54 protein-coding genes (2 of these 54 cut by a window edge) are annotated in these 55,796 nt (G+C 71.9%); 33 read left to right on the top strand and 21 right to left on the bottom strand.

What is annotated here, in order from left to right:
* Positions 1-521 carry the 5' end (the start) of an RtcB family protein gene (locus tag AB0H12_RS21095; protein ID WP_499624563.1) on the bottom strand. The gene continues 649 nt to the left of window position 1, outside the view, so the window shows 521 of its 1,170 coding nt (coding positions 1-521); it begins with the start codon at positions 519-521; its stop codon lies beyond the left edge, outside the window.
* Between the two features lie 118 nt (positions 522-639).
* On the opposite strand from AB0H12_RS21095, the gene ligA reads away from it, so the two are divergent.
* Positions 640-2,631: an NAD-dependent DNA ligase LigA gene (ligA, locus tag AB0H12_RS21090; protein ID WP_499624562.1), complete on the top strand. Its 1,992-nt coding sequence runs from the start codon at positions 640-642 to the stop codon at positions 2,629-2,631.
* A 91-nt stretch (positions 2,632-2,722) separates the two neighbouring features.
* On the opposite strand, the gene AB0H12_RS21085 is transcribed toward ligA, so the two are convergent.
* Positions 2,723-3,268 (bottom strand): GrpB family protein, encoded by a 546-nt coding sequence (locus tag AB0H12_RS21085; protein WP_499624561.1) that lies wholly within the window; start codon positions 3,266-3,268, stop codon positions 2,723-2,725.
* A 211-nt stretch (positions 3,269-3,479) separates the two neighbouring features.
* Here AB0H12_RS21085 and AB0H12_RS21080 point away from each other — a divergent pair, with 211 nt between their 5' ends.
* From AB0H12_RS21080 to AB0H12_RS21050, 7 genes are all read left to right on the top strand, one after another.
* On the top strand, positions 3,480-4,274 hold the full coding sequence (locus AB0H12_RS21080; RefSeq protein WP_499624560.1) for a TIGR03084 family metal-binding protein: 795 nt from the start codon (positions 3,480-3,482) through the stop codon (positions 4,272-4,274).
* 752 nt (positions 4,275-5,026) lie between these two features.
* Complete coding sequence (locus AB0H12_RS21075) at positions 5,027-5,377, top strand: hypothetical protein (protein WP_499624559.1); 351 nt, start codon at positions 5,027-5,029, stop codon at positions 5,375-5,377.
* A gap of 4 nt (positions 5,378-5,381) precedes the next feature.
* Positions 5,382-6,371, top strand: coding sequence for a DUF1702 family protein (locus AB0H12_RS21070; RefSeq protein WP_499624558.1), 990 nt, complete (start codon positions 5,382-5,384; stop codon positions 6,369-6,371).
* Between the two features lie 109 nt (positions 6,372-6,480).
* Entirely contained in the window at positions 6,481-7,467 is a 987-nt protein-coding gene (locus AB0H12_RS21065; protein ID WP_499624557.1) for a DUF1702 family protein, read from the top strand.
* Positions 7,464-9,404: a CRTAC1 family protein gene (locus AB0H12_RS21060; RefSeq protein ID WP_499624556.1), complete on the top strand. Its 1,941-nt coding sequence runs from the start codon at positions 7,464-7,466 to the stop codon at positions 9,402-9,404. Before AB0H12_RS21065 ends, AB0H12_RS21060 begins: the two co-directional genes overlap by 4 nt.
* Positions 9,405-9,409: 5 nt before the next feature.
* Positions 9,410-10,426 carry an enediyne biosynthesis protein gene (locus tag AB0H12_RS21055; RefSeq protein WP_499624555.1) on the top strand — a complete coding sequence of 339 codons (1,017 nt, stop codon included), beginning with the start codon at positions 9,410-9,412 and terminating at the stop codon, positions 10,424-10,426.
* Positions 10,423-11,787, top strand: coding sequence for a cytochrome P450 (locus tag AB0H12_RS21050; RefSeq protein ID WP_499624554.1), 1,365 nt, complete (start codon positions 10,423-10,425; stop codon positions 11,785-11,787). Before AB0H12_RS21055 ends, AB0H12_RS21050 begins: the two co-directional genes overlap by 4 nt.
* Positions 11,788-11,886: 99 nt before the next feature.
* On the opposite strand, the gene AB0H12_RS21045 is transcribed toward AB0H12_RS21050, so the two are convergent.
* The gene (locus AB0H12_RS21045; RefSeq protein WP_499624553.1) at positions 11,887-12,615 is read right to left on the bottom strand and encodes a helix-turn-helix transcriptional regulator; all 729 of its coding nucleotides are present in this window, start codon (positions 12,613-12,615) and stop codon (positions 11,887-11,889) included.
* A 690-nt stretch (positions 12,616-13,305) separates the two neighbouring features.
* On the opposite strand from AB0H12_RS21045, the gene AB0H12_RS21040 reads away from it, so the two are divergent.
* The 4 genes from AB0H12_RS21040 (at position 13,306) to AB0H12_RS21025 (ending at position 18,942) form a co-directional block, all read left to right on the top strand.
* Entirely contained in the window at positions 13,306-13,836 is a 531-nt protein-coding gene (locus AB0H12_RS21040) for a DUF5987 family protein (RefSeq protein WP_499624552.1), read from the top strand.
* A 52-nt stretch (positions 13,837-13,888) separates the two neighbouring features.
* Positions 13,889-15,550, top strand: a complete 1,662-nt coding sequence (locus AB0H12_RS21035) for an FAD-dependent oxidoreductase (RefSeq protein WP_499624551.1) — start codon at positions 13,889-13,891, stop codon at positions 15,548-15,550.
* Between the two features lie 820 nt (positions 15,551-16,370).
* On the top strand, positions 16,371-17,348 hold the full coding sequence (locus AB0H12_RS21030) for a carboxymuconolactone decarboxylase family protein (protein WP_499624550.1): 978 nt from the start codon (positions 16,371-16,373) through the stop codon (positions 17,346-17,348).
* 1 nt (position 17,349) lies between these two features.
* The gene (locus AB0H12_RS21025) at positions 17,350-18,942 is read left to right on the top strand and encodes a DHA2 family efflux MFS transporter permease subunit (RefSeq protein ID WP_499624549.1); all 1,593 of its coding nucleotides are present in this window, start codon (positions 17,350-17,352) and stop codon (positions 18,940-18,942) included.
* Positions 18,943-19,409: 467 nt separating this feature from the next.
* Here AB0H12_RS21025 and AB0H12_RS21020 read toward each other — a convergent pair whose 3' ends face one another.
* On the bottom strand, positions 19,410-20,075 hold the full coding sequence (locus AB0H12_RS21020) for a winged helix-turn-helix transcriptional regulator (protein ID WP_499624548.1): 666 nt from the start codon (positions 20,073-20,075) through the stop codon (positions 19,410-19,412).
* Between the two features lie 378 nt (positions 20,076-20,453).
* Between AB0H12_RS21020 and AB0H12_RS21015 the strand changes: the two genes are divergently transcribed.
* Positions 20,454-20,756 (top strand): hypothetical protein, encoded by a 303-nt coding sequence (locus AB0H12_RS21015; RefSeq protein ID WP_499624547.1) that lies wholly within the window; start codon positions 20,454-20,456, stop codon positions 20,754-20,756.
* A gap of 126 nt (positions 20,757-20,882) precedes the next feature.
* Positions 20,883-21,578 carry a winged helix-turn-helix transcriptional regulator gene (locus AB0H12_RS21010; protein WP_499624546.1) on the top strand — a complete coding sequence of 232 codons (696 nt, stop codon included), beginning with the start codon at positions 20,883-20,885 and terminating at the stop codon, positions 21,576-21,578.
* Between the two features lie 45 nt (positions 21,579-21,623).
* Here the strand turns inward: AB0H12_RS21010 and AB0H12_RS21005 are convergent, their stop codons facing one another.
* Positions 21,624-22,778: an epoxide hydrolase family protein gene (locus AB0H12_RS21005; RefSeq protein WP_499624545.1), complete on the bottom strand. Its 1,155-nt coding sequence runs from the start codon at positions 22,776-22,778 to the stop codon at positions 21,624-21,626.
* A 63-nt stretch (positions 22,779-22,841) separates the two neighbouring features.
* Here AB0H12_RS21005 and AB0H12_RS21000 point away from each other — a divergent pair, with 63 nt between their 5' ends.
* A complete protein-coding gene (locus AB0H12_RS21000; RefSeq protein WP_499624544.1) occupies positions 22,842-23,792 on the top strand; it encodes a helix-turn-helix transcriptional regulator in 951 nt (316 codons plus the stop codon).
* Here the strand turns inward: AB0H12_RS21000 and AB0H12_RS20995 are convergent.
* Complete coding sequence (locus AB0H12_RS20995; protein WP_499624543.1) at positions 23,789-24,247, bottom strand: MarR family winged helix-turn-helix transcriptional regulator; 459 nt, start codon at positions 24,245-24,247, stop codon at positions 23,789-23,791. The genes AB0H12_RS21000 and AB0H12_RS20995 overlap by 4 nt on opposite strands.
* A gap of 126 nt (positions 24,248-24,373) precedes the next feature.
* Between AB0H12_RS20995 and AB0H12_RS20990 the strand changes: the two genes are divergently transcribed.
* From AB0H12_RS20990 to AB0H12_RS20980, 3 genes are all read left to right on the top strand, one after another.
* Complete coding sequence (locus AB0H12_RS20990; RefSeq protein WP_499624542.1) at positions 24,374-25,495, top strand: cytochrome P450; 1,122 nt, start codon at positions 24,374-24,376, stop codon at positions 25,493-25,495.
* A 235-nt stretch (positions 25,496-25,730) separates the two neighbouring features.
* Complete coding sequence (locus tag AB0H12_RS20985; protein WP_499624541.1) at positions 25,731-27,224, top strand: class I adenylate-forming enzyme family protein; 1,494 nt, start codon at positions 25,731-25,733, stop codon at positions 27,222-27,224.
* Between the two features lie 4 nt (positions 27,225-27,228).
* Positions 27,229-28,122: a DMT family transporter gene (locus AB0H12_RS20980; RefSeq protein WP_499624540.1), complete on the top strand. Its 894-nt coding sequence runs from the start codon at positions 27,229-27,231 to the stop codon at positions 28,120-28,122.
* 53 nt (positions 28,123-28,175) lie between these two features.
* Here the strand turns inward: AB0H12_RS20980 and AB0H12_RS20975 are convergent, their stop codons facing one another.
* From AB0H12_RS20975 to AB0H12_RS20965, 3 genes are read right to left on the bottom strand one after another with little or no spacing between them, the layout of a single operon-like run.
* Complete coding sequence (locus AB0H12_RS20975) at positions 28,176-28,616, bottom strand: YybH family protein (protein ID WP_499624539.1); 441 nt, start codon at positions 28,614-28,616, stop codon at positions 28,176-28,178.
* 29 nt (positions 28,617-28,645) lie between these two features.
* Complete coding sequence (gene wrbA, locus AB0H12_RS20970) at positions 28,646-29,266, bottom strand: NAD(P)H:quinone oxidoreductase (RefSeq protein WP_499624538.1); 621 nt, start codon at positions 29,264-29,266, stop codon at positions 28,646-28,648.
* Positions 29,256-29,696, bottom strand: a complete 441-nt coding sequence (locus AB0H12_RS20965) for a YybH family protein (protein ID WP_499624537.1) — start codon at positions 29,694-29,696, stop codon at positions 29,256-29,258. The genes wrbA and AB0H12_RS20965 overlap by 11 nt, the downstream gene beginning before the upstream one ends.
* Before the next feature lie 140 nt (positions 29,697-29,836).
* Here AB0H12_RS20965 and sigJ point away from each other — a divergent pair, with 140 nt between their 5' ends.
* Positions 29,837-30,772: an RNA polymerase sigma factor SigJ gene (gene sigJ / locus AB0H12_RS20960; protein ID WP_499624536.1), complete on the top strand. Its 936-nt coding sequence runs from the start codon at positions 29,837-29,839 to the stop codon at positions 30,770-30,772.
* A 3-nt stretch (positions 30,773-30,775) separates the two neighbouring features.
* Here the strand turns inward: sigJ and AB0H12_RS20955 are convergent, their stop codons facing one another.
* Positions 30,776-31,675 carry a LysR family transcriptional regulator gene (locus tag AB0H12_RS20955; protein WP_499624535.1) on the bottom strand — a complete coding sequence of 300 codons (900 nt, stop codon included), beginning with the start codon at positions 31,673-31,675 and terminating at the stop codon, positions 30,776-30,778.
* A 108-nt stretch (positions 31,676-31,783) separates the two neighbouring features.
* Between AB0H12_RS20955 and AB0H12_RS20950 the strand changes: the two genes are divergently transcribed.
* The 3 genes from AB0H12_RS20950 to AB0H12_RS20940 all read left to right on the top strand — a co-directional run bounded on the left by AB0H12_RS20950 (position 31,784) and on the right by AB0H12_RS20940 (position 34,701).
* Positions 31,784-32,203 (top strand): hypothetical protein, encoded by a 420-nt coding sequence (locus AB0H12_RS20950; RefSeq protein ID WP_499624534.1) that lies wholly within the window; start codon positions 31,784-31,786, stop codon positions 32,201-32,203.
* Complete coding sequence (locus AB0H12_RS20945; RefSeq protein WP_499624533.1) at positions 32,196-33,758, top strand: multicopper oxidase family protein; 1,563 nt, start codon at positions 32,196-32,198, stop codon at positions 33,756-33,758. Before AB0H12_RS20950 ends, AB0H12_RS20945 begins: the two co-directional genes overlap by 8 nt.
* A gap of 280 nt (positions 33,759-34,038) precedes the next feature.
* Entirely contained in the window at positions 34,039-34,701 is a 663-nt protein-coding gene (locus tag AB0H12_RS20940) for a lytic polysaccharide monooxygenase auxiliary activity family 9 protein (protein ID WP_499624532.1), read from the top strand.
* A gap of 75 nt (positions 34,702-34,776) precedes the next feature.
* On the opposite strand, the gene AB0H12_RS20935 is transcribed toward AB0H12_RS20940, so the two are convergent.
* The 3 genes from AB0H12_RS20935 to AB0H12_RS20925 form a co-directional block, all read right to left on the bottom strand.
* Positions 34,777-35,232 carry a YfbM family protein gene (locus AB0H12_RS20935; protein ID WP_499624531.1) on the bottom strand — a complete coding sequence of 152 codons (456 nt, stop codon included), beginning with the start codon at positions 35,230-35,232 and terminating at the stop codon, positions 34,777-34,779.
* Between the two features lie 125 nt (positions 35,233-35,357).
* Positions 35,358-37,421 (bottom strand): HelD family protein, encoded by a 2,064-nt coding sequence (locus AB0H12_RS20930; RefSeq protein WP_499624530.1) that lies wholly within the window; start codon positions 37,419-37,421, stop codon positions 35,358-35,360.
* Between the two features lie 192 nt (positions 37,422-37,613).
* Positions 37,614-38,306, bottom strand: coding sequence for a phosphatase PAP2 family protein (locus AB0H12_RS20925; RefSeq protein ID WP_499624529.1), 693 nt, complete (start codon positions 38,304-38,306; stop codon positions 37,614-37,616).
* Between the two features lie 194 nt (positions 38,307-38,500).
* On the opposite strand from AB0H12_RS20925, the gene AB0H12_RS20920 reads away from it, so the two are divergent.
* Positions 38,501-39,544 (top strand): hypothetical protein, encoded by a 1,044-nt coding sequence (locus tag AB0H12_RS20920; protein WP_499624528.1) that lies wholly within the window; start codon positions 38,501-38,503, stop codon positions 39,542-39,544.
* A gap of 51 nt (positions 39,545-39,595) precedes the next feature.
* Here AB0H12_RS20920 and AB0H12_RS20915 read toward each other — a convergent pair whose 3' ends face one another.
* Positions 39,596-40,393: an SAM-dependent methyltransferase gene (locus AB0H12_RS20915; RefSeq protein WP_499624643.1), complete on the bottom strand. Its 798-nt coding sequence runs from the start codon at positions 40,391-40,393 to the stop codon at positions 39,596-39,598.
* A 176-nt stretch (positions 40,394-40,569) separates the two neighbouring features.
* On the opposite strand from AB0H12_RS20915, the gene AB0H12_RS20910 reads away from it, so the two are divergent.
* Positions 40,570-41,892, top strand: a complete 1,323-nt coding sequence (locus tag AB0H12_RS20910; RefSeq protein ID WP_499624527.1) for a cytochrome P450 — start codon at positions 40,570-40,572, stop codon at positions 41,890-41,892.
* 16 nt (positions 41,893-41,908) lie between these two features.
* Positions 41,909-42,916 carry an alpha/beta hydrolase gene (locus AB0H12_RS20905; RefSeq protein ID WP_499624526.1) on the top strand — a complete coding sequence of 336 codons (1,008 nt, stop codon included), beginning with the start codon at positions 41,909-41,911 and terminating at the stop codon, positions 42,914-42,916.
* Between the two features lie 144 nt (positions 42,917-43,060).
* On the opposite strand, the gene AB0H12_RS20900 is transcribed toward AB0H12_RS20905, so the two are convergent.
* Positions 43,061-44,035 carry a GNAT family N-acetyltransferase gene (locus AB0H12_RS20900; RefSeq protein ID WP_499624525.1) on the bottom strand — a complete coding sequence of 325 codons (975 nt, stop codon included), beginning with the start codon at positions 44,033-44,035 and terminating at the stop codon, positions 43,061-43,063.
* 308 nt (positions 44,036-44,343) lie between these two features.
* On the opposite strand from AB0H12_RS20900, the gene AB0H12_RS20895 reads away from it, so the two are divergent.
* Positions 44,344-45,444: a BMP family lipoprotein gene (locus tag AB0H12_RS20895; protein WP_499624642.1), complete on the top strand. Its 1,101-nt coding sequence runs from the start codon at positions 44,344-44,346 to the stop codon at positions 45,442-45,444.
* A gap of 51 nt (positions 45,445-45,495) precedes the next feature.
* Here AB0H12_RS20895 and AB0H12_RS20890 read toward each other — a convergent pair whose 3' ends face one another.
* The gene (locus tag AB0H12_RS20890) at positions 45,496-46,185 is read right to left on the bottom strand and encodes a DUF2306 domain-containing protein (protein WP_499624524.1); all 690 of its coding nucleotides are present in this window, start codon (positions 46,183-46,185) and stop codon (positions 45,496-45,498) included.
* Between the two features lie 254 nt (positions 46,186-46,439).
* On the opposite strand from AB0H12_RS20890, the gene AB0H12_RS20885 reads away from it, so the two are divergent.
* The 5 genes from AB0H12_RS20885 (at position 46,440) to AB0H12_RS20865 (ending at position 50,403) form a co-directional block, all read left to right on the top strand.
* Positions 46,440-47,408 (top strand): TetR/AcrR family transcriptional regulator C-terminal domain-containing protein, encoded by a 969-nt coding sequence (locus tag AB0H12_RS20885; RefSeq protein WP_499624523.1) that lies wholly within the window; start codon positions 46,440-46,442, stop codon positions 47,406-47,408.
* A gap of 78 nt (positions 47,409-47,486) precedes the next feature.
* A complete protein-coding gene (locus AB0H12_RS20880; RefSeq protein WP_499624522.1) occupies positions 47,487-47,801 on the top strand; it encodes a lycopene cyclase domain-containing protein in 315 nt (104 codons plus the stop codon).
* A complete protein-coding gene (locus AB0H12_RS20875; RefSeq protein WP_499624521.1) occupies positions 47,794-48,120 on the top strand; it encodes a lycopene cyclase domain-containing protein in 327 nt (108 codons plus the stop codon). The genes AB0H12_RS20880 and AB0H12_RS20875 overlap by 8 nt, the downstream gene beginning before the upstream one ends.
* Complete coding sequence (locus AB0H12_RS20870; protein WP_499624520.1) at positions 48,098-48,814, top strand: class I SAM-dependent methyltransferase; 717 nt, start codon at positions 48,098-48,100, stop codon at positions 48,812-48,814. The genes AB0H12_RS20875 and AB0H12_RS20870 overlap by 23 nt, the downstream gene beginning before the upstream one ends.
* Complete coding sequence (locus AB0H12_RS20865) at positions 48,811-50,403, top strand: FAD-dependent oxidoreductase (protein WP_499624519.1); 1,593 nt, start codon at positions 48,811-48,813, stop codon at positions 50,401-50,403. The genes AB0H12_RS20870 and AB0H12_RS20865 overlap by 4 nt, the downstream gene beginning before the upstream one ends.
* Positions 50,404-50,420: 17 nt before the next feature.
* Here AB0H12_RS20865 and AB0H12_RS20860 read toward each other — a convergent pair whose 3' ends face one another.
* A complete protein-coding gene (locus AB0H12_RS20860) occupies positions 50,421-50,861 on the bottom strand; it encodes a MarR family winged helix-turn-helix transcriptional regulator (RefSeq protein WP_499624518.1) in 441 nt (146 codons plus the stop codon).
* Positions 50,862-50,922: 61 nt separating this feature from the next.
* Between AB0H12_RS20860 and AB0H12_RS20855 the strand changes: the two genes are divergently transcribed.
* Positions 50,923-51,465 carry a hypothetical protein gene (locus AB0H12_RS20855; RefSeq protein WP_499624517.1) on the top strand — a complete coding sequence of 181 codons (543 nt, stop codon included), beginning with the start codon at positions 50,923-50,925 and terminating at the stop codon, positions 51,463-51,465.
* Positions 51,466-51,513: 48 nt separating this feature from the next.
* Here the strand turns inward: AB0H12_RS20855 and AB0H12_RS20850 are convergent, their stop codons facing one another.
* The 4 genes from AB0H12_RS20850 to AB0H12_RS20835 form a co-directional block, all read right to left on the bottom strand.
* A complete protein-coding gene (locus AB0H12_RS20850; RefSeq protein WP_499624516.1) occupies positions 51,514-52,380 on the bottom strand; it encodes a MerR family transcriptional regulator in 867 nt (288 codons plus the stop codon).
* Positions 52,381-52,391: 11 nt separating this feature from the next.
* Positions 52,392-52,676: a WhiB family transcriptional regulator gene (locus AB0H12_RS20845; protein ID WP_499624515.1), complete on the bottom strand. Its 285-nt coding sequence runs from the start codon at positions 52,674-52,676 to the stop codon at positions 52,392-52,394.
* Between the two features lie 80 nt (positions 52,677-52,756).
* Positions 52,757-53,719: a DUF5914 domain-containing protein gene (locus AB0H12_RS20840; RefSeq protein ID WP_499624514.1), complete on the bottom strand. Its 963-nt coding sequence runs from the start codon at positions 53,717-53,719 to the stop codon at positions 52,757-52,759.
* A gap of 14 nt (positions 53,720-53,733) precedes the next feature.
* Complete coding sequence (locus tag AB0H12_RS20835; RefSeq protein ID WP_499624513.1) at positions 53,734-54,660, bottom strand: phytoene/squalene synthase family protein; 927 nt, start codon at positions 54,658-54,660, stop codon at positions 53,734-53,736.
* A gap of 148 nt (positions 54,661-54,808) precedes the next feature.
* Between AB0H12_RS20835 and AB0H12_RS20830 the strand changes: the two genes are divergently transcribed.
* A protein-coding gene (locus AB0H12_RS20830) for a polyprenyl synthetase family protein (RefSeq protein WP_499624512.1) crosses the window boundary here: on the top strand, positions 54,809-55,796 show its 5' portion. The gene runs 119 nt beyond the window's last position; the window shows 988 of its 1,107 coding nt (coding positions 1-988); the start codon lies at positions 54,809-54,811; its stop codon lies off the right edge, out of view.

Below are 55,796 nucleotides of genomic sequence, written 5' to 3'. Positions count from 1 at the left end.
CGCGACCCGGAGTGCAGGAACAGCCACACCCGCCCGGTCTCGTCCAGCGTGACCTCGATGAAGTGGTTGCCGCTGCCGAGGGTGCCGAGCTGCAGCTCCCAGTTGCCCGCGTAGGAACCGGGGTCGAAGCCGGCCTCCTCCGCGCGGCGGGCGAGCACGTCGACGCGTTCACGCGCGGTGTCCGTCAGCCGGGTGTTGTACTTCCCGGCGGACAGCGGCACGGCGTTCTCGATCGCCTCGCGCAGCGGGGCGAGCGGGCGCGCGCGGAAGTCGTCCCCGGTGAACTGGGTGCGCACGGCGATCATGCCGCAGCCGATGTCGACGCCGACGGCGGCCGGGATGATCGCGCCCAGGGTGGGGATGACGCTGCCGACCGTGGCGCCCTTCCCGAGGTGCGCGTCGGGCATGAGCGCCAGGTGCGGGAAGATGAACGGCATCCGCGCGGCCTTCTCGGCCTGCTCGCGGGTGCCCGGGTCCAGGATGGACGCCCAGTTCACCAGTCGCTTGCTGATCTGCTCCACGGTTCTCCTCTGCTCGACGCAGAAGCTAGGCCTGATCGGGCGGTTCCGCGACCGAATTCACGCTGGTCCGGGGCCGCCGGCAGCCGGATTGTCGGTGGTCGCCGGTAACTTGTGGGCCGTGAACGCTCGGGAACGCATCCAGGAACTCGCCGACCAGGTCGTCGTGCTGCGCGACGCCTACTACCGCGGCTCGCCGCTGGTGGCGGACGCGGAGTACGACGCGATCGAGGACGAGTTGCGCGGGCTGATCGAGGCGAACCCGGAGCTGGCGCCCGACCCGAACCCGCTGGAGCAGGTGGGCGCGCCCGCCGTGCTGCACGCTCCGGTCCGGCACTCCCGGCCGATGCTGTCGCTGGAGAAGGCGACCAGGCCCGAGCAGGTCGCGGCGTTCTTCGACCGCTTCCCGGGCCAGCCGGTGGTGGTCATGCCGAAGCTGGACGGGCTGTCGCTGGCGGTGGTCTACGAGAACGGGCGGCTGGCCCGTGCGATCACCCGCGGTGACGGTACGACGGGTGACGACGTGACGCCGCTGGTGCGCGCCCTGGTCGACGGCGTGCCGGAGCTCCTCGACGCGCCGGGCCGGGTCGAGGTGCGCGGCGAGGCGGTGATGCTGCGGTCCACGTTCGCCGCCTACAACACCGCGCACCCGGACAAGCCGCTGATCAACCCGCGCAACGCCGCCGCGGGCACCCTGCGGGCGAAGGACGCGGCCACGGTCGCGGAGCGCCGGCTGCAGTTCTTCGCCTTCGACCTGGACACCTCCGAGGGCGGCGCCGCGGCCGACCTGGAGCGCGGGCTGCGCGCGCTCGGGTTCGACGTCGCCGACATGCGGCACTGCGACGACGCGGACGCGGCGCAGGCGGTGATCTCCGAGATCGAGACGCGGCGCAACGACCTGGACTACGACCTGGACGGCGCGGTGCTGCGGCTGGCGAACCGGGACGCCTTCGCCGCCGCCGGCACCCGGTCGAGCTCGCCGCGCGGCGCGTTGGCGTTCAAGTTCGCCGCCGAGGAGAAGACCACGGTGCTGCTCGACGTGGTCTGGGACGTCGGCAAGACGGGCAAGATCGCCCCGGTGGCGCACCTGGAGCCGGTGTTCGTGGGCGGCACGACCGTCACCCGCGCGACGCTGGCCAACCAGGAGGTCATCCGGGCGCGCGGCATCAGGATCGGCGACACCGTGCTGATCCGCAGAGCCGGCGACGTGATCCCGTTCGTCGCGGGTGTGCTCGACGAGTCCAAGCGCACGGGCGCGGAGCGGGAGATCGTGCCGCCGTCCGAGTGCCCGTCGTGCGGGCAGCCGTTGACCGAGCAGGGCAACAGCCGCGAGCTGTTCTGCACCAACGTCGCCTGCCCCGCGCAGACCGTGCGGCGGTTGATCCACTGGGCGTCGCGGGCGGCGGCGGACATCGAGGCGGTCGGCCCGGTGTGGATCGAGCGGCTCGCCGAGGCCGGGCTGCTGGAGCACCCGTCGGACCTCTACACCCTGACCAAGGAGCAGTTGCTGGAGTTCGACCGCATCGGCGAGACCTCCGCGACCCGCATGATCGACTCGATCGCCGCCAGCCGCGCCGTGGGCCTGCGCCGGGCGTTGATCGGGCTCGCCATCCCGATGGCCTCGGAAGGCACCGCGACCCGCCTGTGCCGGGCGGGGTTCGGCTCACTGGAGGAGGTCGCCGACGCGGGCGAGGAACGCCTGGTGGCCGTCGAGGACATCGGCCCCAAGGTCGCCGCGTCGCTGACCGAGCACCTCGCCCGGCTGCGGCCCGAACTCGAACGGCTGCGGCAGCACGGCGTGTCCCTGGACGTGCGGGAGGAGGACCTGCCGCCCGTCGTGGCGTCGGACGCGCCGTTGGCGGGCAAGACGGTGGTGATCACCGGCGCGATCAGCGACCCCCGGTCCGGCGAGAAGGTGCCCCGCCCCACCTTCCAGAGGCTCTGCGAGAAGGCCGGCGCCACCACCGCGACCTCGGTCTCGGCCAGCACCGACTACCTGATCACCGGGGCGGACGTCGGGGCGAGCAAGATCGCCAAGGCGGAGAAGCTCGGCGTCGAGGTCGTCGACCAGGGCGAGATCTGGCAGCAGCTCATCGCCGCCGGCGTCGCCTGAGCCGGACGGGTGGTCGGTCCGCGGGCCGGGTCTGCGCCCGTGTTCGTCGGCACTGCGGAGGGGTGCGGTTTCGGCTTCGCGCTGCCGGAGTTCACCGCTTCTCCCACACGGGTTCCGGTGGCAGGCCGAGTTGTGCGCGAGCGCGGTCGGTGAGCTCCTGCACCAGCGCCGTCTTCGCCCGCGCATACTCACCCGATGCGGTGCCGGCGACGACGATCGCCCGCTTGAGCTGCGCGTATCGGGCCGCGTCCTCGGGATGGGCACGCAGGTGGTCCCGGAAGATCCGCTGGTTCCGGGTGGGCCAACTCTCCAGGCTCACCACGTGCAGGACATGGCTTCGGATCCCGCTGTCCGCGCGGACGTACAGCAGCCGGTCGGTCATCCCGTTGTCGTGCGGGTGGAAGCCGAGGCAGGCGAACGCCGCCTGGTGGGATCGAGCGTGCGTGAGGTCGTCGACGGCGGCCATCAGGTCGATGACGGGCTTCGCCGCCAGTCCCGGGACGGCGGTGGAGCCGATGTGCTCGATCTCCACGAACAGCCCGGGCGCCGCTGCCAGGAGAGCGTCGATCGCGGTAGCGGCCTGTCGCGGCCAGTCGGGGTCGTAGTCGGCCACGTGGATGCTGCTGGGCTCCGACACAGCCGCCATCCTGCGTCAACGCACGCTGCGATGTCCACCGAACTGTCACCTCGCCCGCCGTGATCCCGGCCGCCCGCCCTCGGGGGCACGGGCATCCCGGCCGATCCCGAACCGACCGCCGGGCGGGGGCTTAGAGCACGCCGTGAGAAGACTTCCGCTGTCCGCTGCGGCATCGTCAGAGCTCAGCCAACTCGAGCGAAGGACATGCGCAATGGACGTGATCACGGCGCTCCGGGCCACGGGCGACGACTTCGACCGGATGATCGCCGACCTCGACGACTCCGCGTGGTCGCTGCCGACGCCGTCGCCCGGCTGGACGGTCAAGCACCAGGTGGCGCACCTGACCGCGATTTTCGCCATGGCGGGCCTCGCGGCGTCCGACGGCGCCCGGTTCCAGGCGATGATGGCGGGGTTGTCCCCCGACTTCAACGCCAACGTGGACGCCGCGATGGCGCCGCACCTCGCGCTCGACACCCCCGAACTCGTGGAGCGCTGGAGCCAGACCAAGGCGCGGGCGATCGACGCGCTGGCCGCCGTGCCGGCCGACACCACGGTGCCGTGGCTGGTGAACCCGCTGCCGCCGGCGGTGCTGGCCAGCGCGGGCATGATGGAGCTGTTCGGGCACGGCCAGGACGTAGCCGATGCCCTCGGCGTGCCCCGGAAGTGGGACGACCGACTCGGTTTCCTGGTCGGTTTCGCGGTGCGCACCAAGGACTTCGGTTACCTGGCGCGCGGCGAGGAGCCGCCGACGGACGAGTTCCGGTTCGAGATCACCGCACCGTCCGGCACGGTGTGGTCCTACGGCCCCGAGGACGCCGCCCAGCGCGTCACCGGCTCGGCGGAGGACTTCTGCCTGCTGGTGACCCGGCGGCGGCACCACTCCGACTTGGACGTGCGGGCGGAGGGCGAGCTCGCCGAGCAGTGGCTGGACATCGCCCAGGCGTACCGCGGTCCGGCCGGTGAGGGCCGCAAGCCCGGCCAGTTCACGCTGTCCAACGTGGACTGACGCACCCGCGGCCCGGAGCTCCCCGGGGGAGCTCCGGGCCGCCACGCACCGCGCGCGGGACGACGCCGGCCACGTCGAACGGCGCGATCGGGTCCCGGATGCCGCCGGCTCGTCGGACTCCACGAGCGGCGGCTTTCGACGTTCTGCGCCACCGAACGGCTCGGTGCCCAGCGTGCTCGCCGCCGGCCGACGGGAGTGTCCCGACCGACCACCGCGACGGCACCACTCGGCGGGATGCGCGAGGGCCACGACGGTCGCGCCAGGTCGACGGACCGGCCCACCAGCGCACCGCGGACAGCGCCCGACCGGTCCACCTCCCGCACCGCGCACGTGCCCCCGGTGTGGCCGAGGTCGCGAATCGGGCCGAAGTGCCGCCACCGCCTTCGCGCCACCACGCCGGGCCCCGCGGACGGCGGTTTCCACGTCATCCGGGCCGCCCCTCGGAAAAACACCGAGCAGTTTCCGACAATGGAACCGGTGCGCCTGAGAATGCGGCACACGACCCAGCCCGCCCCGGCTCGGACGACGTCACGCCGGGCGATTCGCGGTCCGGCCGCCACGTCCCACAACGGTGTCGTTCCCGTTGTCGGCACACCGCGCAACGGCCACGACGGGTCGACCACTCGATTCGCCACGAAGTCCGCATGTTCGGAGAAGGTTTCAGCGACGCCCGGACCGATCCTGGGAACGCCCGACCCCCGGCAGCGAGTACGACCACGCGACTCACCGATATCCTCGGCAAGGAGCCACGGATGGCCCACATCGGCGCCGACGAAGCGCCCCGAAAGGGAGCCGACCCCGCTGCCGGGGCCGAGCCGGTGGCCGCCTCGACACTCCTCGACGGTCATTTTCCACGTCGCCGCGACACAATCGGCCCACGCGGCCACCCGGGCGGGATCGCGCTCGTCGACGCCCGACCGGGCCACTTCGCGGACCCCGTGACCGACGACACCGTGACCGACGACACCGCGCTCGACGTCGTGCGGGACCCATTCCGGAAGGTCTCGCACGCGGGCGCCCACCACAGCTCGACCTCGCGGGGCACCGCGATCGCCGTCCGGACCGAGGGCACGAGGAAATCCCAAGACGCACTGGGGGTCTAGCACCATGTCGACAACGCTGGGATCGCTGCGCAGGCTCGTGATGGCGCCTTCGTTGCAGGAGGTGACGCTCGGCGCGCGCGGTTTCCCCGGCGCGTCGTCGGAGTACGCACCCAAGCTGGACGCCATCCCGCAGTCGGTCGTCTGCGGTTTCGAGTGGGGAATCGACTCGCGCGACCAGGACGAGATCGTGCGCCGGCTCGGGTTCGTCGAGCCCGAGCTGCGCGGTTTCGCCTACGAGGGCGCGACGATGGCGTTCACCATCCGCGACGTGATGGGCCGGGGCACGCGGGCGCGCGACCTGCTCAACGGACCGGGCGCGGAGCACCTGTTCGTCGCCTACATCGGCATCGGGTTCGCCATGAACCACCTGCCGCGCGCGCTGTGGCGCAAGGTCGTGCCGGACCTGGCCGGGTCGCCCTACCACCCGACGATGACGTGGCTCGCGGTCGACGGCTACGGCTTCGACCTGGCCTACTTCCACAGCCGCAAGTGGGTCGACGAGCAGCGCGTGCCCCCGGCCTACCCGTGGCAGGGCAGGCCCGACTACTTCCCGCGCGCCATCGACCAGGGCATCGGCCGGGCGCTGTGGTTCATCCACGGCGCCCAGAGCGAGGAGGTCGCGCGGGCGCTCGGCCGGTTCGACCCCGCTCGGCACGCCGACCTGTGGAGCGGTGTCGGCCTGGCGGCGACGTTCGCGGGCGGTGGCACGCCCGACGAGCTGGCCACGCTGCCCGCCGCCGCGGGCGAGCACCGCCCGGAGCTGGCACTGGGCTCGGTCTTCGCGGTGAAAGCCCGGATCCACGCCGGATTCGTCCCCGCGCACAGCGCCACCGCCATCGAAACGCTCGCGGAGATCACCCCCGAGGCCGCGTCGGAACTCGCCGACGCCACCGCGGTCGCACCCGACACCGAGGGCGCGGTACCGCCGTACGAGGTGTGGCGCAGCAGGATTCGTGCGCATTTCGCCGCAATTCGGACACACCCCGCCGCATGATCGAAGGTTTACCGGCGCGGATCCGCAAGCCTGAAGTAGCCGCGCCGAGTGCCGCGCTGCAACTATTTTCCCGTTCCTGTCCGGTTGATCGTCGCCCGACGTTGGGGGGATGAATGTGAGTGCCCTGCGCGCCTTGCGGCGCCGATTACTGACTCCGAAGATATCCGACACGTTGATGGAGACCCGCGGGTTCAGGGTCAAGAACGAGGCCGGCAAAGAATTGCTGGAGACCGTCGGCCGGATGTTCATCGAGGGATACGCCGCCGCGGTCGAGGCCCGCCACCCGCGGGATGCCGAGGAAGCACTCGAAAGGCTGCCGACGAGGTTCAAGGGTTTCGCCTACGAGGGCGCCGGAATGGGTCTCGCGGTCCTGGACGGAATGCCCTTCGGCCACTCCCGGCACGTCGAGCAGTTCCTGGAGGGGCGCGGCGGCGACCACGTCTACATGATCTACGTCGGGATCGGCTGGGCGATGGCCCGGCTGCCGCGGTTCCGGTGGCCCGCCGACTCGACGACGGACCCGCTGCTGCGCTGGCTGGTACTGGACGGCTACGGCTTCCACCAGGCCTACTTCCACACCGACAAGTACGTGCACGGCCAGTACGTCGACCGCGACTTCCCGTGGCCCGCCTCAGGACCGCGGGACTACACGAGCCGCGCGCTGGACCAGGGCATCGGTCGCGCGATGTGGTTCGTCGGCGGCACCGACCCCGAGTACGTCGCGGACCTCATCGACGGGTTCGCCGAGCACCGCCGTGAAGACCTGTACTCCGGCGCGGGCTTGGCCGCCACCTACGCGGGCGGCGTCACCGAGGACGAGCTGCTGATGTTCCGGGAACGGTCCGGGCAGCACGCCGGGATGGTCGCGCAGGCCAGCGCGTTCGCCGCCGAGGCACGCGCGAAGGCGGGAACGATGGTTCCCCACACCGGGTTGGCCACCCGGGTGTTCTGCGGCATGGAGCCCGAGGACGCCGCGCGGATCACGCAGGACGTGCGTCCCGCGCCGCCGATCGTCGACGGCGCCGTGCCCGCGTTCGAGACGTGGCGGCAACGCATCGCCGCACAGTTCGTCCACCAGGAAGGAGTCGGTACGTGAGCGCCACCACCGGCTGGCTGGGCAGGCAACTCCCCGGAATCATCGCGCTGGTACTGGTGGCCGCCACCTTCTCGGTGGCGAGCCATCCCGAGTCGTCGGCGGCCGAGAAGCAGGAGCTGGCGTCGGGCTTCGGGTTCGCGCCCGAGAACATCGCCCTGCCCGGCGGCTACACCCAGCAGACGATCCGCAAGGTCAACAAGGACTACAAGCACATCGACGCGTGGATCTCGTCGGTCGGCTCCGCCATCGCCATGAACGACCTCGACGGCGACGGGCTGTCCAACGACATCTGCTTCGTGGACGTGCGCATCGACCAGGTGATCATCACCCCCGCGCCGGAGGCCGGGAAGACGCCGCGGTACGCGCCGTTCGCGCTGAGCTCCGGCAGCCTGCCGGTGAACGACGTGATGGCGCCGATGGGCTGCGTCCCCGGTGACTTCAACGAAGACGGCGCGATGGACCTGCTGGTCTACCTGTGGGGCCGCACGCCGATCCTGCACCTGGCCAAGTCCGGCGAGGACGAGTTGACCGCCGACTCGTTCCAGGCCACCGAACTGGTGCCGGGCGCGTCGAGCGGGCGCTACGCCGGGCCGGAGTGGAACACCAACTCCGCCACCGTGGCCGACTTCGACGGCGACGGGCACGACGACATCTTCATCGGCAACTACTTCCCGCACGGTCCCGTGCTCGACCCGAGCAAGGACACCGGCGTGCAGATGAACGCCTCGATGTCCGCCGCGCTCAACGGTGGCGAGGACTACATCTTCGAGTGGACCGGCGGCACGGCGGGCGCCAACCCGACCGCCGGCTTCAAGCAGCACGACAACGCGATCCCGCACGACGCGTCCAAGGGCTGGGCCCTGGCGTCGAGCTCCAACGACGTCGACGGCGACCTGCTGCCCGAGCTGTACGTGGCGCACGACTTCGGTCCGGACCGCTTGCTGCACAACCGGTCCACCCCCGGCAAGTTCGAGTTCGCGATGGTCGAGGGCACGCTCACGCCGTTCGAGCCGAAGTCCAAGAACGTCGGTATCGACTCGTTCAAGGGGATGGGCGTCGACTTCGGCGACCTCAACGCGGACGGCATCTACGACATGTACGTCAGCAACATCACCACCTCGTTCGGCATCGAGGAGAGCCACTTCGCGTTCATGAGCACCGGTGCGGACGTGAAGTCGGCCATGCGCGAGGGCGAGGCGCCGTGGGAGGACGAGAGCGGGCCGCTGCTGCTGGCCTGGTCCGGCTGGGGCTGGGACGTGAAGCTGTCCGACTTCGACAACAGCGGTGAGCTGGAAGTCGCCCAGGCGACCGGGTTCGTGAAGGGCGAGGTCAACCGCTGGCCCCAGCTGCAGGAGCTGGCGACGGCGAACGACGCGCTGCTGGCCGACCCGATGTGGTGGCCGGTCGTCACCGCCGGCGACGACGTGGGTGGCAGCCAGCGGTTCCACCTGTTCGTCAAGAACGCCGAGGGCCGCTACGACAACCTCTCGCCGATGCTGGGCCTGGACATCCCCGTGCCCACCCGCGGCATCGCGACCGGTGACGTGGACGGCGACGGCCGGCTCGACATGGCGATCTCCCGGCAGTGGGAGGACCCGGTGTTCTACCACAACACCGGCAAGTCCTCCAACGAGTTCCTCGGCCTGCGCCTGACCCACGAGCAGGACGGCGACGACACCGTCGGCTCCCCCGTGATCGGCGCGCAGGTGACGATCAAGACCGCCGACGGGCGCACCCAGATCAACCGGGTCGACGGCGGCAGCGGCCACTCCGGCAAGCGCAGCCACGAGGTCCACTTCGGACTCGGCGAGCAGTCCGGACCGGTCGACGTGCACATCAAGTGGCGCGACCGCGACGGTTCGACCCACGAACAAGACCTGACACTGTCCGCGGGCTGGCACGACCTGCAGCTCGGCGACCAGGCCAAGGAGAAGTGACGGACATGGCTGAGACGAAACCGAGCGCGCCTCGGCACGATCCCAAGGTGGTCACCGCCCTACGGCGGTTCGCCATCTCGATCACTATCTTCAACATCGTCGGCTACACGATCCTCGGGTTCGAGCAGCCGTGGCTGTGGCCGTTCATCGCGCTGGCCACCGGCTACATCGTGGAGATCTTCCTCGAGATCGTGGGCGCCAGGCAGGAGGGCCGCCCGCCGCGGTTCGCCGGCAACGGGTTCCGAGGGCTCATGGAGTTCCTCTACCCGGCGCACATCACGAGCCTCGCGATGAACATGCTCATCTACGTCAACGACAACGTGTGGGCCCTGATCTTCGGCGTCACCGTCGCCGTCGGCGCGAAGTGGGTGCTGCGGGTCCCGGTGCGCGGCCGGATGCGGCACTACATGAACCCGTCGAACTTCGGCATCGCGGTGATCCTGCTGGTGTTCCCGTGGGCGTCCATCGCGCCGCCCTACCACTTCACCGAGCACGTCGGGACGTTCGTCGACTGGTTGATCCCGGCGCTGATCCTCCTCGGCGGCACCATGCTCAACGGCATGCTGACCGGCCGGTTGTGGCTGATCATGGCGTGGATCATCGGGTTCGTGCTCCAGGCGGTGGTCCGCGGCTTCCTGCTGGACGTCTCGATCCCCGCGGGCCTGGGCATGATGTCCGGTGTCGCCTTCGTGCTGTTCACCAACTACATGGTGACCGACCCGGGCACCAGCCCGTCGCGACCGCTGTCGCAGGTGGCGTTCGGCGGCGGTGTGGCGGCGGTGTACGGCGTGCTGATGGGCATGTCGATCCCCTACGGCATCTTCTTCGCCACGGCGATCGTGTGCCTCATCCGCGGCGGCTTCCTGTGGGCGCTGCACATCGTGGACAAGTCGCGTGCCGAGGCCGCGGCCCAGCAGAAGGCGATGGCGGCAGCCGAGCAGCCGCCCGTCGAGCAGGCCGCCGGCGACCCCGCCCTCAACGGGAACGGCGCGCAGAAGAAGACGGAGGTCGTGCCGACATGACCGGGACCGCGGCCGGCGTCCGTCGGACTCCTCCGGGACCTCCGCGCAGCGCGACTCTGGGCCTGCTCAAGAAGTTGGTCGGTGACCGGTTGGCGCTGATGACGTCGGCCGCGGACCAGTACGGCGACGCCGTCCGGATGGCCATCGGGCCCAAGACGCTGTACTTCTTCAACCACCCCGAGCACGCCAAGCACGTCCTGGCGGACAACGCGGCCAACTACCACAAGGGTATCGGCCTGGTGCACGCCCGCCGCGCACTCGGCGACGGGCTGCTCACCAGCGAGGGCGAGCTGTGGCGCAAGCAGCGCAAGGCGACCCAGCCCGCGTTCCAGCACAAGCGGATCGCGCAGCAGGCGGGTGCGGTGGCCGAGTCGGCGGGCAGGCTCGTCGACCGGCTCCGCGCCGGGCTCAACGGCACGCCGCTGAACCTGATGGAGGAGATGACCGGCCTGACGCTGGACGTCCTCGGCCGGACGCTCTTATCGGAGGACCTGTCGGAGTTCGAGCACGTCGGGCACGCCTTCGAGGCCGTGCAGGACCAGGCGATGTTCGAGATGGTGTCGATGAGCGCGGTGCCCATGTGGGTGCCGCTCCCCCACCAGCTGCGGTTCCGCAAGGCGCGCAAGGAGCTGCGCCGGGTCGTCGACGAGTTGGCGGCCCGGCGGGTGGCCAACGGCCACGCCGACGGCGACGACGTGCTCTCGCGCGTGATGGCGTCGACCGCCGAGGAGGCCGACCCCGCGTTCGGCAGGCAGCGGCTGCACGACGAGCTGGTGACGGTGATGCTGGCCGGGCACGAGACGACGGCCAGCACGCTGGGCTGGACGTTCCACCTGCTGGATCGGCACCCGGAGATCAAGGAGCGGGTCCGCGCCGAGGCGCAGTCCGTGCTCGGCGACCGGATGCCGACGTACGAGGACCTGCACGGCCTTCGCTACACGTCGATGGTCGTGGAGGAGGTCATGCGGCTGTACCCGCCGGTGTGGATCCTGCCCCGTGCGGCGCAGGCCGACGACGAGGTGGGCGGCTACTTCGTGCCGAAGGGCGCGGACGTGCTGATCTGCCCGTACACCCTGCACCGGCACCCGGCGTTCTGGGACGAGCCCGACCGGTTCGACCCGGAGCGGTTCAACCCGGCCACCACGCACAACCGGCCTCGCTACGCCTACATCCCCTTCGGCGCCGGGCCCCGGTTCTGCGTCGGCAACCACCTGGGGATGATGGAGGCGACGTTCACCATCGCCATGATCGCCCGTGAGCTGGACCTGCGCACGGTGCCCGATTTCGAGGTGGTGCCCGAGCCGATGCTGTCGCTGAGGATTCGGGGCGGTCTGCCGATGACCGTGCACGCCGTCGCGTAACACCCCCGCACACAGTCAGGGCCGCCCCGGAAGATCGGGGCGGCCCTGATGTCGTGTCCGTGTCGGTTGTGCTCGGTCGCGGCGGTGCGCCCAGCCCTTTCAGGAGGCGGCACCCGCCCCCAGCGCGACCGTGCGCACGTCCAGCAGCGCCAGCAGGACCGGTGGGTCCAGGACGCAACTGGGGCGCAGGGCGAGGTCGGCGTGCCGGACCGGCACACCGGGTCGGATGGTGATCGGGCCGGACGAGGCGACCGCCAGCGCCTGGTCGTCGGCGAACGGGCCGTCGACCAGCATCGACTCACGACCCAGCGCCACGGAGTGCGCGAGCAGGTGCCACGTCCCCGTCGGGACCGAGGTGAGCGTGTAGGGACCCGGGCGGCTGAGCACGGAGCACCTGATCGGCGCGCCCTGCGGGATGCCGTCCGGGAAGAGGCCGATGAAGATCAGCCCTGGTGTGCCGCAGGCCGGGGCGAAGATCTCGCCCTGCACGGTGGCCGTGCGCGTGTTCCCCGCACGCCGTGCCATCGGGATGTGCGGTGCGAAGCCGCCCAACTGGCGGTAGGTCGTCGGCGAGACGCCGACGCTGGTGCGGAAACGGGAGCTGAACGTGCCGACGCTCGTGTAGCCGACCCGGTGGCTGATGTCGGTCACGGTCAGCGACGTGGACACCAGCAGGCGCTTGGCTTCCTGTAATCGGACGGCGGCCAGGAACCGACCCGGCGACACACCGGTCACCCGCTGGAAGGCCCGCGAGAAGTGGAACTTGCTGTAATTCGCGGTGCGCGCCATGTCGTCGAGGGTGAATTGGTCGCCTATGTTCTCGTGCATGAAGTCGATTACTCGGCCCACTGCTCGCTCGAGCACTTCGCCCACTACGACCCCCATATCGTAGAGATTGCCGACAGAGGTGGAACGCCAACTCCGACCACGGCCGGCCCACCGGCGAGGGAGATAGGGCCGCAGTCCATCGGGTTCCGATGGCGCGAAGCCTTCGGTGAACCCCCAGAAATCCCCAGTCGTCACCCTGATTCTTGCAAACTACATGGCCCCCACAGCCTGCGCAAGGCTCGCGAACGACCTCCGCATGATCGCCGACGGGACATCGGAACGATCTTCGTCACAGCACGTTTCAAGGCACTACGGGGCACTGGATGCATAAGCACCCCGGGCGGCGATTGGGTGAACATCCCATCATCTGCCGCGTCGGCGAACGCACAGGGTCGCCCCAGTAGCCCCGTCAGCCGATCCGGCACACCTCCCGACGGGCGCACGACGCGTGACGCCATCGGCCCAGCAGGCGCGGGCAAGTGCCCTAGCGACATTATCAAGGCAACCACGGAGAAGCATCTTTTAGTGCCCCGGTCGGACCATGGTGAGAACGACGGGGCGACAGCTTCGGCGCATTCCAGGAGTCGGCCGCACGATGTCTTCGGGTGTCCGGTCGACCCATTCTTCGCCAACCCGGAGGAAGGATCACCCGTGCAATTGGACACCGCACCGGATCGCGCCGTACGGACCATGACACTGGAGGCGTTCGCGGACACCATCGTGCCGGGGGCGAAGCGCTCGCCGGACGACCGCGCCATCGCGGGAGCCAGCGAGGGTGGCGGCGCGGTGGTCGCCGGCGCCGTCGATCTCCTGGAGACACCGGCCGCCGGCGTCGCGGAGGGGCTGGACAGCCTCACCCAGATGCTCAACGGGCACGCCCGCGACTACGCGGCCGAGCACGGCCTGGAGCTGGACGAGGACGTGCCGCCGTTCGTGGCGCTGGCGTTCGAGCACCGGACCGCGCTCGTCGCCCGGCTCGTCGCGCCCGGCCACCCGGAGAAGGACGGCTGGGTGGCGTTGACGCTGTTCAGCAACATGGCCTTCGACACCGGCGCGCACATGCACACGCTCGACGCCATCGCCGCGGGACACCCCGGTCTGAAGGCGATGAAGTTCTCCATGCCGGACGCCGACGGCCTCTGGCGGTTCCCCGCCTTCACGTACGGCAGGGCGCTCGCACGCAAGCACCCGGACACCACGCCGTCCGGGAACCCCGCCTGAACCCGTCCGCAACGTTCTGCCGCGCCCGTCAGGCCCGGCGATTGGAGTTTCCATGACGAGCACAGAGAGCACCGACGTCCTCATCGTCGGCAGCGGGTTCGGTGGCGCCATCGCCGCCTACCACCTCGCCGCGGGCGGCGCCAAGGTCACGGTGCTGGAACGAGGCCCCTGGCTCGAGGGCAAGGACTTCGAGCACGACTACCTGATGGGCTCCTCGTACACGCGGATCTTCGACTTCGTCGTCGGCAACGGCATGAGCCTGCTCGGCGGCAACTGCGTCGGCGGCGGCAGCGTCGTGTACTTCGCGGCGATGCCCCGCGCGCCGCGGTTCGTCTTCGAGCGCAAGGGCAGCATCGGTCGGCGCATGTGGCCCGGCGCCATCAACCGCGACACGCTCGACCCCTGGTACGACAAGGTCAGCGAGGCGCTGCCGGTCACCAAGCAGGACTGGGACCAGGTGAGCTACTCGGGCGGCCTGTTCGCCGCGGCCTGCGACCACGCCGGCCGCACGGCCAACCCGGTGCCGGTCGCCATCGACACCGAGCTGTGCACCAACTGCAACTGGATGATGGCCGGCTGCAAGTTCGACGCCAAGCGGTCCCTGCTGCTCAACTACCTGCCCGCGGCGATCGCGCACGGCGCGGAGATCCGGCCGATGCACGAGGTGCAGAAGCTGGTCCGCACGGCGGACGGCGGCTACCGCGTCAGCTACAACGTCATCCACGACGTCGACTACCGGGTGAGCATCGGCCAGGGCGAGATCGAGGCCAAGATCGTGATCCTGGCCGCGGGCGCGGGCGCCACGCCGGTGATCCTCCAGCGCTCGGAGGACACGCTCGGCAAGATGCCGCACGCCGTCGGCCGGTACTTCTCCGGCAACGGCGAGCGGTTGAACACGGCGATCATCGACGAGGACAAGGCCCGCGACCTGCTCGGCCTGTCGCGCGAGGACGACCTGTCCTACGCGGCGAACCAGATCGGCAAGGGCCCGACCGTCGCGAGCTGGGACAACCTGGACCCCTCGCTGCCGGAGTACTCGCGGTTCTGCCTGGAGCAGCTGTACTTCCCGCCCGGCTTCGGCACCATCCTGGCGCAGACCCCGGACGCGCTGCCCGGGACGCCCACGTGGTTCGGCGCGGAGAAGAAGAAGATCGTCGAGAAGTGGCAGTCCTGGTTGACGATCTTCTCGATGACCGAGGACGACAACGAGGGCGTGTTCGGCGCGCCCCCGCCCACCGGCAACTCGGTCCGCATCTCGCAGCAGATGCTGGGTCGGGGGCCGATCACCTACAACCCGACCGAGAACACCCTGTTCGGCTGGCGGCAGGCGGACGCGGCGGTCAAGTCGATCATGGAGAAGGACGGCCTGTCGAAGGTCATGCCGTGGACCAACGACGTGGTGGGCGCGTACACGGTCCACCCGCTGGCGTCCTGCCGCATCGGCGACGACCCGGAGACCTCCGCGCTGGACGACCGGCACGAGCTGCGCGGGCACCCGGGCATCTTCGTGACCGACGGCGCGGCCGTGCCGGGCGCCCTGACGGTGAACCCGGCGCTGACCATCGCCGCGTTGGCCGAGCGCGCGATGCCGGGCATCGTGCGGGCGCTGCAGGAGCGCGGGGTGGACGTGAAGTACGGCGCCCCGTCGCCGGACGGCGAGACCGCCGGTCGGCGTGGTGTGAAGAACCTGCTGCCGGACCTGGTGCACGACTGAGTTGCCGGTCGTACCCGGCCGCGAGGGACTCCCTCGCGGCCGGGTACCGCTGTGCCCGGGTCCGATCCCGCCGCCGCCCACGGCCTTCCCACGTCCGATGATCACGCGATCCGGTCGTGGCGCGAGCACGTCGCCCGCGCGACCGGCCATCGTCGCAAGGGCCACCCGGCCCGCCCGTCTCCGCACGTGCGCAGCCGACGAGTCGGCAAACGTCCGAGCAGTCCGGAAGAAGGTTTCCGGGGTGATCGGCGAGAGCATCTACGCGTGACCACACCGCGCATGGACACCGCGCGGCGCCAGGCGCTCACCGCCTCGGCGTCGTCCGTCGTCGCGCTCGACGCGGTGGTGGCAGATCGGTGCGGCGCCGGGCGACCGGTTCGGGCGTCGGCGCGTCCTCGTCGTCGGACCGGCCCCGTGCGCGTCGCCGTTCCTGCTCACCCGACACCTGCAGGAGGTGCTCGGCCGCGGTCCGCTGAGCGCCGGACCCCGCCTGGCGCCGTCGACCGCCACGCTCGTGGTCCGCACGCCGGGCCCCGCGATGGCGTGGCCGGTCCTGATCACCGCGTCCACCACCTCGCGTTGCCGCCACCGGCGAGCGGTGTGGGCCTGTCGACGGCGGTGCCGGCCGTGCACCGGTCGATCACCGGCGCGGTCGCAACCCGGTCGTCGGTGGTCCGCACCGCGCGTCCCGAGCGGCTCGTCCGGCATCGCGGCGCCGGGCGTGGTGTTCGGCGGCCCGCGCTCCCCCGCCGGGCCAGGGGCGCCGGGCGCGGCGCGTCCGGCGCCGACCGTGAAACTCACACCAGCTAGGGAGATTCCGATGGGCAGGATCGTCCGCACCGCGCTGCGCCGTTCCCTGAAGCAGATCCGTCACGTCGAGCCGGTGAAGCCGAGCGCGGCGACCGGCCTGGTGGAGGTCGTGTACTCCGACGTCGAGGCCGACTTCGGCATGCTCGCGCCGCCGGTCGCGCTGCACTCCCCCGCGCCCGTCGCCCTGGCCGCCGCCTGGTCGCTGCTGCGCGAGACGCTGGTGGCGTCGGGGCACGCGTCGCGCGCGGCGAAGGAGGCGGTCGCGGCGGCCGTGTCGCGCTCGAACACCTGCCCCTACTGCGTCTCCATCCACACCGCGACCCTCGAAGAGCTCACCCCCACCACGTTCGCGGACGTCGAGGCGTGGGCGAGCGGGTCCGGTCCGGTGCGGCCGTTCCCGGCGGAGCAGCTGCCCGAGCTGCTCGGCGTCGTGGTGGCGTTCCACTACCTCAACCGCGTGGTGAACGTCTTCCTCGGCGACTCGCCGCTGCCGGCCAACGCGCCCGCGCCCGCGCGCAGGTTCCTGGGGAAGTTCATGGGCACGAGCGCGCGCAAGGACTACCCGCCGGGCCGGTCGCTGCGGCTGCTGGCGGAAGCGCCGCAGCCGGACGACCTCGCCTGGTCGTCCGCGAACCCGGTCATCGCCGACGCGCTCGGCCGGATCGCGGCGGCGTTCGACGCCGGTGGCGAGCGGGCGTTGTCGCAGCCCGCGCGGGACCTGGTGCTCGACCGGATCGCCGCGTGGGACGGCACGCCACCGGGCTTGAGCCGCGCCTGGGTCACCGAGGCGGTGGCCGGCCTGCCCGCCGAGGACCGGCCGGGCGCGACCCTGGCGCTGCTCGTGGCGATCGCGTCCTACCAGGTCGACGACGACACCGTGGCCGCGTTCGGCGGGGACGACCGGCGGCTGGTCGAGCTGGTGTCCTGGGCCGGCTTCGCGGCTGCCCGGCGGATGGCGGGGCTGCTGCACCGCGCGACGGAGGTGTGAGGTGCAGCGACCGTGGCGGGCGCTGGTGGTCCTGTGCCTGGCGAACTTCCTGATCCTGCTCGACACCACCATCGTCAACACCGCCGCGCCGGACATCATGTCGAGCATCGACGCGGGCATCGACGAGGTGCTGTGGGTGCTCAACGGCTACCTGCTGGCGTTCGCGTCGCTGCTGATCGTGTTCGGCCGGGTCGGTGACCTGGTCGGGCCCCGGGCGGTGTTCGTCGCCGGCCTCGCCGTCTTCACCGTCGCGTCGGTCCTCTGTGGACTGGCCACGTCGCCGGGTCTGCTCATCGGGGCGCGGGTGTTGCAGGGCGTCGGCGCGGCGGCGCTGACACCGCAGGCGTTGACGTTGATCTCCGGCATCTTCCCCGCGGAGCGGCGGGGAGCGGCGTTCGGGATCTTCACCGCGGTCGCGGGTGTCGCGGCGGTGAGCGGGCCGACGGTGGGCGGCTTCGTCGTCACGGCGTTCGGCTGGCAGGCGGTGTTCCTGCTCAACATCCCGTTCGGCGTGCTCGGCGTGGTGCTGGCGCTGAAGTTCGTGCCGGACCTGCGCGCCGGGCGACCGCACCGGTTCGACGTGGTCGGCGTCGTCCTCGCCACCGGCGCGCTCCTGGCTCTGGTCTACGCGTTGGTCGAGGGGCAGCGGCACGACTGGGGCGTGATCACGGGTGTGGTGAGCATCCCGGCTGTGCTCGTCCTGAGTGCGGTGCTGGGGGTCGCGTTCGTGCTCTGGGAACGGCGACAGCGCGAGGCGCTGGTGCCGCTGGACCTGTTCCGCGACCGCAACTACTCCATCGCCACCGGCATCACGCTCATCTCGTCGTTCGCGGTGTACGGGTTGATGCTGGTGTTCGTGATCGAGACGCAGACCCTGCTCGGCATGAGCCCGCTGATGTCCGGGGTGACGGCACTGCCGTGGACGATCCTGCTGAGCGCCGTGGCGCCGGTCGGCGGGCGGCTGGCCGACCGGATCGGGGGCCGGCTGCCCCTGACCGTCGGCATGGTGCTCTTCGCGGCCGGCGTCCTCGGGGTGGCGTTCGTGCCCGACGCCACGTCGACGCCCGTCACGTTCGTCGTGCCGATGCTGCTCATCGGCGTCGGCATGGGACTCGCGCTGGCACCCGCCACCACCGAGGCCATGCGCGGCATCCCACCCGAACGCGCGGGCACCGCCTCCGGTGTGCTCAACACCGCCCGGCAGACAGGGGCCGCGCTCGGTGCGGCGGTCGTGGGCGCGGTGCTGCAGAACCGGCTCGTGGCGGCGCTGAGGGAGGAGACCGCGGCGCTGTCCACCCGGCTGCCCGAGCAGGTCCGGCCCCGGTTCCTCGACGCGTTCGAGGAGGCCGCCGCGCACGGGCTGCGGCTCGGCGCCGGCCAGCAGGGCGGGGTGGAAGTCCCCGCCGACCTCCCGCCGGACCAGGCGGAGCTGTTCGGGGCCCTGGCGCGGGAGGCGTTCGGCGCCGCCTTCGTGTCCGCCAGCCGTCCGGCGCTGGCCGTCGCGGCGGGCGCCATCCTGTTCGGCGGGCTGCTGGCCCTCGGGCTCAAGACCCGCGCCGCCGCGCCGGCGCCCATCTCGCCGGTTCGGGGGTGAATTCCCCGTAGCGCGGAATTGCGCCGGCCAGCCGCTCCTCGACGGTCGACGTCGAGGCGGCGGTCCAGCCGGGCTACCCGACCGACGACGAGTTCACGGGCGCCGGGCAGGACGGGTTCGGCCGGTACCAGGTGAACCAGCGCGACGCACGCGGTGCAGCGCCGCGTGGCGTTCCCGCACCCGGCGATGTCGCGGCCGGACCTGACCGCGGAGACCAACGTCGAGGTGCACCGGGTGGGTTTCGACGGCGACCGGGCGACCGGCGGCTTCTTCGGTCCGAGGACGGGTCGCCCGCGCCGGACATGCAGTTCATCGCCGGTCCGGTGATGTTCGCCGACGGCGGCTCGGGGATGCCGACCGACCGCGCGATCTCCTCCGGCGCGTGCCTGCTGACGCCGCGCAGCCGGGCAGCGTGACCACCGCGTCCAACGACCCGACCGGGGTCTTGGAGGGAGGAACCGGGGCGGTCAGGCAACCACGGCGGGTTCCGGGAGGGGGAACAGGCCGAGGAAGCGCTCCACGCGTTCCCGGCTGCCGGTGACCGTGATGTCACCGTCCTCGATCGCCTCGGACAGCCGGCGCCCGCTCCAGACCAGCGCCTTGAGCGTCGCCGGGTCGGTCTCGATCACGGCCTGCGGGTGGTCCAGCTCGCCGCGCGTGATCCAGATCCGGTCCACGGACAGCTGCACCCGGAACGAGTCCTCGCCCAACCGCAGCACCAGGTCGGCGGTGAAGCCCTCGGCGCGGCGGGGGTCGAACAGCGTCTTCAGCGCGAGCATCAGCGAGTCCACGCTGAGCGTGGCGTCGTGCCGCAACGACGGCGACCGGCCGCCCCAGCGCCCGAGCGCGGTGATGACGGGCTCCAGCTCCCGGCCCCACGCCGTCAGCTCGTAGACCCAGGCGGCGGCGGGCGGCGGCAGCTTCCGGCGGCGCACCACGCCGAACTCCTCCAGCTCGCGCAGCCGGTGCGACAGCACGTTGGGGCTCGCTCCCGGCATGCCGGCCCGCAGGTCGGTGAACCGCTTCGGGCCGAACAGCAACTCGCGCACGACCAGCAACGCCCAGCGCTCTCCCACCAAGTCGAGGGCGTGAGCCGTCGCGCACCCGTCATCGTACTTGCGCTTGGTCGCCATGACGGCATCTTACCAGCGGAAGTCCTCCGTACGCGGTCCGTGGTTGTCTTTTAGGACTAGCGGATTGTAGGGTGCAACCGAGCGGGTTGATTTCAGGACTGACAGCCCTCCGGGGGAGCGGATGTCCAGTCAACGGAGCGACCGGTCACCACCGACACAGACTCGTCCGAACCACTGGATCCGCACCGTCGACAGGCGCCGACCCCGCCGGGCACGACGTTCCTCGTCGAGGTCCCGGTCGGCACCGGTGTGCCGATCACCGCGGAAGTGGCGTTTGGTCCGAGAAGGACCGACAACCGCCGCCCGGCGCCGCGTGGGTGGGCCGGGGCACGGCCCACCCGCGGGGCGTCATGTCAGAACACCACCGAGAGGAACTGCATGAGCAACCACGTGATCAAGTACACGGCCGACAGCAAGGAGAAGGCGGACGAGAACCAGGAGCTGGTCGAGCGGATCTACACCGAGCTCGAGGCCCAGGACCCGGGTGGCATCCGGTACGCGACCTTCCGGCTCGAGGACGGCGTGACGTTCGTGCACATCGTCGTCCACGAGACCGACGACAACCCGCTGGACGGCATCTCCGCGTTCGCCGACTTCATGAAGGACTTCGGCGACCGCGTCAGCAACCCGCCTTCGTTCAACGAAGCGACGATCGTCGGCTCCTACCGGTTCACCGGGTAAGGGAGCCGAGCGCGGACGTCGGCCCGCCCCCACCCGCGCCGGACGGGGCAGGCCGACGTTCCGCACCACCGCCCGGACCACTCGGGCGTCCTCGCAAGGTCGTTCTCACCCTGGGCAGGTGCACCCGTGGCGAGCAAGCGCAAGTACGAGGAGAGCTGTCCGGCCGCCCACGCGCTCGACATCGTCGGTGAGCGGTGGGCGCTGCTGGTGGTCCGCGAGCTCTTGTTCGGCCCCAAGAGGTTCACCGACCTGCGCGCCGGGATACCGGGCGCGAGCCCGGACGTGCTGTCCCAACGCCTGCGGCAGTTGGAGGGCGCCGGCGTGGTCCGGCGGCGCAGGCTGCTCCGGTCCGCGTCGACGCGGGTGTACGACCTGACCGCCTGGGGCCGCGAGCTGGAACCGGTGATCGTCGGTTTCGGCCGGTGGGGCGGGCGGTCGCCGGGGCTCGACCGGCGCGCCGCCATCGGCGCCGACGCCGTGATGCTGGCGTTCAAGAGCCTGTTCGAGCCGCGGCTGGCCGCCGGGCTCGCCGTCGACGTGTCCGTCCGGCTCGGCGGCGACGAGTTCCGGCTCTCCGTGGCCGAGGGCGCCATCACCGTGGACCGGGACGACGCCGCGGTCGCGGTCGCCGTGGTCGTGACCGATCCCGGGTCGCTGCACGAAGTCATGTGGGGCGCACGGCGGCTGGAAGACGCCGAGGCGGCCGGCGAGGTCGCCGTGCGGGGAGACCGCGACGGGTTCGTGCGGCTGCTCGCGGTGCTGGACCCACCCGCACCGGCCGTGGTCGAGGGCCGCAAGGGAAACGCCGCCCCTCTCGCGTAGACCTCGCGCGGGTCCACGGAGCACCCCGCCGACCACGCGCGCCGCTCAGCGCAGCTTGGCGAAGAACTCCCGGATGTCGCCGACGAGCAGGTCGGGCGCCTCCATGGCCGCGAAGTGGCCGCCGCGACCGAACTCGGACCAGTGCACGACCGTGTGCTCGGCCTCGACGGTCCGCCGGATCGACACGTCGAGGGGGAACACCGCGACCCCGGTCGGCACGGCGGAACGCTCGCTCGCGCCCCACGCCCCGGCGTGCGCGGTCTCGTAGTAGCTGTTGGCCGACGACCCGGCCGTGCCCGTCAGCCAGTACAGCATCACGTTGGTGAGCAACCGGTCCCGGTCCACCGCGTCCTCGGGCAGCTCGGCGGCCGGATCGGTCCACTCCTTGAACTTCTCCACGATCCACGCCAGCTGCCCGACCGGCGAGTCGTGCAGCCCGTGCGCCAGGGTCTGCGGCCGGGTGATCTGGATGCTCACGTAGCCGGACTGCTCGGTCGCCAGGTGCGCCAGGTGCGCCAGCCGCGCCCGTTCGGCCTCGGTCAGCTCCCCCACCTCGTCCGGGTCGACGTCGGTGAACGCGGCGAGCCCGTTCGCGTGCACGCCGACGACCTTGTCGGGGTTGAGCCTGCCGAGACCGGGCGAGACGACCGCGCCGGTGTCGCCGCCCTGCGCGCCGTAGCGGTCGTAGCCGAGCCGGTCCATCAGCTCGGCGAACGCCCTGGTGACCCGGTTGGTGTCCCAGCCGGCCTCACGGGTCGGCCCGGAGAGACCGCTGCCGGGGATCGACGGGATCACCAGGTGGAACGCGTCCGCCGGGTCGCCGCCGTGCGCCCGCGGGTCGGTCAGCGGGCCGATGACGTCCAGGAACTTCGCGACCGAGCCGGGCCAGCCGTGGGTCATGATCAGCGGCAACGCGTCCGGCTCTGGCGAGCGCACGTGCAGGAAGTGGACGTTCTGCCCGTCGATCTCGGTGGTGAACTGCGGGTGGGAGTTCAGCTCCCGCTCGTGGACGCGCCAGTCGTAGCCGTCGCGCCAGTACTCGGCCAGCCCCTTGAGGTAGGCCACCGGCACCCCGCGGCTCCAGCCGACGTCGGGCAGGTCCGCCGCCCACCGGGTCCGGGCGAGCCGGTCCCGCAGGTCGTCCAGGTCGGCCTGGGGAACGTCGATCGTGAAGGGGCGGATCCCGCTGTTGTGCTCCATGCCGAGAACCCTAGGAGCAGCCTAGGTCAGGTTCGGTCCTAGCCGGCTGGCACACTGCGAACCATGTGGGAAACCTCGGCCCGGTTGCTGCGCCTGCTCTCGCTGCTGCAGACCCGTCGCGACTGGTCCGGCGCGGAACTGGCCGAGCGGTTGGGGATCACACCGCGCACCGTGCGGCGCGACGTCGAGCGGCTGCGCGGCCTCGGCTACCCCGTGGACGCCACCGCGGGCGTCGCCGGCTACCGGCTCGGACCCGGCGCGGACCTGCCGCCGCTGCTGCTCGACGACGACGAAGCCGTCGCCGTCGCGATGGGCCTGCGCACGGCCGCCGGCGGTTCGATCACGGGCGTCGAGGAGACCTCGGTGCGGGCCCTGGCGAAGCTCGAGCAGGTGCTCCCGTCACGCCTCCGCCACCGGATCAACGCCCTGCGCTCGATGACGGTGCCGATGGCCAACGCCGGCCCGACCGTCGACCCGGGCGTCCTCACCGCCATCGCCGCCGCGTGCCGCGACTCGATGCGCCTGCGCTTCGACTACCGCGCCCACGACGGGACGGTCGGCGTCCGCACGACCGAGCCGCACCGGCTGGTGCACTCGGGCAGGCGCTGGTACCTCATCGGCTGGGACGTCGACCGCGAGGACTGGCGCACCTACCGCGTGGACCGCCTCGACCCGCGCACGCCCACCGGACCCCGGTTCACCCCGCGCACCCCGCCGGAGGAGGACCTCGGCGGCTACACCTCGCGCGGGATCTCCACGTCGGCCTACCGCTACCAGGCCCGGTTCACCCTGCACGTCAGCGCCGAGACCGCGGCGGAGCGGATCGCGCCCACCACCGGGGCGCTGGAGCCGATCGACGAGCGCAGCTGCACCCTCCGCGCCGGGTCGGACTCGCTGGACGAGCTGGCCATCCACGTGACCACCAAGGGGTTCGACTTCCAGGTGCACGAACCGCCCGAGCTGGTCGAGCACATCAGGACGCTGGCGGCCCGGCTCGCCGCCGCGACGGACTAGCCCCGGAAGTCCCGGATCTCCTCTTCCGTGCGACGGGCGGCGGTCTCCATGAACCGCAGCAGCGTCGCGAGCTCCGCGTCGTCGAGCGCCTCGACGTCACGGCGGTGCCGGTCGTTGAGGCCGTCGTACATCCGGCCGATCCGCGCCACCGCGTCGGGGTCCGGTTCGATGAGCACCTTGCGCCGGTCGCGCTCGTCCGGCACGCGGCGCGCGAAACCGGCCCGCACCAGGCGATCGATCATCCGCGACGCCGAGCCGCTGGTGAGGTTGACGCGCCTGGCCAGCTCGCCGGCGGTGGCCGGACCGTAGTTGGCGAGCACGTACAGCGCCTGGAGATCCGCCCAGGGCACGCCGAGGCGTTCGGCGATCATCCCGTTGAGCTGGATCACCGGGACCTGCCACCGGGCGACGGCCCGCAGGACTTCCGACCGCGCGTCGTCAGGTGTCCGGCTCATCCCGCTCGCTCCACGCCGCCAGCATACTGCGCCACGCAGTCGATGCGCAGCACAGCTTCTGTGTTGTGCAGTATCTGCGCTGTGCAGCTATATTGGGCGTCGTTGTCACTACCAGGGAAGGCGCCCATGCCCGACGCACCCACCGTCACCTGCCCGTTCTCCGCCCAAGCCCACGCCATCGGCGCACCCGACCCGCAGCGGGCGCGGATGCGGGAGACCGGCGCCCTCGTCCAGGCGGAAGCGCCGGCGGGCGGACCGGTCTGGATCGTCACGGACGCCGGTCTGGCCCGCGAAGTCCTGACCGACACCCGCTTCGCCAAGGACACCGCCCTCGCGCCGCCGCACTGGGACGCCCGCGTGGCGGGCCTCGAACCCACCGCCGCCGAGCAGCTGTCCGTGACCACTTCGGACGGTGAGGCGCACGGTCGGCTGCGGCGCGCGTTCGCGCCCCTGTTCGGCGCGGCCAGGATGCGGGCCGCCTACCCGCGGCTGCTGGCCGTCGCCGAACGACTGCTCGCCCGCCTCGGCCCCGGCGAGGTCGACCTCGTCCAGGACTTCACCACCAGGTACCCGCTGGCCGTCCTGTGCGACCTGCTCGCCATCCCGGACGAGCACGTCGACAGCGCGATGCGCGCCTGCCGGCTCATGCACACCGACTACCCGGACCACGTGGGTCAGGCCATGGCCGCCTTCGCGGACCTCGCGACCGCCGCGCTCGACGGCGGCGGACCGGCCGACGAGCTCGCGGCCCGGATGCCGCCCGGCAGCACGCGGCGGGACCTGCACTACCAGGTCTTCACCCTGCTGTTCGCGGGCCAGCTCACCACCGACCTGACGATCGGCTTCCTCGTGGCGCGCCTGCTCGGCGATCCCGCGGCGCCGGCCGACGACGACGAGCTGGTCCGGGACACCCTCCGACGCCACCCGCCGGCGCCGTTCACGCTGTGGCGCTTCACGTCGACCGAGCTGGACCTCGCCGGGACCCGACTGCCGGCGAACTCGCCCGTCCTCGTCGACATCAAGGGCGTCAACGAGAGCGGTGACGGCAACGACCTCACCTTCGGCGCGGGCCCGCACTACTGCATCGGCGCCCAACTGGCACAGCTCGAACTCCGCGCGCTCGCCGAGACGCTCCGCACCCACTACTCCGGAGCCCGGCTCACCACCCCGTTCGACGACCTCCGCCACAGCGGGCCCGGCGGCATCATGGGCAGCCGCCTGCACGCGCTCCCCATCGTGCTGCGATAGCGATCCGCACTCCGATCCAGGTTTCGGATGAGCTGCGGTCGCGAATTGTCGGCAGCCTCCCGAACAATCACTCCATCGTGTGGCATCCATGTCGCTGACCTGCACGTTCAGCATGATCGGAGGGAGTTGGCCATCGGCGATCCTTGACATTCCGCAGCACGGGCGGTCAATCTCGATGCGGCGGCGACCCGGGGAGTCGTCGCCGATCACCTTTCGACGTGATGACGGGGGAATCATGTCGGTGGAAGAGAAAGCCCTGCGCGCGAAGCAGGGTGGTACCGGAAATCTGGTCGAACGGCTCGAAGGGCTCGCGCGCGACCGCGGCTGGCTGGATCGGCCCGCCTACCGCGTCGACGACGAGACCTACCGGTTCGCCGACGTCTACGAGGGGGCGGGCCGAGCCGCCGCCGGGTACACCGCGAGAGGGCTCGGGCCGGGCAGCCGGATCGCGCTCGTCCTGCCGGACGGCATCGACGCGGTGTGGGCGTTCCTCGGCGCGCTGCGGATCGGCGCGGTCGCGGTTCCGGTGAACTCGACCATGCACCCGGACGAGGTGCGCCGCGCGATCGGGATCGCGGAGCCGGACGCCGTGGTGTGCGAGGAGGACCCCGGTGGTCCGCGCGCGGACCTGATCGCGCCGGAGGAGCTGCGGGCGGACGGTGTCGCACCTTGTGCGCCGGCCACACCGGACACCCCGGCGTACGCGGTGTTCACCTCGGGCACGACGGGCGACCCGAAGCTGTGCTTCCACACCCACGGCGACCCCGGCGTGTACGAGCAGGCCATCGGGTCGGTCGTCGACACCACGCCGGACGACGTCACGTTCTCGGTGTCGCGGATGTACTTCGCGTACGGCTTGGGCAACTCCGTGTTCCTCCCGCTGCACCGCGGCGCCACGACGGTGCTGTCGCGGGCGCGGGCGACCGAGGACGACGCGTTGCGGATCATCAAGGACCGCGGCGTGACGGTGTTCTACGGCCAGCCGAGCTTCTACGCCCGGCTGTCGCGCCACCCCGGTCACGCGCTGCTGTCCGGGCTCCGGCTGGCGCTGGTCGCCGGCGAGGTGCTGCCGGCGCCGTTGGAGGCACGGCTCAGGCAGGTGCTCGGCGAACGGCTGCTGAACATCTTCGGCACGACGGAGATCGGGCACGCGTTGGTGGCCAACGCGATCGGCCACAGCCGCGACCACACGATCGGGCGAATCCTGCCGCCGTACCGGATGCGGATCGTGGACGAGGCGGGCGCCGAGGCGCCGCCGGGCGTGCCGGGCGCGTTGGAGGTGGCGGGTCCGTCGATCGCGTTGGGCGTGGCACGGGGCAGCGATCCGCCGTCGCGGGCCGGGGACTCCTGGTACGCCACCGGCGACGCGGCCACCGTGGACGAGGACGGGTACGTGCGGCTGCACGGCCGGTTGGACGACGTGGAGATCGTCGGCGGCCAGAACGTGCACCCGGCCGAGACCGAGGACCACCTGATGCGGCACCCCGACGTGCGCGAGGCCGCGGTGTGCTCGGCGCGGCGCGAGAACGGCGTCACGGCGCTGCGCGCGTTCGTCGTGCTGGACGACGGCGCGTCGCCGGAGCGGGTGCGGGCCGAACTGCTCGCCGGCGCGCGGGCGACGCTCACCTGGTACAAGGTTCCGGAGGACGTGGTCTTCGTGGCCGAGCTGCCCCGCACGCCGACGGGGAAGCTGCGCCGACGGGTGATCCGCGCGATGGCGGGGGGTTGATCCGGTGGAGCAGGGCGGTGTCAACGGGAAGGCCGCCGCGGCGGTCGTGGTCACCATGGTGCTGTGGGCGTCGGCGTTCGTCGGCATCCGGTACGCGGGCGAGCACTTCGAGCCGGGGTCGCTGGCGCTCGGCCGGTTGCTGGTCGGCGCGATCGCGCTCGGTGCGATCGCCGCGGTGCGCGGTGTCGGCGTGCCGCCGCGAGCGGCGTGGCCGGGGATCATCGGGTCCGGGGTGTTCTGGTTCGCGCTGTACATGGTGGCGCTGAACTGGGGTGAGCGGCACGCGGACGCGGGCACGGCCGCGCTGATCGTCGGCGTCGGCCCGATCCTGGTGGCGTTCCTGGCGGGGTGGCTGCTCCGCGAGGGTTTCCCGGCACGACTGCTGGTCGGGCTCGCCATCGCGTTCGCGGGGGTCGCGGCGGTCGGGCTCTTCGACTCCGGCGGCGGCTCGACCACCCGGGGCGCGCTGCTCTGCCTGGTCGCGGCGGCCGGGTACGCGGTCGGCGTCGTGGCGCAGAAGCCCGCCCTGCGGCACGCGTCCGCCTTGCAGGCCACCACGTTCGGCTGCGTGGTCGGCGCGGTCGTGTGCCTGCCGTTCGGCGGTCAGCTCGTCGGCGACCTCGGCGACGCGCCGGCGAGCGCCACGCTCTCGGTGGTGTACCTGGGTCTGCTGCCGACCGCGCTGGCGTTCTACACGTGGGCGTACGCGCTCTCCCACATGACCACCGGCAAGCTCGGCGCCACGACGTACCTGGTGCCGGCGATCGTCGTGGTGCTGTCGTGGGCGCTGCTCGACGAGGTGCCCGGTCTCGTGGCGCTGGCGGGTGGCGCGCTCTGCCTGGTCGGCGTGGCGGTGTCGCGCGGCAAGCCCGCGCCCGCCGTCACGGCGACGAGGTGACCGGAGGGCCGGGCGAGGACGCGGAACGCCCTCGCCCGGCCCCGGACGTGCGGTCAGGCGGGCTGGTCCTTCTCCGTCGGGAGCCAGATCCGGAAGCTCGTCGGGTCGATCGGGATCGAGACGTGCTCGTTCGTGATCGCCCACGTGCCGTTCGACCGGCGCAGGCAGACCGTCTCCCGCACCCAGATCGACCGCTGGACGCCGCCTTTGCGCTCCCCCGAGTCGAGGTGGAGCATGCCGGCGTACGCGACGTCGCCGCCCGTCACGATGGTCCGGTCGTGCGTTTCCAGGGTGATGGGCCCTTCGTAGCCGTCGAACCACCGCAGGAAGTTGCGCCGCACTTCCTCGGTACCGGCGAACCGGAGAGGCGGCACGACGTCGTAGTAGACGATCTCGGGGGAATAGCAGGACATCAGCCGGTCGATGTCCTTCGACTGCTGGGCGGCGGCGCGGCCCTCCAGGAACGCCACCACTTCGGACTCGTTCGAGCTCACCATGTCTCCGTTCGAGGGTTCTGACGATGTCACGCGGCGCGGCCGGCCTTGAGCGCGGTCGCGATGTCGACGACGCGGCGAGCCTGGTGGCGGGCCGCCGCCAGGGGCACCTCGCCGGGCGCGCCGGCGCCGGCGACGTGCGACGTGCCGTAGGGGTTCCCGGACTGGAACTGGATCGGGTCGGTGTACCCGGGCGGCACGATGACGCCACCCCAGTGGTGGAAGGTGGTGCTCAACGCCAGGATCGTGGACTCCTGCCCGCCGTGCGGGCTGTTGGAGGACGTGAAGGCCGAGTACACCTTGTCCGCGAGCTTGCCGTGGGACCACAGCGGGCCGGTCGTCTCGATGAACGCCCGGAGCTGCCCGGCCGGGCTGCCGAAGCGGGTCGGCGCGCCGAACAGCACCGCGTCGGCCCACTCCAGGTCCTCGTGGCCGGCCACGGCGACGTCGGCGGTGCTCCGGACGTGCGCGGCCCACTCCGGCCTGGACTCGACGGCTGCCACCGGCGCCGTTTCGGCGACCTTGCGCAGCCTCACGTGCGCGCCGGCCTTCTCCGCGCCCTCGGCGGCGGCTTGCGCCAAGGCGTGCACGTTGCCGGTGGCGCTGTAGTAGATGATCGCGACGTTCACCGCGGACGACTCAGGGTTCAAGGTCGGCCACCCCTCGACCCGTCGACACGTCGAACGGCACGGACACCTGGTCGTGCGCGATCAGCCACCGGCCCTCGACCTTCCGGAAGCCGAACGTGGCCCGGACCCACATGCCGTTCGTCACCACGCCGTTCCGCGTCGTGCCGCTGAGCCGGCCGAAGCCGTGCCCGAACGCCACGTCGTCGCCCACGGTGAACCTCAGGTCCCGCACCTCGTAATCCACGTCCTGGAAGAACGCGAACACGTTCGCCCAGTTCTTCGACTTCGCCGCTATCCCGACGTGCTGCAACGGCGGCTCGACGTCGAAGGACACGACGTCGGTCGCGTAGATCCGCTCCAGGCCTTCGAGATCCTTGGCCCGGAGCGCTTCGACGATCCGGTCGACCTGCCGCCGGATCTCGGCTTCCTCCGCCTCGCGGTTCGCGGGCATCGCCATCCACCCCTTTCTCGACTTGCCCGGTACGACGACGCAGCCGGCCGGAATGTGAGGCGGCACGGCGACCTGACGTTTCGGTGCGCTGTCCCGTCGGAGAGGGTGAGCGCAGAGCCGACCCAGGGAGCCACCGAACCATGACCGACCACTCAGGACCCGGGCACGACCGGTCCGACGCGGGGTTGAGCGCGATCGTCGGCGAGCGGCGTCAGCTGATCAACCTCGCCTACCGGCTCCTCGGCTCCCTGGCCGAGGCCGAGGACGTCGTCCAGGAGACCTACGCCCGCTGGTACGCCCTGTCCCGGGAGCAGCGGGACGCCATCGAGTCGCCCGGCGCGTGGCTCACGACGGTCGCCGGGCGCGTCTGCCTCGACCTGCTCGGCTCGGCGCGGGCCAGGCGTGAGCGCTACGTGGGCGAGTGGCTCCCCGAGCCGCTGCCCGACCGGACCGAGTGGGCCGGTCGGCGACCGGACGCCGCCACCGCCGACCCGGCCGACCGGATCACCCTGGACGAGTCGGTCGGCATGGCCTTCCTCGTCGTGCTCGACTCGATGACGCCCGCCGAGCGCGTCGCGTTCGTGCTGCACGACGTCTTCCGCTACCCCTTCGGCGAGGTGGCCGAGATCGTCGGCCGCACCCCGGCCGCCTGCCGCCAGCTGGCTTCGTCGGCCCGTCGCCGCATCCGCGCCGCGCAGGCCCCCACGACCCCGACCGCCCGGCAGGCCCGGATCGTCAGGGACTTCAAGCAGGCCTTCGAGGCCTGGGACATCGACGCCCTCGTCGACCTGCTCGCCGACGACGCCACGGTGATCAGCGACGGCGGCGGCCTGGCCCGCACCTCGCTGCACCCGGTGGAGGGCGCCGAGCGGATCGCGCGCTCGCTGCGCCACCTCGCGGACCGGCTGCGCGGCCAGACGGTGCTGGAGCGGACGGTCAACGGCCAACCCGGCCTGATCGCCCAGCAGGACGGCGTCACGGTGTCGGTGTACGCGTTCGAGATCGAGGACGACCGGATCAAGCGGATCTGGGCGGTGCGCAACCCGGAGAAGCTCCGCCCGTGGACGACCGGCTGACCGTCAGCGCCCGTCCCGGGGTTCTCCGGCGGTCCAGTCCCAGTCGGTGATCGTGGCGCGCATCAGCCGCGCGGCGGCGGACAGGCGGCTGTCCGCGCTCCAGTACAGGGTGACCGTGCGGCGGCAGTCGGCGCTGTCCACGGCGACCCAGGCGCCGGGGACGCGGGCGGCGGCGCGGAGCGCGAACGCCGGCACGAGGCCGACGCCGAGCCCCGCGCTGATCAGGTCCGCGATGGCGCCGGGCTCGTCGCTCTCGCAGACGATCTTCGGGGTGAGGCCCCGTGCGGCGAAGAGCCGATCGAGCAGCCGGCGGATCCAGTGCCCCTGGCGCGCGGTGATGAAGGGCAGGTCGGCGAGCTCCTCGACGCTCACCGAAGCGCGGCTCGCGAGCGGGTGGCCGGGCGGCGTGCCCACGCCGACCGCCTCGTCGAACAGGCGCGCCGACTCCAGGCCCTCGGCGTGGATCGGCTGCGAGGCCACGCACAGGTCGACGTCCTGCGCCCGCAGGCGGCGGGCCATGTCCTCGGCCGGAGACCAGTGCAGTTCGACCTCGACGGACGGGTGGGTCCGCTTGTAGGACGCCAGCGGCCCGGTGAGGGTGAGGAAGGTTTCCGACGCCAGTCGCACGGCGCCCATCCCCGCGCCGGCGGCTTCGGCGACGGCGCGTCGTCCCGCGTCGAGCTCGCCGAGCGCGCGTTCGACGTGATCGCGGAAGAGCTTGCCCGTGTCGTTCAGCCGGAGCCGGCCGCCGCGGTCGAACAGCGGCGCGCCGAGTTCGCCCTCCAAGCGGGCGACGGTGCGGCTCAGCGACGGTTGGGCGACGTGCAGCTCGTCGGCGGCGCGGCTGAGGTGCTCCAACCGTGCCACCACCAGGAACTGCCTGAGCGAGTTCAGCTCCACCATGCCTCCCGGCGCATAACACCATAGCAATATTGATCTTAGACACGATATCTCGCAGGTCATAGCGTCAGCGGCGTTCACCCAAGAGATCACAGTGAGGAGGGATCCCTCATGGCCACCAGGCCGGGATCCGCTGCCGCGCCTCGGACCACGCCCACCGGATGGGTCTACCGGGCCGTCGTCAGCGCGCACGTGGTGGCGGTCGTCGCCCAGCCGGTGTTCGCCGGCGCGTACCTGACCGGGGACTTCGACAGCCTGCGCCGGCACGCGGTCGGCGCCGACGTGACCTCCTCCATCGGCTACGTCCAGGTGATCGTGGCGATCGTGGTCTGGGCACGACTGCGCGAGGCCGGGCCGTTCCTGGCCACGATGGCGGTGGTGGTGGCCGAGACGGCGCAGTACTTCGCCGGCTTGGCCGGCGCGCTGTGGCTGCACGTCCCGCTGGGCGTGATGACCGTCGCGGCGCTCGTCGCGCAGTTCACCGCCGTCTGGCGCCGACCCTTCCCGCGACGGGAGGCCCGCGATGCGTGACGGCCTGTCCAGGCGGCGGGTGCTCGGCATCGGCGGCGCGCTCGGGCTGCTGGCGGCCACCGGGCTGTCGGCCTCGGCCGTGCTGGCCCGCCGACCGTCGATGACCGGTGCCGAGCTGCGCAGCGCCGTGCCGCTGCCGCCGCCGTTCCGGGTGCCGCTGCCGATCCCCCCGGTGCTGGCGCCGGTCGGCGCCGACCGCTACGAGATCACCCAGCGTGAAGCGAGCGCGGAGATCCTGCCCGGCGTCAGGACGCCGTTGTGGACCTACGAGGGCACCTTCCCCGGGCCGACGATCGAGTCGCGGCGCGGCCGGCCGGTCACCGTGACGCATCGCAACGAGCTGCCCGTGCCGACCGTCGTGCACCTGCACGGCGGTCGGACGCCGGCGGACTCCGACGGGTACCCGACCGACCTGGTCCTGCCCGACCGGCACGACGCCACCGGGCACGGCGGGCACGGCATGCACGACCCGCGGGCCGTGGTGTCGAGGGTGACGCGGGACTACACGTTCCCGCTGGACCAGCGGCCGACGCTGCTCTGGTACCACGACCACCGGATGGACTTCACCGCTCCGGCGATCTGGCGCGGCCTGGCCGGGCTGCACGTCGTCCGCGACGACGCGGAGGACGGCCTCGGCCTGCCCGCGGGGCCGCGCGAGCTGCCGCTGATGATCGCCGACCGGGCGTTCGCGGCCGACGGCGGCCTCGCCTACCCCTCGCTCGACCCCGACCTGCGTGCGCGACCGGGCGTGCACGAGCCGTACTTCGCCGGTGTCCTCGGCGACGTGATCCTGGTCAACGGCGCGCCGTGGCCCGTGCACGAGGTCGACGCCGCCCGCTACCGGCTGCGCGTCCTGAACGCCTCCAACGCCCGGCACTACGAACTCGAGGCGGTCACGGACGACGGGCGCACGCTCGACCTCGTCCAGGTCGGCGCCGACCAGGGGCTGCTCGCCGCACCGGTCACCCACCGGCTGCTGCCGATCGCGCCCGCCGAGCGCTACGACGTGATCGTCGACTTCGCCGGTGTCCCGGTGGGCGGCCTCGTCCGGCTCGTCAACCGGCTCGGCGCGGGCCGCACCCGTGACGTGATGGCCTTCCGCGTCGCCCGCCGCGCCGCGGACGACAGCCGCATCCCGCGCACGCTGTCCACCGATCTGCCGACGTGGAGCCGCGCGGATGCCGTGGCGGTGCGCGACTTCTCCTTCCGCACGGGGCGGGCGCACGGTGGCCGCGGGTGGTTGATCGGCGGGCTGCCGTTCGACCCGGCCCGCACCGACGTCACCACCCGCCTCGGCGACGTCGAGGTGTGGCGGCTGGTCGCCGACGTGCACCACCCCGTCCACCTGCACCTGGTCGGCTTCCAGGTGCTCACGCGCGGCGGCCGGCCACCGTTGCCGCACGACGCCGGGCTCAAGGACACCGTCGCCCTGCGGCCCGGTGAAGCGGTGGAGATCATCACCCGCTTCGACGGCTACCCGGGCCGCTACCTCTTCCACTGCCACAACGCCGAGCACGAGGACATGGGGATGATGGCGAACCTGGAGATCACCTAGCAGGCCGTTGCCGAATGGATGTCGTTGTTCGGCCGGTCGGCGGGCATGGCCGTGCTCCGCACCGGACCGGTCATACCGGGCGCCGGCGCCGCCGCACCCCGATGTGGCCACATAACCGCTGGTCAGCGGCGCGCGATTCCCGAGATGCGGAAAGCCGTGACCACTACCCAATGTTTCGTTGAAGTTTCGGTGAGTGACGTATAGTGTGATGACTGGTCTGGGAGCGCTCCCATTTTCCGCCGCCGCCGCTCAACCACCCGAAGAGTGGAGGTTCCTTTCCATGCGAATGCGCAGCACCTCCGTGTCCGTCACGCGACGGCAGGGCATCATCGCGCTGATCCTCGGCGTGATGGCCACCATGCTCGTCTGGTCGCCGACGGCCTCGGCCCACGGCACCATCGTCGGTCCCGCCACCCGCCAGTACCAGTGCTGGCAGACGTGGGGCAGTCAGCACACGAACCCGGCCATGCAGCAGCAGGACCCCATGTGTTACCAGGCGTTCCAGGCGAACGCCGACACCATGTGGAACTGGATGAGCGCGCTGCGGGACGGCCTGGGCGGGAACTTCCAGGGGCGGACCCCCAACGGTCAGCTCTGCAGCAACGCCCTCTCCCGCAACAACTCGCTGAACACCCCCGGTCAGTGGAAGCAGACCAGCGTCGGCAGCAACTTCACCATGCACCTGTACGACCAGGCCAGCCACGGCGCCGACTACTTCCGCGTCTACATCAGCAAGCAGGGGTTCAACCCGGCCACCCAGAGCCTCGGCTGGGGCGACCTCGACTTCATCACGCAGACCGGCAGGTACGCGCCCGCCAAGGACATCAGGTTCAACATCTCGACCAACGGCTCGTACCGAGGGCACCACATCGTCTTCACGATCTGGCAGGCTTCGCACCTCGACCAGGCCTACATGTGGTGCAGTGACGTGAACTTCGGCTAGGAACCGGCGAACCTGCCGGAACACGGAAGCACCCGGCCCGGCGCGGCAGCACTCGCGCCGGGCCGTTCTTCCGGGTCAGACGCTGAAGTACCGGATCGCCGCGCCGCCCGAGGCGGCCGTCTCCTCGAAGAACGTGACCAGGTCCCGGTAGTGGGACCGAAGGTATTCGAGGTCGTCGTCGTCCCAGAGGTGCCTCATGGGGTAGACCTCCTCCTCGCTGAGCTTCCGCGGGTCGTAATGCTCGGCCAACACCTCGAACGGTGTCGCGCTCAACGCCCTGGCGGACGCGGCGACCAGGCGGTCGTGCCAGCCGAACAGGGTGCACTCCTCGTCGATGGGGTCGCCGTCCTCGAGCACGTCGACATCCACCCCGGCCGCGCGGAGCAGGAACTGGATGCCCGCCCAGGTCTTCTCGAGGAAGCAGTACGGCCGGTTCTCGTCGTCCACGAGCTCCCACGCCAGTTCCGGGTCCTCGGACGCCCGGTCCAGTTCCTCCGGGGTGACCCGGGTGAACGACAGCGTCATGCCCATTGATCCACCACTCCCACATCGACCGCTGTGATCGACGGCCAGTTTTCCACGGCCGCACCGACCGCGACCGGCGTTCGTCGACCTCGGTCGCAGATCGGCGAACGCCACCGCCCACCACCGCGTCCTCAGCGCCGGACCTCGCGCATCGCCGACAGCACGGCCGGTGGTGGGCCCGGGTGCACGACGCCCAGGCGGTGGGTGGCCCTCGTCATGGCGACGTACAGGTCGTTGTGGCCGAGCGGTGCGGCGTCGAGGATCGCGGTCGGGTCGGCGATCAGGACCGAGTCGAACTCCAGTCCCTTGGCCTGGCCGGGGGTGAGCAGCACGACCTCGTCCGTCAGGTCCGTCGGTGTGGTGAGGGACAGCGCGGTTGCCAGGGCGCGGATGTGGGTTGGTGGCGCTATGACCGCGAGCCGGCCGCCCGCCCACGCTCCGGCCAGGTCGGCGACGACCTCGGGCAGCTCGGCGGGAGTCGTGCGGAGGCGCCACGGTGTTTCGCCGGTCGACCGGACCGAGCGGGGTGGTCGCAGGTCGGGGTGGTGGGTCGCGAGCAGGTCGGCGGTGGCCGCCATGATCTCCGACGGCGTGCGGTAGTTGACGGTGAGCTGGGCGAGCCGCCAACGGTCGGCCACGTGCGGGCGCAGCACGTCGTCCCACGAGGAGGCGCCGGCGGGGTCCCCGGTCTGGGCGAGATCGCCGACGATGGTCATCGACCTGGTGGGGCACCGGCGCATCAGCATGCGCCAGGCCATCTCCGACAGCTCCTGCGCTTCGTCGACGACCACGTGCCCGAAGGTCGTCCGGCCGTCGCCGTCGTGGCCGATCAGGGCCTCCGCCTCGTCCAGCAACGGGACGTCCGCGGCACTCCAGTCCCACGCGGGCTTGGCGAGCAGGTCCGCCACCACGCGCTCCGGGGTCAGCGGCGGCCACACGCCGTCGAGCGCCACCCGGACGCCGCGGTCGGCGAGCAGCGAGTTCCGCAGCGCGGCCCGGTCGGTCTCGTCCAGCACGTCCCGTGCCCCGCCCGGATCGTCCTCGTCGATCACGACACCCGCCGCCGCCAACGCGCGCAGGTCCGCTTCGCCGAGCCGTCCGTCGACGCTGCCGCCGTCGATCGCCTCGCCGGTGTCGGTGAGCACGACGGCCTCCATGTCCCCGATCAGCCGCTGCGCGAGCACGTCCACGACCTCCCGGTGGAAGACCAGCCTGGCCCGGTTGTGCGGGAGCCCGGTGCGGGCGGCCTGCCGCACGGCACGGCGACAGGTGTCCGGGTCGAGCCGCAGCACCTGCTGCTCGAACTCGACGTCGACCGGCTCGTCGGGAACGCGGACCCGCGCACGCACGGCAGCCGCCAGCCGGTCCGCCATGCCCGCCCTGCCCTTGAGCTCGGCGGTCTCGGGTGGGTCCACCCGGCTGACCTCGACGTCCGCGCGCAGGTCGGCGATGGTGGCGGTCACCACGCTGTGCTCGCCGAGGCCGGGCAGGACCTGGCCGATGTAGTCGAGGAAGATCCGGCTGGGGCCCACGACCAGGACACCGCGGGTGCGCAGGCGCCGGTGCCGGTAGATCAGGTAGGCGACGCGGTGCAGCGCGACGGCCGTCTTGCCGGTGCCCGGCCCGCCCTGCACGACCAGCGCACCCCGGTACCCGTCCCGGATGATCAAGTCCTGCTCCGCTCGCAGCGTCGCGACGATGTCGCGCATCCGCCCGGTCCGGTCGGCGGTCATCGCCGCCACCATCGCCGCCTCCCCCACCAGGCTGCCGTCGGCGCCCGCGACGTCCGGGTCGAGCAGTTCGTCGTTCAGCGCGACGACCACCCGGCCACGCGAGGTGATGCGCCGCCGTCGCCGCACACCTCGCGGAGCGGCGGCGGTCGCCGTGTAGAACGCCTGGGCCGCGGGTGCGCGCCAATCCACCAACAACGGCTCGTCGTCCCCGTCCCGGAACAGCCCCAGCCGTCCGATGTAGACGCGGCGGCCGTCGCGCAGGTCCAGCCGCCCGAAGCACAGACCGTGCTCCACGGCGTCCAGCCGGGTCGTTTCCGCTTCCCAGACGGCTGCCGCGTCCCGGTCCGCGCCCGTCCGCCGCGCAGTCGCCAAGTGCGCCGCCGCCTCGTCCCGCATGGCGTCCACCCGTGCGTACAGGCCCGCCACGTACTCCTGCTCGATCTCGATCTCACTGCCGCTCACGCCCTGTGCCCCCACTAAACGACGATCAGTGGCGTCGAGGGTGCGCGGCGAACTCGCGAAGGAACAGTCTTGTTCTTCCCGGCGACCTCAGCCGCGCCCGTCAGGTCGCACGAGCACCCGGCCGTGCGGGTCGCCTCCGGCCCGCGAAACCGATCTCACCGGCGTCCGCAGGTCTCGGAGAGCCGCGTGCCGTCAGCGTCCGCCGCCCCGGCGAGGGTCGTGCCGTCGTCCGGGCGGCGGCCGTTGGATTCGCCGGGTCGCGGTCAGGTCGGGCGGCGTGGCGTGCAGCAGCCGGCCCAGCCCGGGGTGATCGCCGGACCTCAGGACCAGCGCGGTCACGCGGGGCGTGACCAGCCGGAGGACCGACCACGCCACGGCCGCGCCGAGCAGCAGGCCGACGATCACGTCCCGCGGGTAGTGCACGCCCACGAACACCCGGGAGAACGCCATCAGCAAGGCCATGGCCGCCACCCACGGCAGGAGCGCGCGCCACGCGATGGCCAGCCCCACGGCCACCGCCGACGCGATCGTGGCGTGGTTGCTGGGGAACGACCAGTCACCCGCCTCCGGGCACCGCTCGATGATGGCGTCCACCGGCAGCGCGCGGCACGGGCGGTCCGCGTCCACCAAGGTCTTGAGCACCTCGCTCACGACGTACGCGACGACGGTCGCCGCGGGCGCGAGCAGCGCCACGGCGGTGGCCTCGGAGTCGTTGCGCCCGCGCGCCCGCCACCACGTGAGCGCGAACAACGCGCCGAGGATCAGCAGGCCGACGTCGGCGTACCAGGAGAAGATGCCCCGCACCCACTCCGGCGTCGCCCCCGCGACCTCGACGATCCCGTCGTACAGGTCGCTCCCGGACCGGGTCGTCCCACCCAACCGCACTTGGTCACACCCCCATCCACCGACCCGCGTCCACGGGTCGACTCCGCTCAATGCGAAGTTAGGGGCGCAACGGGGGCGGGCGCCGCGCACTTCCGGCACGGACCCGCACCCACCTCCGACCGCGACCACACCTGACCTTCGTCAGGTCGCGCTGGTCAGAGGCACCGGAACCGACTCCGCGGGGAGACTCCTCAGTGCGCCGACCGTCCCACTACCCCTACCTGACGCGCCGCGTCCTGCACCTGTTCGAGCAGGGGGCGCTCACCCGGGTGTCGAGCATCGACGTCGAACCCGCCTACGGCCACGTGGTGCGCATCAACTACGACGACGGCAGCCACCGGGTGCTGTACGGCAACGACCTCGGCCTCAACACCAGTGCGGCCGCCGACCTGGCGAAGGACAAGGGGCACAGCAAGTTCATGCTCAGGACCATCGGGGTGGACGTGCCCGAGGGCAGGGAGTTCCTGCTCCCGACGTGGGCAGCGCAGGTCCGCGAGAGCCCGCGCCAGGCGACGAACACCGGAATCCGGGAGGTCGACCAGGCCCACGGCTACATCGAGGGGTCGTTCGGCTATCCCGCGTACGTCAAACCCGTCGACGGTTCGAAGGGCATCGGCATCTTCAAGGTCTACGACCGGGCCGAACTCCGCACGGCCTTCCAGGCGCTGGAGGAGAGGAAGGTGCGCCTCGCGCTGGTGGAGGCGCCGGTCGAGCTGCCCGACTACCGGATCGTGACGCTCGACGGCGTGCTGGTCAGCGCCTACCGCCGGGTGCCCTTGTCGGTGACCGGCGACGGGACCCGGTCCATCGCGACCCTGCTGGGCGAGCTGCGGGCGACGTTCGCGGCGAAGGGGCGTGACGCGCGCATCGCGGCCGACGACCCCCGCATCGCGGCGCACCTGGGCAGGGCGGGACTCGACCTCCGCAGCGTGCCGGGTGAGCGCGAGGTGGTGCCGCTGCTGCCGATCTCCAACCTCTCCACCGGCGGTGTCGCCGAGGACGTGTCCGACGAGATCGACGAGCGCTGGGTCGAACTGGCGCGTCACGTGGCCCGCAACTTCACCCTGCGCCTGTGCGGCCTCGACCTCGCGTGCGCCGACGTCGCGGACCCCGGCGCCGCGAGCGCGGTCTTCGAGGTCAACGCCTCGCCGGGGCTCGACCACTACGCGCTGTCGGGTGCGGCACAGCGGCAGGTCGTCGACGACCTGTACGTCAGCGTCCTCGACGCCTACGCCTAGCACCGCTGCCCGGAGCCTGCCGGTGGTGTTCGCCGGACAGGCCGTGCCGGGTCACGGTTTCCGGCCGACCCCGCCGTAGATCACCATGTTCATGCCGGGCGTCTGGGACATGTCGCCGGGCCCGCCGGGCCGCCACGCCGCGCAGCCGACCAGGCCGGGCTCGACCAACTCGAAGTCGCCGAACAGCGCCAGCACCTGCTCGTGCGGGCGCTCGTTGAGCTGGTCGGCACTGCGGCTGTCCTTGATCAGGTCCGTCACGTCGGACAGGCCCTCGTCCTGGTTGTCGGCGGTGACGTGGGTGATCGCCAGGTGGCTGCCGGGCGCCAGCGCCTCGCGGTAGGTCGCCATCAGCCCCCACGGGTCGGCCTCGTCGGGGACCCAGTGCAGCATCATCAGCACCAGCAGGCCGACGGGCCGGTCGAAGTCGAGCAGCCCCCTGGTCTCCGGGTGGTCGAGGATCGCCCGGGGGGCGCGCATGTCGGCGTGCACGACGGCCGCGCGGTCGTTCTCCGCCAGCATCAGCTCGCTGTGCGCCACCGCGATCGGGTCCTTGTCGACGTACACGACCCGGCACTCGGGGTCCACGGCCTGGGCGACCTCGTGCACGTTCGCCACCGTGGGGATGCCGGAGCCGATGTCGAGGAACTGGGTGATGCCCTGCCCGATCATGTGCCGCACGGCCCGGCCGAGGAAGGCCCTGTTCACGCGGGCCGCGGACCGGGCGTCGGGCATGATGCGCTCGACCTGGACCGCGAGTTCGCGGTCCACCGCGAAGTTGTGGGCGCCGCCCAGCAGGTAATCGTACGTGCGAGCCATGCTCGGCACCGAAATGTCGACGCTGGGGGGAATCCACTCCGGTTGCACCACTGCGAACACCCTTTCGGAAAGAGGGCATCATCCTAGCCGGCAGGTCGCTCTCGTCATTGCGCCACCCGAGTGCGCGCAGTCACCCGATCGGCCACTGTCGACGTCACCCGAACGGCTTCTATCGTGGGCCGTCCCATCTGCAGAGGCGAGGAGCGGACATGTCCGTCCCGGTGGCTCCGGGTCGCCTTCCCGTGCTCGGCCACACCGTGTCGATGTTGCGCCGCCGACACCTGTTCACCGCATTATTGCGGAATCACGGCGACATCGTCCGAATTGACCTCGGCACCATGCGTACCTACTTTGTGACGAATCCTCGATTAGTCCACGACCTCCTGGTCACCAAAGGATCGTCATTCAGGAAGGGCGCCTTGTTCGACAGGTTCCAACCGATCTTCGGCAACGGTCTGGCGACGTCGAACGGCGAGTTCCACCAGCGCCGGCGCCGGATGGTGCGGCCCGCGTTCCACCGCAACCGGATCTCCCACTACACCCGGACCATGGCGCGCGCCGCGGCCGACTGGACGGCCGACTGGCGCCCCGGCCAGGTGCGCGTGGTCGAAGAGGACGCCCAGGCCCTGGCCCTCACCATCGTGGGCGAGGCGCTGTTCTCCACCGAACTGGGCAAGCGCGCGGTCGAAGAGGTGCGCCGGTCGCTGTTCATCGTGCTCAAGCAGGGCATGGTCCGCGCGCTGTCGCCGTCGTTCGTCCAGAAGCTGCCGCTGCCGGGCAACCGCGCGTTCGACGAGGCCATCGCGCGCATGCGGGCGATCGTGCTCGAGGTCGTGCGCGGGTGGCGGGAGGACGGCGTCGACCGGGGCGACCTGCTGTCGGTGCTGCTGACCGCCCGGGACCCGGACACCGGCGCGGGCATGTCCGACGATCAGGTCCACGACGAGGTCATGACGCTCCTGGTCGGCGGCGTCGAGACCACCGCGCTGGCGCTGGCCTGGACGTTCCACGAACTCGCCCGGCACCCCGAGGTCGAGCGGCGCGTCCACGCCGAGGTGGACGAGGTGCTCGGCGGGCGCGAACCCACCTTCGCCGACGTCGGCGACCTCGTCTACCTCAGGCAGGTCGTCAACGAGGTGCTGCGGCTGTACCCGGTGTGGTTCCTGATGCGGCGCACCCTCGCGCCCGTCGAGCTGGGCGACGCGGCGTTGCCCGAGGGCGCCGAGGTGATCTTCAGCCCGCACGCCCTGCACCACGACCCGGCGTCGTTCGAGGACCCCCACCGCTTCGACCCCGACCGGTGGTCCCCCGAACGCGCCGCGCTGATCCCGAAGGGCGCGTACGTCCCGTTCGGTGCGGGCGCGCGCCAGTGCGTCGGGAACCTGTTCGCCCAGACCGAGATCGCCGTCGCCGTCGCCACCGTGGCGGCGCGGTGGCGGCTGGTGCCCGTGCCGGGCAAGCCCGTGCGCGTCAAGTTCACCTCCGCCGCCTACCCCAGCGGGATGCTGATGACGGCGGTTCCCCGAAACTGAGTTGGAGGCTCTGTCCGTGCGTCCGTTGCGTTTGCGCCGAATCGTCGCCGTCGTCCTGCTCGCCGCCGGGTTCTGCGTCGCACCCGGCACGGCAGGCGCGGCGCAGACCGCGTGCGAGGACGTGAGGGTGCCGGTGACGGTCGCCCTGGCGGCGCACTCGGTGTACGGCCGGCTGTGCGTGCCGCCGGGCGCGACGACGCTCCAGGTGCTGGTGCCCGGTGGCACGTACAACAGCGCGTACTGGGACATCGGCCACGCGCCCGAGACGCGGTCCTACCGGCAGGCCATGAACCGGGCGGGCATCGCCACGGTCGCCGTCGACCGGCTCGGCAGCGGGCGCAGCTCCAAGCCGTTGAGCGTCCTGCTGAACCTGTCCACCCAGGCCGGGGCGGTGCACGCGGTGGTCGAGTCGCTGCGACCGCGGTTCGACCGGGTCGTGCTGGTCGGCCACTCGATCGGCTCCGCGGTGGCCACGACCGAGGCCGTCACGTACCGCGACGTGGACGGCGTGGTGATCACCGGGCTGACGCACCGGATCAACCTGCCGGGCGCCGTGCCGGTGTTCGCCACCCTGATCCCGGCCGCGCTCGACCCGCGGACGCGGGGGCGCGGCCTCGACCCCGGCTACCTGACCACGATCGCCGGTTCCCGGCACTCGTCGTTCCACGCCCCCGGCGCGGCGGAGCGGGGCGCGCTCGACTTCGACGAGGCCACCAAGGACGTCGTCACGCCGGCGGAGACCCTGGGCACCGTGCTGATCAGCCAGCTCATCCCGCTGTCACGGCGGATCACCGTGCCGGTCATGGTCGTCATGGGTGGTGGCGACAGCAACTTCTGCGGCCCGCCGCTCGGCGCGGACTGCTCGTCCAGCGAGGCGCTGCGCACGTCGGAGGGGCCGTTCTACGCGCCCGAGGCCCGGTTGAGCGCGCACGTCGTCCCCGGTTACGGGCATTCGCTCAACTTCTCCCCGAACGCGCCCGGCTACCACCGCGCGGTCGCCGGGTGGACCAACGGACTCGGTTGACCACACCGGTCGACCACGCGCAGAGCTGTTCCCTCGCACTCGCTGATCCCCACGTCCAACGCCCACGGTCGCATGCCGCGGAACACCGCACCCGGCAACTCGACGCCTCCGAGGGTTCCTGCCGCGCTTGTTCTCGAGCACGAGTCACACTTCGAGCGCCCAGCGCACGTGCCGCATCGTCGGCGTGAAGCCGGCCTTCTCGAAGATCCCGGTCGAGCCGAAGGGGTCCGCCGAGTCCACGCTCACGCCGGCGCGGTCGTAGCCCTGGTCCGCGACCGCACGCAGGGCGTGCCCGACCAGCGCGCCGGCGACACCCCGCCTCCGGTGCTCCCGGAGCGTTCCGACGAGCATGAAGCGGGCCTCGCGGATGCCGGTGGCCGCCGTGTCGGCCTCCCAGTGCATGGTCACCAGCATGCCCACCGCGGTCCCGTTCGCCACGTCGCGGAGCAGGAAGCTCGCCTCCGGCCGGAACGTCTGGTTGGTGATCTTGTTCTGCCACGCGTCCACGGGCATCGGCGCCGAACCCCAGTGGTCCTGGAACGAGGAGTTCCGGATAGACCGGAACTCCTCGTCGTTCCGCGCCGACCACGGTTCGACCCGCAGGCCTTCGGGGATGCCCGCGTCGGGGACCGCGTCGCCGAGCGGGTGCTCCAGGTACTGGTAGTAGCGGACCGGCGCGAAGCCCTGGGAGCGGACGAGTTCGGGCACACCGGCGATGTGCTCGACCTTGTGGACGTCGACCACGAGCTTGAGCGTGGGGTGGTGCCGCGCGTGCACCACCTTCGCCGCCGCCACCCCGGCTGCCACGAGCGCGGCGCCGATGCCCCGGCGGCGGTAGTCGGGGTGGACACCGCCGTCGAGGAAGGCCCGGTGGACCTCTTCCGCGACCGGCTTGTGGCGGACCTTCATGTAGCCGACCATCACGTCACCGTCGAAGGCGGCGAGGCTCGCGCGCTCCAAGTCGGTGTAAGGATCGATCAGCTCCTGGAGGGTGTCCTCCTCGGTGTAGTTCTCGCCGATCCGGTCCACGGTCTCGATGGCGTTGAGGAGGTCGGCCGACGCCTTGGCGTCCTCGCCGGTGAGCGACCGCCACGTGAGCGAGGCGGGTTGTTCGTCCATGCGGCGCACAGTATTGCCCGCGCGTGGGGTTGTCGCTTGGTTTCCGGTCCGGTCGCGGCGTCGGGTCCCTTGTGGGCGATCGGCGTTCCGCGACCGTCCACTCGACCGATTGCCGCACCCGGAGCCGAACGCCGTTCCCAGTGGGTGAACGCTCGTCCGGACGGTCGCGGCGAGCAAGGTACGGTCCGTCGCGCGAGCCCGGACACCCCCACCGGGGGGAGTGTCCGCTCGACGAACTGGGAGGGAACCGAGCCGTGCGCCGTCCTGTCCGTGGCACCGCTGTGGCCGCTATCGCGCTGACCGCCCTCATGGTGGTGAGCGCCTGCGCGAAGGACTCCGGTGGCGGCACCGGGTCGACCGACGTCGCCGGCGCCGCGTGCGAGTTCGCGACGCCGCCCAGCCCACCCGCCACGTCGAGCACCAGCGCCGCCAACGACGACGAGGACGGCGACAAGGTCGACGGGAGCGGGCTGAAGATCGGCCTGGCCTACGACATCGGCGGCCGTGGCGACGCGTCGTTCAACGACCTCGCCGCCGCCGGGTTCGACCGGGCGATCAAGGACCTGGGGGTCGCGAAGGAGAACACCCGGGAGCTCTCCGCCGCCCCGAACGAGGACGAGTCGGTGAAGCAGTCCCGGCTGCGCCAGCTCGCGCGCGAGGGCTTCGACCCGATCATCGGCGTCGGCTTCGCGTACACCGAGGCGCTGAAGGTCGTCGCGCCGGAGTTCCCGGACGTGGAGTTCGGTCTGGTGGACTCGGCCGTGGAGGGCGCGCCCAACGTCACGCCGCTGGTCTTCGCCGAGCAGGAGGGCGCGTTCCTGGCCGGCGTCGTGGCCGCGTACCAGAGCAAGAAGTGCCACGTCGGCTTCGTCGGCGGCGTCGACATCCCGCTGATCCACAAGTTCGAGGCCGGCTACGTCCAGGGCGCGAAGGCCGCCGCGCCGAAGATCGTGGTGGAGAAGAAGTACATCACGCCGGCCACCGACTTCACGGGCTTCCAGGACCCGGCGAAGGGCCTGGAAACCGCGAAGGGCCTCATCGAGAAGGGCGCGGACGTCCTCTACCCGGCCGCGGGCGCGTCCGGCATCGGCGTCTTCTCCGCCGTGAAGCAGGCGGGTGTGCTGGCGATCGGGTGCGACGCCGACCAGTACAACCAGCCGGCGCTCGCGGACACGAAGGACGTCATCGTCGCGTCGAGCCTCAAGCGCGTCGACGTGGCGGTGTACGACTTCTTCAAGGCCGCCGCGAAGGACGACCTGGACTCGTTGCCGGAGGTCTTCGACCTCAAGGTGAACGGTGTCGGTTACGCCACGTCGGGCGGCCGGATCGACGCGAACCTGCAGGGCATCCTCGAAGGGTTCAAGGCCCGGATCATCGAGGGCCGGATCAAGGTCTCCGACAAGCGCTAGTCCGTGCCGCGGGGCGTTGCGGGGAAGCGTCCCGCAACGCCCCGCAGCCGATCACCGGACCTGAGCGGTCGCGTCCGCGCCACGCGGCGTCCCGGTCGTCGTGCCCGTGTCCCGGGCGGCCGGACGGCGGGCGGCGGGCTTGCGGCGTTCCAGCACCCAGTCCGTGATCAGCAGCAGGAGCAAGGGGCTGAGCCAGACCCCGATGCTCGCGGAGCTGTGCTGCAGCAGTTCCCAGCTGCCCTTGAACATGGTGTCCAACTGCGGCGTGAGCACGATCGTGGCGACGATGTTGACGATCCGGCTCAGCACGATCGACATGCTCAGCGCGAAGCTGCGCGACATCCACCTGCGGTGATCCTGGTAGCGGCGCCGGCGCGCCATCCACAGCCCCGTGATCGTGACCGCCACCCACAGCGCGGAGCCCACGAGGTTGGCCACTCGGACGGAAGGGCCCGCCGCGGTGTGCCAGCCGATGTAGAGCCCGAGCACGCCGGCGGGCAGCGCACCGGCGAAGACGTAGATCCGGCCGGTGATCCGGTGCCCGCGCGGGTGGCTCGTGCGGAACGAGGGCCAGACCTGGAAGCACGCGGTCACCATGGCGACGGCGCCGAAGACGACGTGCGCGACCAGCAGCGGGTAGTAGAGGTCGTTGCCCTCCGGCGGCGCCAGGCGGGACAGCGACGGGTCGAAGGTCAGGTAGGGCGGCACGGAGAAGGCGAGGAACGCCGCTGCCACCGTCATCAGCGGCGCGATCCAAGGGCGCCGCCACCAGACCGGCGCACGGCGGGGCGGAGCGGTGCGCGGCGCGTTCGAGGTCGAGGTCGAGGTCGAGGTCATGACGATCCGCCCGCGATGGGGCCGGACCGACGGACGAGCAGGTGCGTACACCGTATTGGCAACATGCGTACACCGTATCGAGCAGGCACGCCATGACCGCGTTTTACCAGCAAAAAGTGCACTAGTACGGACAGGAACTGGACTAGTACGATTCCGGCATGTCGTCACCACTGCGGCCGAACCCTCCGTACCGGCGGATCGTCGCGGAACTCCGCGCCCGGATCCTGGCCGGCGACCTGCGGCCCGGCGACCGGATGCTCTCCACGCGGCAGATCGCCCAGCGGTGGGGCGTCGCGGTCGCGACCGCGACCAAGGTGGTGGCGGCCCTTCGCGACGACGGGCTGGTCGAGACGAAGGTCGGCTCCGGCACGGTGATCAGCGCCCGCGCCGAGCCGGCGCGGTCGACCGAGCGGACCGCGTCACCGCGGCGGCGGGAGGGCGTCCCCCAGCAGGCGTTGCACCGCGAGCACGTCCTGCGCACCGCCATCGCGATCGCCGACGTCGAAGGGCTCGACGCCGTGTCCATGCGGCGACTGGCGGCCGAACTCGGCGTCGGCCCGATGTCGCTGTACCGGCACGTGGAGAACAAGGACGAGCTGGTGGCGCAGATGGCCGACGAGGTCTTCGGCGGCGCGGACCTGCCCGTCGAGGGGCCACCGGGGTGGCGGGCCAAGCTGGAGCTGATCGCCCGCCGGCAGTGGCAGCTGTGCCGGCGGCACCTGTGGCTGCCCCGAGCCGTCTCGTTCACCCGACCGATGCTGGTGCCCAACATGATGACCCAGACGGAATGGGTCCTGCGCGCGCTCGACGGGCTCGGACTGCCCGTCGCGACACGGGTACGCGAGGCGCTCACGCTGCACACGCTGGTCATCAGCACCGCCCTGCCCCTGGCGGACGAGGTCGAAGCCGAGCAGGAGACCGGCGTGCCGCTGGACCAGTGGTGGCCGGCGCAACGCGCACGAACGGACGAGCTCCTCGCGAGCGGGCGGTTCCCGTTGCTGGCCACGATCCCGCAGGACGTGGCGTCGGACCTGGACCAGCTCTTCGAGTACGGCCTCGCACGTCACCTCGACGGGTTCGCCGCCCTCCTCGGGGAGCACGCGGCTCCGCAGCCACCCGATCGGTGACCCGAGGTGGGACCGCTTGTCGTGCGGACCCACGCGCGTGCTCTTAGTGTCGACGGCAGGCAGAGCCGCGGAGGTGCGATGAGGAGCCAGTACGAGTACGTGGCGGTGCTCGCCGCGTGCTTGCTCGTCACGGCGCCGTTGGAGTGGGTGGGCCGTGGTGTGTACCGCCGCGGGCCGGACGTGGCCCGGTCGGTCGTGCCCGTGCTGCTGGTGCTGGTCGTGTGGGACGTGGTGGCGATCGCGCGCGGGCACTGGAGCTTCCACCGAGACAGCACGACGGGCGTGGTGCTGGCCGGTGTCCTGCCGATCGAAGAGGTGTTGTTCTTCGTCGCCATCCCGCTCTGCGCGTTGCTGACCTACGAAGCCGTCGGTCGGCTGTTGCGCGATGGCTAGGGAGTACCTGCTGGCCGCGGTGACCGCGGCGGTCCTGGTGGTGCTGTGGGAGCTCCTGGTGCTGCGCACGGGGTTGTTCCGGAGTCCCGTCTACTGGGTCACGATGGCGATCGTGCTCGGCTTCCAGGTCCCGGTGGACGGGTGGCTGACCAGGCTCGACGCGCCCATCGTGCGGTACGCGGACTGGGCGATCAGCGGTGTGCGGGCGCCGTGGGACATCCCGGTCGAGGACTTCCTGTACGGATTCGCGATGGTGACCGCGGTGCTGCTGCTGTGGGAGCGGAGGAGGGGTGCGCGTGACCCGGCTGACCGCCGCTGACGTGCCGGGGTCGTTCGACGGCGCGGCGGAGGGCTACGACCTGCTGGTCGGCCTCAACCCCGGTTACCACCGGGCGTTGCGGACCTCGGCGCGGGCGCTCGGCCTGCGTGGGCGTGGCGCCGGTCTGCGCCTGCTGGACCTGGGCTGCGGCACGGGCGCGTCGACCGCGGCGTTGCTGGACGTGGCGCCGGACGCGGAGATCGTCGCGGTGGACGCGTCCGTCGGGATGCTCGCGCGGGCACGGGCCAAGCGGTGGCCGGACACCGTCACGTTCGTGCACAGCCGCGTCGAGGACCTGGACGTCCGGGGGCCGTTCGACGCGGTGTTCGCCGCCTACCTCGTGCGCAACCTGCCCGATCCCGACGCCACGCTCCAAGTCGTGCGCCGGTTGTTGAAGCCGGGGGCGCCCCTCGTCCTGCACGAGTACTCCGTGCGCGACTCCGTGCCGCGCACGGTGATCTGGACCGCCATGTGCGGACTCGTCGTCGTGCCGGCCGGGTGGCTGCTCACCGGCGACCGCTCGCTCTACACCTACCTGTGGCGCAGCGTGCTGCGGTTCGACGGCGCGGGCGCGCTGCGCGACCGACTCCGGCGCAACGGGTTCGTCGGCGTGCGCAGCCGCCCGGCGGCCGGGTGGCAGCTCGGTGTGGTGCACACCTTCGCCGGGCGTGCGCCGGAACGCGAGCGCCCGTGAGGCCTCGTGACCGCAAGGCGGTTCGCGTCGCCGCACCAGCGGGTCGCGCGCGGTTCGAAGGGGACGCGCCGACGGTGGTCGTGGTCGGCGCGGGCATCGCGGGGCTGGCCGCCGCGACGATCCTGGCCGAGCGCGGCGCCCGGGTCGTGGTGTGCGAGCGCGAGCACCACCTCGGCGGCCGGGTGGGCGGGTGGCCGACCCGGCTCGCCGACGGCAGCGAGGTCACGATGACGCGCGGCTTCCACGCGTTCTTCCGGCAGTACTACAACCTGCGCTCGTTGCTGGGACGGGTCGACCCGGGCGGTCGGGCGCTGGTGGGCCTGCCCGACTACCCGCTGTGGCACGCCGGCGGGCACCGCGACGGGTTCGCCGGGCTGCCCACGACCCTGCCGTGGAACGCGTTGGCGTTCCTGCGCCGCAGCCCGACGTTCCGGTGGTCGGACCTGCCGTCGGTGGACGCGCGGGCGGCGTTGCCGCTGCTCGACGTGTCGGTGCCGCAGGTCTACCGGGAGCTCGACGGGCTGGACGCGGCGACCTACCTGGAGCGCATCCGCTTCCCCCGGCCCGCGCACGCGCTGGCGTTCGAGGTGTTCTCGCGCAGCTTCTTCGCCCACCCGAGCCGCATGTCGGCGGCCGAGCTGGCGGTGATGTTCCACATCTACTTCCTCGGCTCGTCGGAGGGTCTGCTGTTCGACGTGGCGGCCGACCCGTTCCCGCACGGCCTGTGGGAACCGCTCGGTCGCCACCTCGCCGAGCTGGGCGCCACCGTGCGGCGGGGCGTCGAGGTGCGGTCGGTGCGACCCGGCGGGACCAGGCGGTTCGCCGTGGACGTGGCCGGTGACGTGCTCGACGCGGACGCGGTCGTGCTGGCCGCCGACGTGCCGGGGCTGCGCCGGGTCGTGGCCGCGTCACCCCGGCTGGGCGACGCCGGGTGGCGCGAGCGGATCGCGGAGCTGCGGACGGCGCCGCCGTTCCTGGTGTCGCGGTACTGGCTCGACCGGCCGGTGGACCCGGACCGCCCGGGTTTCCTCGGCACCAGCGGGTACGGCCTGCTGGACAACGTGAGCGTGCTCGACCACTACGAGCACGAGGCGCGGTCCTGGGCCGCGCGCACCGGTGGTTCGGTGGTGGAGCTGCACGGGTACGCCCTGCCGTCCGACGAGCCCGATCCCCGGGCGCGGCTGTGGGAGCAGCTCACCGAGGTCTACCCGGAGGCCAAGCGGGCGGGTGTGGTGGACGAACGCCACGAGCTGCGGGCCGACTGCCCGCTGTTCCCCGCGGGAGGGTACGCCCGTCGACCCACCGTGGGCACCCCGGACGAGCTCCTCGTGATGGCGGGCGACCTGGTGCGGATCGACCTGCCCGTCGCGCTGATGGAACGCGCGGCGACGACGGGGTTCGCCGCGGCGAACCGGCTGCTGAGCCGGTGGGGCGTGGCCGGGACGGAGCTGTGGAGCGTGCCCACCGCGGGTCGGGGGCCTCTGCTGCGCGCCGTCGCCCGCCGTTGGGGCCGGACCCCGGAGGTCGACGACCCGTCACAGCGCCGCGACGGCACTGGTGCGGATGGGTGGCCGCGCCGTTCGTCGTAGACGGACTTGGTGCGGCGTCAACGGCTGTTCTCGCCGGACAGCAATCGCTCGACGATGTCCTTGAGCGCCTTCGCGTCGTCGGGGCCCAGGCGGTCCAGCAGGTGACGACGAGTCGAGGCGTCCAGGGTCGGCACCGACGCGTCCACCGTGCGCCGTCCCGCCGGTCGCAGGGTGACTTCGACCCCGTTCGCGACCTTGCCGCGCACGATGTACTCGCGCTTCTCCATCCTGGTCAGCAGGTGCGAGAGCCGGGTCCGGTCCCAGCCCAGGGCCGCGGCGATGGCGTTCTGCCGCAGTGCACCGCCCGATTCGTGCAGGCACACCAACACGCTCAGCTCTGCCTCGGAGAGGCCGGACGCCGTGGTCATGTCGGCGATGACCGCGGCGCGAACCGTCTCGTGCGCGCGCTTCCACAGCAGCCACAGCTCCGTCGACCCACCCGGACCACGTGTTGACATGTCAACACCACCCTTCTGCGGTTCGACCCTACAAGGCAGCCCGGACTCAAGGACTTCTTCGATGCTCACCAGCCGATGGCACCACACCGACCTGCGCTTCGTGGCACTTCTCCCGCTAGTGCTCTTCCTCCCGGCCGTTGTCGCCTTCTTCGTGAACCCGCGCGTGGCGTGGGGGGAATACCTGGGCGTCTTCTTCCACCTCTCCATCCTCTTCCTCGTCTCGCGCCTGGACGCGGCGCCGTGGGCCAAGGCCGCCGGCTACGGGTGGGTGGCACTGGACGTGCTCGCCGGCATCCTGATGATCAACGACGTCGCGCACGACACCGCCTGGGCGGTCCGGCTCGGCGGACACGTCCTCGCCGGCGTCTGGATCGTGTCGAGTTCCCTGGTCAGCACGACGTGGCCGGTCCGCGCGGTCGGCGTGGTCACGGGCCTCTGGCTCGCCGCGTACTCCTTCGTGGGGAACGTGCTCCCGGAATCGTTCCTGCGCCCGGCCGGCATCTTGATCCTGATCTGGTTCGCCCTCCTGGCGATCTTCGACCGGTCACACGGGGAACGCGCGGCGGCACCGACGAGTTCGACGTCGGCGGCCGGGGTGGTGTGACGCGACGTCATCCACCGGTCGACTCCAGTGCCGTTGCCGGCCACGGCACTAGCCGCCGAGCGGGTCGACGACCAGGCGCACGGCTTCGGCCAGCGTGGCCGGCCGGCGCACGGACGCGGGCAACGGCAGCCCTTCCCAGCCGGGGCCCGCGGCCAGGAACACCGCGTCGGCGCCCCGGCTCAGTTCCTCGATCGGCACGGCGGCGGCGAGGTCGACGTGATGGGCCCAGATCACGACCACGGCCGGGCGCAGGCGTTCCAGCGCGGCGCGCAACGCCGTCGACGGCACCCGCGCGCCGAGGCCGCGCCACCGGCAGTCCGCTTCGGACAGTGCGGCGCCGAGTGCTTCCAGCGCCAACGTGTGCTGCTCGTCCGGCGCGCACGACAGCAACGCGGTCAGCACGCCGTCGCGGTCCGGGTCGGGCACCGCGCGCAGCGCGTGCAGCAGGCCGGCGCTGGCCAGGTGCTCCACCTCGATCCCGGCGCCGCGCTTGCGCACGCGGTCGCCCAGCTCGACGAGGAACGGCGCGAGCACCTCCTGCCAGGCGACCACCACGCCGTGACCGGTGATCAGCTCGGCCGCCAGCCGCCGCACGCGCGGCTCGTCGAGCCGGTCGGCGGCGGTCAGGAACCCGCGCCGGGCGGACCGGGCCGCGGCGGCGGTGAGTTCGGGCCCGGCCGGCCGGGGTGGGGCCGGGGTGTGCTGCCGCGACTGCAGCGCCGCGGCGGCGGGCGCGACGCCTTGCGCGGTCAACGCGATCATGCGCCGCAGCCGGTCGACCTCGTCGTCGCGGTAGCGGCGGTGACCGCCTGCCGTGCGGTCGGACGGTCCGAGGCCGTAGCGCTGGTCCCACGTGCGCAGCGTGGTCGGCGAGATGCCGAGCATCGCCGCGACCGCGCGGGGTGTCCAACTCATCGGCTGCGGACTCACCCCCTGGCGCGTGCGGAGAGCATAGCCCGCAGTTCTCTCTCGCCGAGGCCGCCCCAGACGCCGAACGTCTCGTGCACTTCCAGGGCGTGCTCACGGCACTCTCGCATCACCGGGCACCGGTTGCAGATGGCCTTCGCCATGGCTTCGCGCTGCTCGCGGGCGGAGCCGCGCTCGTTGGGCGGGTGGAAGAAGCAGGTGCTGTCCATGCCTCGGCACAGACCGGAGAGCTGCCACTCCCAGGACTCGGCGACGGGGCGGGGCAGGCGGGAGAGCTCAGGCATGGCACGTGTCCTCCGCGAGTCGACGACGATGACGAGCCCATCGTAAATTCGACTCAGAACCGTTTCAACTTGAGCCGGTCTCATCCGGGCAACGCGCCCCTCGAGCGGAGGGCGTACCGGCGCTCGGCATAGGCGAGGTCGTCGCGCCACAGCCGTGCGGCGGCCCACCGCATCGCCGGCCGGATCGCCGGCGCAGCCCTCCTGACCAGCGTGAACCCGCGTCGATCCGAGTGCGCGACGGTGGCCTCGACCACGGCCGTCCGCCCGTCGCCCAGCGGGGTGGCGTGGGTTTCGACCACGCTGCCCTCCCCCTCTCCGGCGACGATGCGCATCACCACCGTGCGCGGCTCGGGGCAGGTGAACTCGGCGGTCACCGGCACGCCGAGCCTGCCGAGCACCCGGAACGTCACCTCGACCAGGAACCGGTCCCGCTCCTCGGTGGGCGTCTCCAGCACCCGGAGGTTCGCGAACGAGTAGGGGTGGAACCACGCCCCGTGCCACGGGTCGAGCCGGTTCGCGATCACGTCCTCGGGCTCGCAGCGGCCGACCAGCGTGGTGACCGCGTCGAGCACCCTGCCCACCGGACGTGCGGGCAGCACCGGCCCGAGCAGCGGTTCCTCGCCGCCCACGTCGTCCAAGCGCACCCAGACGAGCACGCCGTCGTCGTGCGCGGGGAACGGGCTCCACCCGCCGAACCGCTCACCGCCCAGCGCGAGCCCGTGCCACCGGCAGACCAGCTTGCCGCCGGCGACCGCCCCGTCGCACAGCGGCGCGCCCAGGTGGGGGCACGAGCCGGGACCGGCCAACGGCACGTCACCCGGCCCGCGCCACAGCACCACCTCGCGCCCGGCGACGGTCCGGCCGAACGGCCGGTCCCGCACCACCTCGCGGCTCGCGGCGACGACGAACCAGTTGCCCGACGGCCGGGCGGTGGCGCGTTTCAGCGCCGCCTCTATGAGCGCGGGTTTCGCGTCCCGCCAGGTCGGTTCCTGCTGCGCCCAGGGCGGGCTGGTGAACGCGCGCAGCGGCAGGCGGTCGGGCATGTCCCCTCCGGTGGTCAGGCCGTGCGGGCGAGCACGGCCTTGGCGAACGCGGGCAACGCGACCGCGAGCCGTCTGCCGTTCGACACCGCGACGCGCCGGGACAGCACGTCGTGGTCCGCTTCCTCGACCAGGTCGAGGATCCGCCCGTAGAGCCGGTACGCGGTGTTCACGCACGGCCGCGACCGGGGGTCGAGCATCGCGATGCCCGGCAGCGCCCGGGCGTAGACCTCGCGGGTGCGGTGGACCTGGTCGCGCAGCGCCGCCCGGATCCGGTCGTCGACCCGGCCGGCGGCACGGGCGCACGCCAGCCGGTCCCGGTCGACGCCGAAGGCCGCCAGCTCGTCGGCGGGCAGGTACACCCGGCCGCGGTCGAGGTCCTCGCCGACGTCGCGGATGAAGTTCGTGAGCTGGAAGGCGATCCCGAGCGCGGCGGCGGCGGGCTCCGCCTCCTCCCGAGGCACGACCGTCCCGAGCACCGGCAGCACCTGCAGGCCGATGACCGCCGCCGAACCGTGGACGTACCGCATGAGCTCGGCGCGGGTCGCGTAGTCGGTGACGGTCAGGTCCATCCGCATGGACGCCATGAAGTCGCGGAAGTGCGCGGTGGTGATGTCGTACCGGCGCACGGTGTCCAGCAGCGCCGCGACCACGGGATCGGAACTCGTGCCGCGGTCCAGCGCGGAGGCGAGGTCCGCCTCGACGGCCGCGAGGCCCTCGGCCTTGCGCTCCGGTCCGCTGTGGACTTCGTCGACGATGTCGTCGACCCGGCGGGCGAACCCGTACAGCGCGTGGACGGCGGGCCGCTGCTCCGGGCCGAGCATCCTCGTCGCCAGGAAGTACGTGCGGCCGTGCTCGGCGTTGAGCGCGCGACACCGTCGATAGGCGTCGCGCAGCTGTGGCTCGGTGATGCCCGCGGCATCCAGTTCCCGGTCTGCGGACATGCGTCGGCGTCCTTCCCGCGATGGCACCTCCTCACGCTAAGTCGGCCCGCGACGCACCGCACAACCAACGCCGCTCGTTGTGCGGGACCTGTGTCGCGCTGCTTAGCTCGATCCGCTGAGTCCCGACCCACCACGCGAGGGAGCGACGATGTCGCTGTTGGCCGGCGTCGACACCCGCACGCCCACTCCTCCGGCGCCTGACGCGTTCACGGCGCTGTTCGCCGGCGAGCTGGACGACTTCTTCCGCACGCGTCCGCAGGTCGACGCGGCACGGGAACTGGTCGAGGAGGTGCGGGAGCTGGCCCTGGCCGGCGGCAAGCGGATCAGGCCCGCGTTCGCGTGGTGGGGGTGGCGGGCCGCCGGCGGCGAGGCGCGCGGCGAGACGGCCGAGACCGTCGTGCGCGCGCTCGTGGCGTTGGAGCTGCTGCAGTGCTGCGCGCTGGTGCACGACGACGTGATGGACCATTCGGCGACCCGGCGCGGCAGACCCGCCGTGCACGAGGCGTTCGCCGCGCGGCACCGGCGGTCGCGCTGGTCGGGCAGCGCCCGCCGCTACGGCGACTCCACCGCGATCCTGGCCGGCGACCTCGCGTTGGCCTGGGCGGACGACGCGCTCGTCACGGCCGGGCTCCCCGCCGACGCGCTGCAACGCGCGTGGCAGCCGTGGCAGCGGATGCGGACGGAGATGATGGCCGGTCAGCACCTCGACCTGCGCGCCGCCGCGGGCCGGGACCGGTCGTTGGAGGGCGCCTTGCGCGTCGCGGCGCTGAAGACCGCCGCCTACACCGTCGAACGCCCGCTCCACCTCGGCGCCGCGCTCGCCGGGGCGCCCGCCGAGGTGATCGAGTGCCTGCGCGAGTTCGGCCGCGACATCGGCGTGGCGTTCCAGCTGCGCGACGACCTGATCGGCATGTTCGGCGACCCGGCGGTGACGGGCAAACCGGTCGGCGAGGACCTGCGCGAGGGCAAGCGCACCCCGTTGATGGCGATCGCGATCGCGCGGGCCACCGCGGCGGGTGACCACGCGGCGGTGCGGACGCTGCTCCGCTGCCTCAGCAGCGCGCCCGTGACCGACCGGACGGTGACCGTCGCGCGGGCGCTGCTGATCGACCACGGCGCCGTGGACACCGTGGAGG

Origin of the sequence: Actinosynnema sp. NPDC023794, from assembly GCF_040639675.1 — a bacterium.
GTDB classification, from domain to species: Bacteria; Actinomycetota; Actinomycetes; order Mycobacteriales; family Pseudonocardiaceae; genus Actinosynnema; species Actinosynnema luteola.
This window is presented reverse-complemented; position numbering and strand designations above follow the sequence as displayed.

What these genes read in the sequence shown, in the direction of transcription:
- AB0H12_RS21070 (WP_499624558.1), top strand. Translation starts at nt 5,382, where the DNA reads ATGTCGACAACGCTGGGATCGCTGCGCAGGCTCGTGATGGCGCCTTCG.
- AB0H12_RS21005 (WP_499624545.1), bottom strand. Translation starts at nt 22,778, where the DNA reads ATGGAGCACAACAGCGGGATCCGCCCCTTCACGATCGACGTTCCCCAG.
- AB0H12_RS20945 (WP_499624533.1), top strand. Translation starts at nt 32,196, where the DNA reads ATGCGTGACGGCCTGTCCAGGCGGCGGGTGCTCGGCATCGGCGGCGCG.
- AB0H12_RS20955 (WP_499624535.1), bottom strand. Translation starts at nt 31,675, where the DNA reads ATGGTGGAGCTGAACTCGCTCAGGCAGTTCCTGGTGGTGGCACGGTTG.
- AB0H12_RS21000 (WP_499624544.1), top strand. Translation starts at nt 22,842, where the DNA reads ATGTGGGAAACCTCGGCCCGGTTGCTGCGCCTGCTCTCGCTGCTGCAG.
- AB0H12_RS20890 (WP_499624524.1), bottom strand. Translation starts at nt 46,185, where the DNA reads ATGACGGTGGCAGCGGCGTTCCTCGCCTTCTCCGTGCCGCCCTACCTG.
- AB0H12_RS20950 (WP_499624534.1), top strand. Translation starts at nt 31,784, where the DNA reads ATGGCCACCAGGCCGGGATCCGCTGCCGCGCCTCGGACCACGCCCACC.
- AB0H12_RS21015 (WP_499624547.1), top strand. Translation starts at nt 20,454, where the DNA reads ATGAGCAACCACGTGATCAAGTACACGGCCGACAGCAAGGAGAAGGCG.
- AB0H12_RS21040 (WP_499624552.1), top strand. Translation starts at nt 13,306, where the DNA reads ATGACACTGGAGGCGTTCGCGGACACCATCGTGCCGGGGGCGAAGCGC.
- AB0H12_RS21065 (WP_499624557.1), top strand. Translation starts at nt 6,481, where the DNA reads ATGAATGTGAGTGCCCTGCGCGCCTTGCGGCGCCGATTACTGACTCCG.
- AB0H12_RS21050 (WP_499624554.1), top strand. Translation starts at nt 10,423, where the DNA reads ATGACCGGGACCGCGGCCGGCGTCCGTCGGACTCCTCCGGGACCTCCG.
- AB0H12_RS20940 (WP_499624532.1), top strand. Translation starts at nt 34,039, where the DNA reads ATGCGAATGCGCAGCACCTCCGTGTCCGTCACGCGACGGCAGGGCATC.
- AB0H12_RS20835 (WP_499624513.1), bottom strand. Translation starts at nt 54,660, where the DNA reads ATGTCCGCAGACCGGGAACTGGATGCCGCGGGCATCACCGAGCCACAG.
- AB0H12_RS21080 (WP_499624560.1), top strand. Translation starts at nt 3,480, where the DNA reads ATGGACGTGATCACGGCGCTCCGGGCCACGGGCGACGACTTCGACCGG.
- AB0H12_RS20900 (WP_499624525.1), bottom strand. Translation starts at nt 44,035, where the DNA reads ATGGACGAACAACCCGCCTCGCTCACGTGGCGGTCGCTCACCGGCGAG.
- sigJ (WP_499624536.1), top strand. Translation starts at nt 29,837, where the DNA reads ATGACCGACCACTCAGGACCCGGGCACGACCGGTCCGACGCGGGGTTG.
- AB0H12_RS20895 (WP_499624642.1), top strand. Translation starts at nt 44,344, where the DNA reads ATGGTGGTGAGCGCCTGCGCGAAGGACTCCGGTGGCGGCACCGGGTCG.
- AB0H12_RS21020 (WP_499624548.1), bottom strand. Translation starts at nt 20,075, where the DNA reads ATGGCGACCAAGCGCAAGTACGATGACGGGTGCGCGACGGCTCACGCC.
- AB0H12_RS21075 (WP_499624559.1), top strand. Translation starts at nt 5,027, where the DNA reads ATGGCCCACATCGGCGCCGACGAAGCGCCCCGAAAGGGAGCCGACCCC.
- AB0H12_RS20935 (WP_499624531.1), bottom strand. Translation starts at nt 35,232, where the DNA reads ATGGGCATGACGCTGTCGTTCACCCGGGTCACCCCGGAGGAACTGGAC.
- AB0H12_RS20855 (WP_499624517.1), top strand. Translation starts at nt 50,923, where the DNA reads ATGCTCACCAGCCGATGGCACCACACCGACCTGCGCTTCGTGGCACTT.
- AB0H12_RS20910 (WP_499624527.1), top strand. Translation starts at nt 40,570, where the DNA reads ATGTCCGTCCCGGTGGCTCCGGGTCGCCTTCCCGTGCTCGGCCACACC.
- AB0H12_RS20880 (WP_499624522.1), top strand. Translation starts at nt 47,487, where the DNA reads ATGAGGAGCCAGTACGAGTACGTGGCGGTGCTCGCCGCGTGCTTGCTC.
- AB0H12_RS20860 (WP_499624518.1), bottom strand. Translation starts at nt 50,861, where the DNA reads ATGTCAACACGTGGTCCGGGTGGGTCGACGGAGCTGTGGCTGCTGTGG.
- AB0H12_RS20965 (WP_499624537.1), bottom strand. Translation starts at nt 29,696, where the DNA reads ATGCCCGCGAACCGCGAGGCGGAGGAAGCCGAGATCCGGCGGCAGGTC.
- AB0H12_RS20995 (WP_499624543.1), bottom strand. Translation starts at nt 24,247, where the DNA reads ATGAGCCGGACACCTGACGACGCGCGGTCGGAAGTCCTGCGGGCCGTC.
- AB0H12_RS20990 (WP_499624542.1), top strand. Translation starts at nt 24,374, where the DNA reads ATGCCCGACGCACCCACCGTCACCTGCCCGTTCTCCGCCCAAGCCCAC.
- AB0H12_RS21045 (WP_499624553.1), bottom strand. Translation starts at nt 12,615, where the DNA reads ATGCACGAGAACATAGGCGACCAATTCACCCTCGACGACATGGCGCGC.
- AB0H12_RS21035 (WP_499624551.1), top strand. Translation starts at nt 13,889, where the DNA reads ATGACGAGCACAGAGAGCACCGACGTCCTCATCGTCGGCAGCGGGTTC.
- AB0H12_RS21055 (WP_499624555.1), top strand. Translation starts at nt 9,410, where the DNA reads ATGGCTGAGACGAAACCGAGCGCGCCTCGGCACGATCCCAAGGTGGTC.
- AB0H12_RS20985 (WP_499624541.1), top strand. Translation starts at nt 25,731, where the DNA reads ATGTCGGTGGAAGAGAAAGCCCTGCGCGCGAAGCAGGGTGGTACCGGA.
- AB0H12_RS20845 (WP_499624515.1), bottom strand. Translation starts at nt 52,676, where the DNA reads ATGCCTGAGCTCTCCCGCCTGCCCCGCCCCGTCGCCGAGTCCTGGGAG.
- AB0H12_RS20840 (WP_499624514.1), bottom strand. Translation starts at nt 53,719, where the DNA reads ATGCCCGACCGCCTGCCGCTGCGCGCGTTCACCAGCCCGCCCTGGGCG.
- AB0H12_RS20850 (WP_499624516.1), bottom strand. Translation starts at nt 52,380, where the DNA reads ATGAGTTGGACACCCCGCGCGGTCGCGGCGATGCTCGGCATCTCGCCG.
- AB0H12_RS20885 (WP_499624523.1), top strand. Translation starts at nt 46,440, where the DNA reads ATGTCGTCACCACTGCGGCCGAACCCTCCGTACCGGCGGATCGTCGCG.
- AB0H12_RS21030 (WP_499624550.1), top strand. Translation starts at nt 16,371, where the DNA reads ATGGGCAGGATCGTCCGCACCGCGCTGCGCCGTTCCCTGAAGCAGATC.
- AB0H12_RS20875 (WP_499624521.1), top strand. Translation starts at nt 47,794, where the DNA reads ATGGCTAGGGAGTACCTGCTGGCCGCGGTGACCGCGGCGGTCCTGGTG.